The sequence below is a fragment of the Pseudomonas sp. FW305-25 genome (assembly GCF_017351415.1).
GTDB lineage: Bacteria > Pseudomonadota > Gammaproteobacteria > Pseudomonadales > Pseudomonadaceae > Aquipseudomonas > Aquipseudomonas chlororaphis.
Map to the genome: position 1 here is coordinate 57672 of NZ_JACNDE010000018.1, position 55180 is coordinate 112851.

At 59.6% G+C, this 55180-nt stretch carries 57 protein-coding genes and 1 pseudogene (2 of these 58 only partly in view); 27 read left to right on the forward strand and 31 right to left on the reverse strand.

What is annotated here, in order from left to right; translation table 11 throughout:
* The 3 genes in view from J4E58_RS17970 to J4E58_RS17980 are tightly spaced (each overlapping or abutting the next) and all read right to left on the reverse strand, a layout consistent with a single transcriptional unit that may run on beyond the window.
* Positions 1 to 285, reverse strand: the 5' portion of a protein-coding gene (locus J4E58_RS17970) for a S8/S53 family peptidase (RefSeq protein WP_087091791.1). 393 nt of this gene lie to the left of the window's left edge; 285 of the gene's 678 nt are visible here — the first part of the coding sequence; its start codon is at positions 283 to 285; its stop codon lies beyond the left edge, outside the window.
* Positions 275 to 1993 (reverse strand): ABC transporter ATP-binding protein, encoded by a 1719-nt coding sequence (locus J4E58_RS17975; RefSeq protein ID WP_087091792.1) that lies wholly within the window; start codon positions 1991 to 1993, stop codon positions 275 to 277. Before J4E58_RS17975 ends, J4E58_RS17970 begins: the two co-directional genes overlap by 11 nt.
* Complete coding sequence (locus J4E58_RS17980; RefSeq protein ID WP_087091793.1) at positions 1993 to 3909, reverse strand: sigma-54-dependent Fis family transcriptional regulator; 1917 nt, start codon at positions 3907 to 3909, stop codon at positions 1993 to 1995. The genes J4E58_RS17975 and J4E58_RS17980 overlap by 1 nt, the downstream gene beginning before the upstream one ends.
* Positions 3910 to 4700: 791 nt before the next feature.
* Between J4E58_RS17980 and J4E58_RS17985 the strand changes: the two genes are divergently transcribed.
* Together J4E58_RS17985 and J4E58_RS17990 are read left to right on the forward strand one after the other, a co-directional pair.
* On the forward strand, positions 4701 to 4916 hold the full coding sequence (locus J4E58_RS17985) for a hypothetical protein (RefSeq protein ID WP_143481901.1): 216 nt from the start codon (positions 4701 to 4703) through the stop codon (positions 4914 to 4916).
* A 146-nt stretch (positions 4917 to 5062) separates the two neighbouring features.
* A complete protein-coding gene (locus J4E58_RS17990; protein ID WP_102673032.1) occupies positions 5063 to 6268 on the forward strand; it encodes a hypothetical protein in 1206 nt (401 codons plus the stop codon).
* Positions 6269 to 6314: 46 nt separating this feature from the next.
* Here the strand turns inward: J4E58_RS17990 and J4E58_RS17995 are convergent, their stop codons facing one another.
* From J4E58_RS17995 to J4E58_RS18005, 3 genes are read right to left on the reverse strand one after another with little or no spacing between them, the layout of a single operon-like run.
* Entirely contained in the window at positions 6315 to 6629 is a 315-nt protein-coding gene (locus tag J4E58_RS17995; protein WP_256583196.1) for a hypothetical protein, read from the reverse strand.
* A gap of 21 nt (positions 6630 to 6650) precedes the next feature.
* On the reverse strand, positions 6651 to 7037 hold the full coding sequence (locus tag J4E58_RS18000) for a hypothetical protein (protein WP_087091796.1): 387 nt from the start codon (positions 7035 to 7037) through the stop codon (positions 6651 to 6653).
* On the reverse strand, positions 7034 to 8419 hold the full coding sequence (locus J4E58_RS18005; RefSeq protein ID WP_087091797.1) for a hypothetical protein: 1386 nt from the start codon (positions 8417 to 8419) through the stop codon (positions 7034 to 7036). The genes J4E58_RS18000 and J4E58_RS18005 overlap by 4 nt, the downstream gene beginning before the upstream one ends.
* Before the next feature lie 513 nt (positions 8420 to 8932).
* Between J4E58_RS18005 and J4E58_RS18010 the strand changes: the two genes are divergently transcribed.
* Both J4E58_RS18010 and J4E58_RS18015 read left to right on the forward strand, forming a co-directional pair.
* Positions 8933 to 9190, forward strand: a complete 258-nt coding sequence (locus J4E58_RS18010) for a hypothetical protein (protein ID WP_087091798.1) — start codon at positions 8933 to 8935, stop codon at positions 9188 to 9190.
* A gap of 171 nt (positions 9191 to 9361) precedes the next feature.
* Positions 9362 to 9680, forward strand: a pseudogene (locus J4E58_RS18015) (IS3 family transposase); the annotation flags it as partial.
* A gap of 128 nt (positions 9681 to 9808) precedes the next feature.
* Here J4E58_RS18015 and J4E58_RS18020 read toward each other — a convergent pair.
* Complete coding sequence (locus tag J4E58_RS18020; RefSeq protein WP_087091799.1) at positions 9809 to 11275, reverse strand: glycosyl hydrolase family 18 protein; 1467 nt, start codon at positions 11273 to 11275, stop codon at positions 9809 to 9811.
* 47 nt (positions 11276 to 11322) lie between these two features.
* Positions 11323 to 11958 (reverse strand): lytic polysaccharide monooxygenase auxiliary activity family 9 protein, encoded by a 636-nt coding sequence (locus J4E58_RS18025; protein ID WP_087091800.1) that lies wholly within the window; start codon positions 11956 to 11958, stop codon positions 11323 to 11325.
* A 390-nt stretch (positions 11959 to 12348) separates the two neighbouring features.
* Here J4E58_RS18025 and J4E58_RS18030 point away from each other — a divergent pair, with 390 nt between their 5' ends.
* On the forward strand, positions 12349 to 14037 hold the full coding sequence (locus J4E58_RS18030) for an FAD-binding protein (protein ID WP_087091802.1): 1689 nt from the start codon (positions 12349 to 12351) through the stop codon (positions 14035 to 14037).
* Between the two features lie 137 nt (positions 14038 to 14174).
* Here the strand turns inward: J4E58_RS18030 and J4E58_RS18035 are convergent, their stop codons facing one another.
* From J4E58_RS18035 to J4E58_RS18070, 8 genes are all read right to left on the reverse strand, one after another.
* The gene (locus tag J4E58_RS18035) at positions 14175 to 14411 is read right to left on the reverse strand and encodes a response regulator (protein WP_158247360.1); all 237 of its coding nucleotides are present in this window, start codon (positions 14409 to 14411) and stop codon (positions 14175 to 14177) included.
* A 54-nt stretch (positions 14412 to 14465) separates the two neighbouring features.
* Positions 14466 to 14888, reverse strand: a complete 423-nt coding sequence (locus J4E58_RS18040) for a hypothetical protein (RefSeq protein ID WP_087091804.1) — start codon at positions 14886 to 14888, stop codon at positions 14466 to 14468.
* 1 nt (position 14889) lies between these two features.
* The gene (locus J4E58_RS18045; protein WP_087091805.1) at positions 14890 to 15477 is read right to left on the reverse strand and encodes a hypothetical protein; all 588 of its coding nucleotides are present in this window, start codon (positions 15475 to 15477) and stop codon (positions 14890 to 14892) included.
* Between the two features lie 16 nt (positions 15478 to 15493).
* Positions 15494 to 16981 (reverse strand): type III secretion system translocon subunit SctE, encoded by a 1488-nt coding sequence (sctE, locus tag J4E58_RS18050; RefSeq protein ID WP_087091806.1) that lies wholly within the window; start codon positions 16979 to 16981, stop codon positions 15494 to 15496.
* Positions 16978 to 17463 (reverse strand): SycD/LcrH family type III secretion system chaperone, encoded by a 486-nt coding sequence (locus J4E58_RS18055; protein WP_087091807.1) that lies wholly within the window; start codon positions 17461 to 17463, stop codon positions 16978 to 16980. The genes sctE and J4E58_RS18055 overlap by 4 nt, the downstream gene beginning before the upstream one ends.
* Before the next feature lie 128 nt (positions 17464 to 17591).
* On the reverse strand, positions 17592 to 18143 hold the full coding sequence (locus J4E58_RS18060) for a hypothetical protein (RefSeq protein ID WP_081001567.1): 552 nt from the start codon (positions 18141 to 18143) through the stop codon (positions 17592 to 17594).
* A 19-nt stretch (positions 18144 to 18162) separates the two neighbouring features.
* Positions 18163 to 18522: a hypothetical protein gene (locus J4E58_RS18065; RefSeq protein ID WP_087091808.1), complete on the reverse strand. Its 360-nt coding sequence runs from the start codon at positions 18520 to 18522 to the stop codon at positions 18163 to 18165.
* Between the two features lie 119 nt (positions 18523 to 18641).
* Positions 18642 to 19427: a secretion protein EspA gene (locus J4E58_RS18070; protein WP_158246004.1), complete on the reverse strand. Its 786-nt coding sequence runs from the start codon at positions 19425 to 19427 to the stop codon at positions 18642 to 18644.
* Between the two features lie 361 nt (positions 19428 to 19788).
* On the opposite strand from J4E58_RS18070, the gene J4E58_RS18075 reads away from it, so the two are divergent.
* Genes J4E58_RS18075 through sctW form a run of 8 tightly spaced genes read left to right on the forward strand, consistent with a single transcriptional unit; the run spans position 19789 to position 24454 of the window.
* Complete coding sequence (locus J4E58_RS18075; RefSeq protein WP_087091810.1) at positions 19789 to 20517, forward strand: AraC family transcriptional regulator; 729 nt, start codon at positions 19789 to 19791, stop codon at positions 20515 to 20517.
* Positions 20518 to 20523: 6 nt separating this feature from the next.
* Positions 20524 to 20739 carry a type III secretion system needle filament subunit SctF gene (gene sctF, locus J4E58_RS18080; protein WP_053280186.1) on the forward strand — a complete coding sequence of 72 codons (216 nt, stop codon included), beginning with the start codon at positions 20524 to 20526 and terminating at the stop codon, positions 20737 to 20739.
* On the forward strand, positions 20736 to 21044 hold the full coding sequence (locus tag J4E58_RS18085; RefSeq protein WP_087091811.1) for an EscG/YscG/SsaH family type III secretion system needle protein co-chaperone: 309 nt from the start codon (positions 20736 to 20738) through the stop codon (positions 21042 to 21044). Before sctF ends, J4E58_RS18085 begins: the two co-directional genes overlap by 4 nt.
* A 10-nt stretch (positions 21045 to 21054) precedes the next feature.
* Positions 21055 to 21387 (forward strand): type III secretion system inner rod subunit SctI, encoded by a 333-nt coding sequence (sctI, locus tag J4E58_RS18090; RefSeq protein WP_087091812.1) that lies wholly within the window; start codon positions 21055 to 21057, stop codon positions 21385 to 21387.
* Positions 21384 to 22115: a type III secretion system inner membrane ring lipoprotein SctJ gene (gene sctJ / locus J4E58_RS18095; protein ID WP_087091813.1), complete on the forward strand. Its 732-nt coding sequence runs from the start codon at positions 21384 to 21386 to the stop codon at positions 22113 to 22115. Before sctI ends, sctJ begins: the two co-directional genes overlap by 4 nt.
* A complete protein-coding gene (locus tag J4E58_RS18100; protein WP_158247359.1) occupies positions 22112 to 22702 on the forward strand; it encodes a type III secretion system domain-containing protein in 591 nt (196 codons plus the stop codon). Before sctJ ends, J4E58_RS18100 begins: the two co-directional genes overlap by 4 nt.
* On the forward strand, positions 22699 to 23469 hold the full coding sequence (locus J4E58_RS18105) for a hypothetical protein (RefSeq protein WP_143481902.1): 771 nt from the start codon (positions 22699 to 22701) through the stop codon (positions 23467 to 23469). Before J4E58_RS18100 ends, J4E58_RS18105 begins: the two co-directional genes overlap by 4 nt.
* Positions 23357 to 24454 (forward strand): type III secretion system gatekeeper subunit SctW, encoded by a 1098-nt coding sequence (sctW, locus tag J4E58_RS18110; RefSeq protein WP_087091816.1) that lies wholly within the window; start codon positions 23357 to 23359, stop codon positions 24452 to 24454. Before J4E58_RS18105 ends, sctW begins: the two co-directional genes overlap by 113 nt.
* A gap of 40 nt (positions 24455 to 24494) precedes the next feature.
* Here sctW and J4E58_RS18115 read toward each other — a convergent pair whose 3' ends face one another.
* From J4E58_RS18115 to J4E58_RS18140, 6 genes are all read right to left on the reverse strand, one after another.
* A complete protein-coding gene (locus J4E58_RS18115) occupies positions 24495 to 25718 on the reverse strand; it encodes an anthrax toxin-like adenylyl cyclase domain-containing protein (protein WP_087091857.1) in 1224 nt (407 codons plus the stop codon).
* A gap of 88 nt (positions 25719 to 25806) precedes the next feature.
* Positions 25807 to 27939, reverse strand: a complete 2133-nt coding sequence (locus J4E58_RS18120) for a TcdA/TcdB catalytic glycosyltransferase domain-containing protein (protein ID WP_087091817.1) — start codon at positions 27937 to 27939, stop codon at positions 25807 to 25809.
* Between the two features lie 218 nt (positions 27940 to 28157).
* Positions 28158 to 28406, reverse strand: coding sequence for an EscE/YscE/SsaE family type III secretion system needle protein co-chaperone (locus J4E58_RS18125; RefSeq protein WP_087091818.1), 249 nt, complete (start codon positions 28404 to 28406; stop codon positions 28158 to 28160).
* Between the two features lie 26 nt (positions 28407 to 28432).
* The gene (gene sctD, locus J4E58_RS18130; RefSeq protein ID WP_087091819.1) at positions 28433 to 29650 is read right to left on the reverse strand and encodes a type III secretion system inner membrane ring subunit SctD; all 1218 of its coding nucleotides are present in this window, start codon (positions 29648 to 29650) and stop codon (positions 28433 to 28435) included.
* Between the two features lie 10 nt (positions 29651 to 29660).
* On the reverse strand, positions 29661 to 31151 hold the full coding sequence (locus tag J4E58_RS18135) for an EscC/YscC/HrcC family type III secretion system outer membrane ring protein (protein ID WP_087091820.1): 1491 nt from the start codon (positions 31149 to 31151) through the stop codon (positions 29661 to 29663).
* Positions 31148 to 31543 (reverse strand): hypothetical protein, encoded by a 396-nt coding sequence (locus J4E58_RS18140; protein WP_143481903.1) that lies wholly within the window; start codon positions 31541 to 31543, stop codon positions 31148 to 31150. The genes J4E58_RS18135 and J4E58_RS18140 overlap by 4 nt, the downstream gene beginning before the upstream one ends.
* Positions 31544 to 31664: 121 nt before the next feature.
* Here J4E58_RS18140 and J4E58_RS18145 point away from each other — a divergent pair, with 121 nt between their 5' ends.
* Entirely contained in the window at positions 31665 to 32315 is a 651-nt protein-coding gene (locus tag J4E58_RS18145) for a two component system response regulator (RefSeq protein WP_087091822.1), read from the forward strand.
* A 15-nt stretch (positions 32316 to 32330) separates the two neighbouring features.
* Here the strand turns inward: J4E58_RS18145 and J4E58_RS18150 are convergent, their stop codons facing one another.
* Entirely contained in the window at positions 32331 to 35087 is a 2757-nt protein-coding gene (locus J4E58_RS18150; protein WP_087091823.1) for a two component system sensor kinase, read from the reverse strand.
* A 211-nt stretch (positions 35088 to 35298) separates the two neighbouring features.
* Between J4E58_RS18150 and J4E58_RS18155 the strand changes: the two genes are divergently transcribed.
* From J4E58_RS18155 to J4E58_RS18210, 12 genes are all read left to right on the forward strand, one after another.
* Positions 35299 to 35667 (forward strand): type III secretion chaperone SycN, encoded by a 369-nt coding sequence (locus J4E58_RS18155; RefSeq protein ID WP_087091824.1) that lies wholly within the window; start codon positions 35299 to 35301, stop codon positions 35665 to 35667.
* Complete coding sequence (locus J4E58_RS18160) at positions 35664 to 37712, forward strand: EscV/YscV/HrcV family type III secretion system export apparatus protein (protein ID WP_087091825.1); 2049 nt, start codon at positions 35664 to 35666, stop codon at positions 37710 to 37712. Before J4E58_RS18155 ends, J4E58_RS18160 begins: the two co-directional genes overlap by 4 nt.
* A gap of 1 nt (position 37713) precedes the next feature.
* Positions 37714 to 39054, forward strand: a complete 1341-nt coding sequence (locus J4E58_RS18165; protein ID WP_087091826.1) for an EscN/YscN/HrcN family type III secretion system ATPase — start codon at positions 37714 to 37716, stop codon at positions 39052 to 39054.
* Positions 39033 to 39416, forward strand: a complete 384-nt coding sequence (locus J4E58_RS18170) for a hypothetical protein (RefSeq protein WP_102673031.1) — start codon at positions 39033 to 39035, stop codon at positions 39414 to 39416. The genes J4E58_RS18165 and J4E58_RS18170 overlap by 22 nt, the downstream gene beginning before the upstream one ends.
* Positions 39417 to 39418: 2 nt before the next feature.
* Positions 39419 to 39883, forward strand: coding sequence for a hypothetical protein (locus J4E58_RS18175; protein ID WP_143481904.1), 465 nt, complete (start codon positions 39419 to 39421; stop codon positions 39881 to 39883).
* On the forward strand, positions 39880 to 40839 hold the full coding sequence (sctQ, locus tag J4E58_RS18180) for a type III secretion system cytoplasmic ring protein SctQ (RefSeq protein WP_087091829.1): 960 nt from the start codon (positions 39880 to 39882) through the stop codon (positions 40837 to 40839). Before J4E58_RS18175 ends, sctQ begins: the two co-directional genes overlap by 4 nt.
* 84 nt (positions 40840 to 40923) lie before the next feature.
* Complete coding sequence (gene sctR / locus J4E58_RS18185; RefSeq protein ID WP_053280203.1) at positions 40924 to 41574, forward strand: type III secretion system export apparatus subunit SctR; 651 nt, start codon at positions 40924 to 40926, stop codon at positions 41572 to 41574.
* 11 nt (positions 41575 to 41585) lie between these two features.
* Positions 41586 to 41855, forward strand: a complete 270-nt coding sequence (gene sctS, locus J4E58_RS18190) for a type III secretion system export apparatus subunit SctS (RefSeq protein WP_053280204.1) — start codon at positions 41586 to 41588, stop codon at positions 41853 to 41855.
* A 2-nt stretch (positions 41856 to 41857) separates the two neighbouring features.
* Positions 41858 to 42646 carry a type III secretion system export apparatus subunit SctT gene (gene sctT, locus J4E58_RS18195; RefSeq protein WP_087091830.1) on the forward strand — a complete coding sequence of 263 codons (789 nt, stop codon included), beginning with the start codon at positions 41858 to 41860 and terminating at the stop codon, positions 42644 to 42646.
* A complete protein-coding gene (locus J4E58_RS18200) occupies positions 42643 to 43695 on the forward strand; it encodes an EscU/YscU/HrcU family type III secretion system export apparatus switch protein (protein WP_087091831.1) in 1053 nt (350 codons plus the stop codon). Before sctT ends, J4E58_RS18200 begins: the two co-directional genes overlap by 4 nt.
* Positions 43692 to 44429, forward strand: coding sequence for a lytic transglycosylase domain-containing protein (locus tag J4E58_RS18205; protein ID WP_207255320.1), 738 nt, complete (start codon positions 43692 to 43694; stop codon positions 44427 to 44429). The genes J4E58_RS18200 and J4E58_RS18205 overlap by 4 nt, the downstream gene beginning before the upstream one ends.
* Before the next feature lie 118 nt (positions 44430 to 44547).
* Positions 44548 to 46437, forward strand: coding sequence for a hypothetical protein (locus tag J4E58_RS18210; protein WP_256583195.1), 1890 nt, complete (start codon positions 44548 to 44550; stop codon positions 46435 to 46437).
* Positions 46438 to 46516: 79 nt separating this feature from the next.
* Here J4E58_RS18210 and J4E58_RS18215 read toward each other — a convergent pair whose 3' ends face one another.
* The 5 genes from J4E58_RS18215 to J4E58_RS18235 form a co-directional block, all read right to left on the reverse strand.
* On the reverse strand, positions 46517 to 47404 hold the full coding sequence (locus tag J4E58_RS18215) for a LysR family transcriptional regulator (RefSeq protein WP_087091832.1): 888 nt from the start codon (positions 47402 to 47404) through the stop codon (positions 46517 to 46519).
* A 6-nt stretch (positions 47405 to 47410) separates the two neighbouring features.
* Entirely contained in the window at positions 47411 to 48097 is a 687-nt protein-coding gene (locus J4E58_RS18220) for a cysteine hydrolase family protein (protein WP_087091833.1), read from the reverse strand.
* 296 nt (positions 48098 to 48393) lie between these two features.
* The gene (locus tag J4E58_RS18225) at positions 48394 to 49419 is read right to left on the reverse strand and encodes a histone deacetylase family protein (protein ID WP_087091834.1); all 1026 of its coding nucleotides are present in this window, start codon (positions 49417 to 49419) and stop codon (positions 48394 to 48396) included.
* Between the two features lie 10 nt (positions 49420 to 49429).
* The gene (locus tag J4E58_RS18230; RefSeq protein WP_087091835.1) at positions 49430 to 50659 is read right to left on the reverse strand and encodes a Zn-dependent hydrolase; all 1230 of its coding nucleotides are present in this window, start codon (positions 50657 to 50659) and stop codon (positions 49430 to 49432) included.
* 28 nt (positions 50660 to 50687) lie between these two features.
* Positions 50688 to 51992, reverse strand: a complete 1305-nt coding sequence (locus J4E58_RS18235) for an MFS transporter (protein ID WP_087091836.1) — start codon at positions 51990 to 51992, stop codon at positions 50688 to 50690.
* A 182-nt stretch (positions 51993 to 52174) separates the two neighbouring features.
* Between J4E58_RS18235 and J4E58_RS18240 the strand changes: the two genes are divergently transcribed.
* Positions 52175 to 53110 (forward strand): LysR family transcriptional regulator, encoded by a 936-nt coding sequence (locus J4E58_RS18240; RefSeq protein WP_087091837.1) that lies wholly within the window; start codon positions 52175 to 52177, stop codon positions 53108 to 53110.
* Here the strand turns inward: J4E58_RS18240 and J4E58_RS18245 are convergent.
* The 3 genes in view from J4E58_RS18245 to J4E58_RS18255 are tightly spaced (each overlapping or abutting the next) and all read right to left on the reverse strand, a layout consistent with a single transcriptional unit that may run on beyond the window.
* A complete protein-coding gene (locus tag J4E58_RS18245) occupies positions 53104 to 54033 on the reverse strand; it encodes a glyoxylate/hydroxypyruvate reductase A (protein WP_087091838.1) in 930 nt (309 codons plus the stop codon). The two genes, J4E58_RS18240 and J4E58_RS18245, sit on opposite strands and share 7 nt — an antisense overlap.
* A complete protein-coding gene (locus J4E58_RS18250) occupies positions 54030 to 54785 on the reverse strand; it encodes a class II aldolase/adducin family protein (protein WP_007928209.1) in 756 nt (251 codons plus the stop codon). The genes J4E58_RS18245 and J4E58_RS18250 overlap by 4 nt, the downstream gene beginning before the upstream one ends.
* Positions 54782 to 55180, reverse strand: the final stretch of a protein-coding gene (locus tag J4E58_RS18255) for an MFS transporter (RefSeq protein WP_087091839.1). The gene runs 903 nt beyond the window's last position; 399 of the gene's 1302 nt are visible here — the last part of the coding sequence; its start codon lies beyond the right edge, outside the window; its stop codon occupies positions 54782 to 54784. Before J4E58_RS18255 ends, J4E58_RS18250 begins: the two co-directional genes overlap by 4 nt.

Below are 55180 nucleotides of genomic sequence, written 5' to 3' on the forward strand. Positions count from 1 at the left end.
CAGCCGCACCTGCTGACTCACCAGCCAGTCCAGGGCGCTGGCGATCTGCAGCGCACTGGTCACCCCGCGCTGGTCGAACACCTGGGCCACACAGAAACGCGCCTGGGGCGCCCGCGCGCTGATCGCCTCGATGATCGCGCTGCCGTGGCCGAGGGGGTCTTCGCGCAAGTCGCCCTCACCGACCCCGTCTTCCACCAGGTAGAAGCGCCGCCCGGCCACCACCTGCGGGCGTTGCACGGCCGTATGCCCGCTGTCGACCACGCCGATCCGCAGCTCAGGCTTCATGGGGCACCTTCACGGAGTGCAACACGCCGTCCACCAGCTCGAAGCGCAGGTCGGCGTCGGCCAGGGTCGACGGCCGATGGCTGATCAGGATCCGCGTGCGCCCGGCGAATAGCCGGTCGATGGCCTCGATCACTTCACGCTCGGTGCTTTCGTCCACCGCCGAGGTGGCTTCGTCCAGCACCAGGATCAACGGGTCCTGGAGCAGCGCGCGGGCAATCGCGATCCGTTGTTTCTGCCCGCCGGACAGCTGCTGGCCGCGCTCGCCCAACGGGCTGTCCAGGCCTTCGGGCAGCGATTCGATCAGGCTGTCCAGTTGCGCCAGCCGCGCCACCTCGGCCACCGCCGCGCGCGGTGCGTCGGGCACGCTGTAGGCCAGGTTGTCGGCCAGGCTGCCGCGGAACAGCACGATGTCCTGGCTGACCACAGCGATGCGCCGGCGCAGCTCGAACAGGTCGAGCTGGCGCAGGTCGATACCGTCCAGCAGCACCTGCCCGGACTGCGGGTCGTGGTGGCGTTGCAGCAAGTCGATCAGGGTCGACTTGCCGACCCCGGAACCGCCACCCAGGGCCACCTTCAGGCCATAGGGAATGCGCGCCTCTATGCCGCGCAGGGTGCTCGGCCGCCCCGGGTGGCTGAAGTGCAGATCACGAAAAGACAGCTCGCCACCGCTGGGCATCGGCAACGGTTGCGCCGGCGTGGTCACGCTCGGTTGCTCGCCGCGCAGCTCCATGACCCGGCCCAGGCTGACGCTCATGCGCTGGATCGCCACGTACAGCCCCAGCAGGCTCTGCACCGGCCCCACGGCCATGCCCAGATAAGTGGAAAAGGCGATCAGCGCGCCCAACTGCCAGGTGCCCTGCACCACCCAATAGCCGCCGATCAGGAACGCACAGGCGCGCGACAGCGAGGTCAGGGTGCCGGGCACCGCCTGGGTGAAAAACTCACTGACCTGCAGGCGCAGCAACTGGCTCATGTAGCCCTGCCCCAACCGTTCCAGGCGCCGCGCTTCGCGTTGTTGCTGGCCGGCGCTCTGGATGAACTTCATCACCGGCAGGGTCTCGACCATGAACGACGACATGTCCGCCGAACGCTCGCGCAGTTGCCGCACATCGCGCTCGACCTTGCGCCGCATCCAGCGCAGCCAGAGCACGTCCAGCGGAATCAGCAGCAGCGCCAGCAGCGACAGCTGCCAGGACAGGGTCACCAGCAGCGCCAGGGCCACCACCAGGCCGATCACGCTGGACACCGCGGAGAACAGCGAATCGACGGCAAAACGCTGGATCTCCGCGACGTCGCCATCGAGCCGCGACATCAGGTCGCCGATCCGCCGCTGGCCGTAGAAGCCTGGCGACAGGCGCTGCAAATGCCGGTACAGGTCGTCGCGCAGGGCGAACAGGATCCGCCCCGACAGGCGCGTGTGCAGGTAGCGGTTGATGCCCGACAGCGCGGTGCCCAGCAGCCCGGCGAGAATCATCAGCCCAGCGATCCACGCCAGCCTCGGGAAATTGCGCGCCAGCAGGCCGTCGTCGATCAGCAGCTTGGTCAGCCACGGCTGCACCAGCACCAGCAACGAGGCGCAGACCGACAGCGCCAGCAACCCGGCGATGGCCAGGCGCTGCGGGCGGACAAACCCGTACAGCCAGCGCAAGGCGGCTTGCAGGGCCGCGGGGTCGGGGCTGTCCACCAGCCGGCTGAGCAGGCGCGACATCAGCTGCGCAACTGCTTGAGCTTGCGGTACAGGGTCGCGCGGCTGATGCCCAGGGCATCGGCGGCGGCGGAGACATTGCCCTGGTGGCTGTCCAGCGCCTGGCGGATCAGCTCCAGCTGGTTCTCGCGGATGCTGCCGCTGGCCGGGCGTTCGCTGGCGTTGAGATCGTCGAGCATGCTGTCGGGCAGGTGCTCCAGGCCCAGGACCGCGTCGCCCGCCTCGCGCATGGCCAGGGCGGTGCGCAGGACCATCTCCAGCTGGCGAATGTTGCCCGGCCAGTGATAGCCGGCCAGCAACTGGCGCAGGTCCTCGGCCAGGGCCGCGCCGGGGCTGCCGAGCTTGGCCAGCAGCACGTCCAGCAGCGCGTCGAAGTCCTCGCGTTCGCGCAGCGCCGGGAGCATCACGCTGATGCCGTTGACCCGGTAGAACAGGTCCTCGCGAAACTGCTTGTCGGCCACCTGCTGCTTGAGGTCGCGGTGGGTGGCGCAGATCAGCGCCACATCGATGTCCTGCTCTTCGCCGGCGCCCAGCGGCGCCACCTTGCGATCCTGCAGCACCCGCAACAGGCGCGCCTGCAAGGCCAGCGGCATATCGCCGATTTCATCGAGGAACAGGGTGCCGCCATGGGCCTGTTGCAGGCGGCCGATCATGCCGCCACGGCGCGAGCCGGTGAAGGCGCCCTCGCGATAACCGAACAGCTCCGACTCGATCAGGCCCTCGGGAATCGCCGCGCAGTTGACCGCGATAAAGGGCTTGTCGGCGCGACTGCCCGCCATGTGCAGGGCGCGGGCGATGACCTCCTTGCCGGTGCCGGTTTCCCCCAGCAGCAGCACCGGCAAGGCATTGGCCAGGCCCTGGCGGGCCATGCGCAAGGCCCGGGCATAACGGCTGTTGCTGCCGGCGAGGGTGTCGAGTTGCGGGTCGGGCTGCGCCTGGCTGGGGGCGCTTTTCGACGTGCCGCGCGGCACGCTGCTGACATTGATCGAGCGTTGCGGGGCACGCAGGGTCTTGTAGAAAAACTCGCCCTTGGCGGTCTGCAGGCTGCCGATGCCGCCCTGTTGCAAACGGCCGAGCAGTTGCACGCCATCCACGCCAAGAAACTCTTCGCAACGCCGCCCGACCAGTGCCGAACGCTCGGCGCGCAACAACTGGCAGGCCTGAGCGCTGACCGCCAGGATCTGCCCGCCGAGACTGACCGCGAGCAAGCCTTGCCACGGCGATTCGAGATACTGCCGACGACTGTGGAACGCCAGGACAATCTGCTCGGGAAAGCTGTTGTTGAACACCCGGCTCTCGATCTGGCTGACCGCCATGCTCAGCAGCGCAGTGCTGTCGTGGATACGGCCCAGCGGGCCTTCGCGGGTCAGGTCGAGCACACCGAGGATCTCGCCCTGGGGGCAGTGGATGGGCACCGAGGTGCAGGAAAAAGGGCTCAGGCGGTCCAGGTAATGCTCGCCGCAGTCGATCAGGGTGGTGCGCGCTTCCACCAGCGCCGTACCCAGGGCATTGGTGCCACGGGTGGCTTCGCTCCAGCAGGCGCCGAGGGTGATGTCCTGCACACCGCTGCCCTTGAGCCGGTCGGCCCGGCCTTCGACCGCAAGAATGGTGGCGTCGGCATTGGCCAGGATGATCAGGCCGTCCTGGCCCTGGCGCTCGGCCAGGTAGTCGATGGCGGGTATCGCCGCGTCGAGCAGCAGGCGATTGCTCGCCAGCAGCACCTCGAGGCTGGCGCCGGATTCCAGGGTCAACTCCGGCTGGCCATTGAAGTGCACGCCATGGCTGAGGCTGCGCCGCCATGAAGCATCGATTTCCGCACGTAATACGCCATCGGGGACTGCGCCTTCCAGATGGAGTTTTCTGCGGGCCAGCCCGGCTTGGTGCTGCAGCTCGCCGGTTGTTGTTTTTATAAGAGTCATCAAGCGCTCCGAATCGGTCCGCCCGGCACCTCCCCGGTCCATTCCCTTGGGCTGCGAGGGGCACGCAAGCCATGGGCAATGTCTACACCCGGTTCAGAAGGCAGTAAAGGGAAGTTTGGCCCCTGGCCAGCCCTGCCATTGACAGAAGCAAAACCTGCGCCACGGGACAAACCGCGCCAGAACATCTTGACGTTAACGTAAAGCGGATGGCAAGAGCCGTATGGCGTCCGGTTGCCCCTGGTACTCACAGGTCGCCTGGCGGTAAACGGCCCAGTAAATGATCAGTCTGAACAGGGGGAACATAAAGCAGGTAGTGCGGACAGGCTGCAAACTAAGTCCCTTTATATTCTGAAATGACTTATTGCCAATACTTACAAGAAGCCATGGTCATTCTTTAGCGGAGTTATAAAGACAACTTCGCACTATTACCACTCGCACTTATCTTTATAGCCACCCAGTAACACCACCCTTTCCCTGGCCAAGTCAGTTATCCGTCAAACCTGTAACCGCTCAAAACTTCAGGGGCATCTTACTGTTTTAAATAAATAAAAAAATATTATCGGGCACTAGAAAACAATGACTACGCTGATCTTGCTGGATGCGAACGGACAGAACGCGAGTCGACAAGGAGGTCGAAGTCATGCGTCGGAACACTATTGCCCCGCACTTCTACGACCTATCAAGACCGTCAGCTTGCACACTTCAAGCCGCCCAGAAAAATCACCTACGCCCCCCTAAATCAACCTCCCGAAAAGTTGCCATTTCAGGACAGAGCCTGATTGGCGCCCCCTATGAAAGTCCATGGAGATGGAAAGCCGGAATTCAGCGCGGACCTGGACCCCACCAGCATCGAGCATTCCCTGGAGGCCACGCTTCCTGGCAACCATCGCGTTCTCGCCACCGACAGCCTCTATGGCATCGCCTACCAGGACGACTGCGGCGAACCCCGGCAGGTCGGCCTTGCAGTACCACAGCCAGTCCATCAGCCGCCAGGACTGCTGATATGAGCCTTGCCGCTGTCCAGATCGCCCCCTGTATCGGCAGTTGCGGTGAGGCGTCGCGGTCCGATGGCAACCACCACAACCCCAGCCTGCCCTACACGGCCGGCGGGTCCCATTCCGAAGACATTTCTCAAACAGTCACAGGTGCCTGAATGAATACCAATTGGTTGAACGACTTGAACATTTTCTATGACGACAGCAGCAACGAATCCCTGCGCGGCGTGCTGAAGACCGATGTCAGCGGTCACCTGATCGGCACCTACCAAGGGCCGAAGGTTTCCGGCTACACCACGCTCTATGGCCGCCTGGAGACGAAAAATGGCGCGCTGCGCCCGACCTATCTGCTGCCCGCCTTCACCCAGCGGACCCAGAAGGATGTCGACACCACGCCGATCCAGGGCAGCGACGACTTCGTCGCCGTCTGGGCCAGCAACGACCCGGGAGCCTTTCGCATCTTCGTGCGCAAATACAGCGTCAGCGAGCGCCAGGGTATCGGCGCGCCCTACCCGGAAATCCAGATCAGTGGCTCCAACGGGGATTATGTTTGCCCCAGGGTCATCTACAACCCCGCCAACTGCCAGCTCTTCGCCTGCTGGATCGGCGTGACCGAACGCCAATTGCAGGGTATCTGGCTAGACAAGGACACCCTCGAGCCGACCAGTTATCCGGTGATGATCACCACCGCCGTCTATCCGACTCTTTTCAGCCCCAGTGCCGATCTGGACGCTTCCACCTACGAAAATATCGTGCTGATGAACCATGGCGATGGGGTGATCGTCAGCGTCCAGGAAACCCTGAGCAAGATCAACTTCCTGCGGGTGGGCAGACCCAGCTCCGGCACGTCGCCGGTCAAGCTGATGACCAGCTACTCGCAAACCGGCATGGGCAAGTTCCATGCGACCTTCGACACAATGCACAACAACATCATGCTGGTGTATATCGGCACCAGCGCCTACGTCTATGGCGACCGACTCAGGATCTTCGGCAAGGCCGATCAGTATGAGGCTGAGCAGTACCAAAGCGATCAGGACCAGCAAGTCCTCCCCCCCGTTCGACTGAACAACAATGCCTACGCCTCGAGCCAGCCCTATATCAGTGCCATGCCGGCCAGAGGCGGTGTCATTGACTTCCTGGTGACCTGGAGTACCGGCTATACCGGTATCTTTTTCAACCGGTTCGATGACTACTTCAGCCAGTTAGGGACGGAAACCCCGATCAACCCGAACGACAGCGGCAATACCTTTCCCAAAGCCGTCGCCAGCAGCAACCAGATCGCCGTGCTGCTGCAAGCGACCCGCTACAAGGGCAACGCCCTGAGCGCCCAGGGTGTCCTGGCGTATGTGAGCAACTACGACTGAGCAGCGCTGCCTCCTGCCGGCATCCCGGCAGGAGGTGTGCCGCTCATCACCGATAAATAATCGTAAAGGTCGCCGCGCCATTGGCCAGGCCCGGCGTCACGATGGTTTCCGTCTCCCCTCTTTTGAGATGGAACCCGGGAAACGTCACGGTCCCGGAGATCCCCCCAATCAGCAAAAGCTTCCCCCAGGGACCGCCGTGTTTTAACGGAGCGCGGGCCATGATGGCGGAACAGTTTTTCAGATGGTCCAAGAGCTCATCCAGCTTGGTATAAGCCATGTGCAACGCGACACCGATCCAGACAAGTGTGCCGAGAATCACGACACCACCCAGATACCCGAAAGCAATCTCAGGGATACTCATTTGTGGCTCTCGTAAATAACCTCAAACAACACCCAGCTTGACCACCGCCGCAAGGCCCGTCATGACCACTATCAGCGCTAGCGCACTCCACTGCAGCACGACCAACTTGCGCTTAAGCGCCGCAGGAAAACCCAGCAAGTCCTCGGCACTGACCCAGCCACGCTTAAGGTAAAAATGGGGGAAGGTTACAAAACCGGAAATGCTCCCGACCAGAATCAGTTTCCCCCATGGGCCACCGTGCCTGAGCATGGTCAGCATGCTGAGCACAGCACTGTTTTTCAGATGATCCAACATCAAGTCCATCTTGGTGTAGGCCATGTGCAAGCAGATACCAAGCACAATAAATATCCCTGCAAAATCGACGAGTCCGACCACCAGAAATATTTTGTCTGCCGTATTCAGGCTCATTTGACCGCCTCATAAATTTTCTCGGCCATTGCTTCCCCGGCAGAGTTACCAACGACACCAGCCGTAAAAGAAGCACTTCCTACAACCACGACACCACAAGCCAACGAGGCTAAGCCAGCAGTTGGAACACCCAGTGCGACGCACAGTGTTCCGACAATAGGCGTCGTTAAAAAGGCTCCGACGATGGCGCCTCCTCCGACCCCACCGACAAAGTTACCGGTCTCAGTGAATCTGACTTTCTCGCATGCCTCGGTGTTACCCGCTGCACACACATCTTGAACCTTCATGTAGGAAGCTCCACCGCCAAGAGCCGTGCCGATCCAGCCGCCATACTTGACGACTTTAGCCGCCTTGGCCACTCCCTCGATGTGTGTGGCATAACCTGGGATCTGCTCCGCAGCCCCGGCCTTGGTCCAACGGTGAACCAGACTGCGGCTGGAGATCCCCAAGGCACTTTTCAAGTTCGGATGATCGGGGAAGCCAATGCCTTTTCGGGTCATGGAGGTTAGTCGGGTATTGAGCTGTGCCAGCAGTTTTTTACGTTCAGCAAAGAACTCCGGCGACCGCAGGTGGCCGTCTTTCTGGAACGTGCGCTGATGCAACGCTTCGATATCACGCAGCGTGGTTTTGACGTCTTCCAGGTTCTTGGCAAACATCGCTTCACCGATGCCGATAGCCGTCGAACCCTGTGCCAGAAAGTTTTCGATTTCGTCTCGGTGCCTGGCCATGAAGTTCGCTTCTTCCGCGCTGAGCGGTTTGAGTGCGTCATTGGTCTTGGCTACGGCCTCCATCAGCAACCCTTCTTCACGGGTACATTGCAGGTTGCCGGGATCGCTGAGCACGATCATCGAGCCCGCTTTAATGTCGCTCAGGCCGGGGTTCAGCGACTCAAATTTGCTCATCACGGCTGGGTTGCGAGAAGTGAACAGCACCGACTCAAGCTGTTCACGGCTCATGCTTTTAGGCACGACGTAAAAGCCCGGCTCTTGCGGTTGAGGTTTTACGACAGGTTCGGCATCAGGCAACGCGGGCTTGTTGTCTTCTTGCAGGCGATGATCCAGGGAACTCGCCGCCCAGCCCTTTCCGGTGATGTGTGAATACTTGCCGAAGGTGTCGCCGCTCAAAGGGCTGAACGGGTCATTCGAGACCAGCAGCCAATCGCCCCGTTCTACGCTCGCCAGGATTTCGCGCAGATCATCGCTCGATAGATGGCCATGCGAACTGCCGTGGGCATAAAGCAAATCATCCAGCCCGTCGATTCTGTTGCTGTACCGCCCGAGGGCCTGTTGAACTTCGAACCGGGCAAAAAATGGCGACTCGATGCTGTTGAAACCAACTCCTTCATGCTCACGGTCTTGCCGACGAATAAGGCGCAGCCACATACCCCCCCTCCCTGATAAACGACGCGTCCAAGCAAGCCGGTGAGCGTGTTGGCGCTATTGATAAGGCGGGGGGATGGTGCTGGCCGTCATCTGTCGGCTCAAGCGGATAGAGCACTTGAACAGGGTAAAACCGTGTATTTCAGGAGAGTCCTACAAGCGTGCCTGAACTTGTCTGACGCTAGAGCTGGATCAAGGTCTGAGCAGGCGCATTGCTCGCTGGCGGCCCTGTTACGTTCAGTCATTGAGTCGGGGCTTGCGCTCATGAAGGCGCGTCATTACTCTGCGCCGGTCGCTGCCAAATCAGCGACCGGGTGTAGGAGCCCGAGTATCACACCGTGCACGAGCGCCCAGCTTTTTCTGGGTGCTTTTTGCTGCCCTGTGTTTATGGCGGCTGTGCGCGGGCACGCTTCGGCGTGGCCGGGTCGTGTGACCGGTCTCCTACCCCGCGTACAGCTGCCACCCAGCTTGTAGGAGGGTTTGGTGGTAGCCCACTCAACACACGGAGCTACATCAATGAACGGATATATCCCGCTTCACAGCACTGCCACCGAGCATCCTGTCCTGCTGATCGATTCCAGCGCCTCGCTGGTGGACTTGCTGGCCTGCGCCGGCCGGCGCGTTCGCGCCATTCACAAACTGATGAACAGCCTGTCTTGCATGACCGCGCGTACCGCGGATGAAAGTGATTTGTTCCAGATCGCCGATATCGCCTCGCTGCTGCTGAGCGATGGCGTGGCCTTGCTGGATGTTGCCCAAGGCAAGGCAATGTAAGGGGGCACAGGCGGATTCGGCTCTAAGCGCTTGAGGCCCCTCCCGACATCCTCTGCGACAGCCTGTTGCAGGCATTAAAAAGCCCCTGGATCTTTTGATTCAGGGGCTTTGGTATGAGGGGCGTTCAGAGGTGGTGCGTATCGTTAATGTTCATCGCGGGCAAGCCTCGCTCCTACACAGGAGATGATGATTCACCCCGACCAAGGTAACCAGTACAGCAGTTCCGATTGGCGTAGTTTTCTGAAGGCGAACAACCTGGTTGCCAGTATGAGCCGCCGAGGAAAACAACCATGACAACGCGGTAGCCGAGAGTTTTTTCCAGCTTCTGAAACGGAAAAGGATCAAGCGAAAAACCTATACCACACGGCAAGAGGCACGTAGTGATGTGTTCGATTACATCGAGTTGCTCTATCCCTCGAAACGCCGTCATGGCTTTAACAATCGGTTGTCACCGATAGAGTTTGAAAAGCGTTATGCAATGAACGTGTAAGGTGTCTAGAAGATCCGGGGCGATTCATACCACATGCCCCACACAAACTCATCATGTCCAGAACTCGCGGTAGATCACTTATCCGCAGGCAGAAAGCCCGGCATTTCTGCCGGGACTCGCATACCGCTCTACGCTCGCCGCTTGATTGCGACCTTTGACCATAGGGTAAAGGCCACTGGTGGTGTCCAGCCTGAGTTTGATACGTGCTCTTGCAGGCACAAGTACCTATTGCCTTCGTAAGTCACGCCATCTTCCTTGTAATACCGATGGTTCAATTTCCATTCGGGATACTCTGGATCCGTTATGTCTCCAGCGGTTCTGACGCTCAGGCTTTGGCTCGGAAGCGACTCTTTTCCCGAAGAGTCCGTTGCCGTGACAAAGTAACTGTACTGAGTGTTCGGCGTCAGGCCTGAGTCTTCCAGACTCAAGGCCGCCGTATGATTTATTAGAGAACCGTTTCGGTACAGCGTATAGGTTTCGATCGGACGAGGACCGGCTGAAGCCCCCCAACTCAAGGTCATGCCGGTTTCCGTCACGTCGCTCGCGGACAGGTTCGCCGGAGCCGTTGGCCGCTCACCAATACCAGGCTCACCGTGAATCAATGGGGCATAGCGATTGTAGAACTCCCAATTGTAGGGAACATTGTCCCTGCTGAGGCCGTCGTCCCAATTGATCGACCAGGTCATCAGTCCTTTGATGGAATGACCGGCGGCATCAAGACGCTTGAACGCATTGACCACCGCAGCAGGATTGATCACATAGCCGTTGTTCGCGGCATCAACGTTGGCCGGCAAGCCGATGACAAACTTGTCCGCGGGAATCGCGATGTAACTCCGCGTACCGGTCACCAGGCTATCCGTCAGATAGAAGAGGAAATCCTCTTTCGCATCATCGTCGTTCTGCCTGATCCAAGTACCTCCCGGACCGGTGTATTCCGGAACCGAAACCCCGTCACCACCCTGGTTGTAGTATTGAGGTGCGATGAAGTCGTAGTAGCCCTCAAGCGCCTGAATGTAACCAACGTACTTGCCACCCACCCTGAGATAGGGAAACTCGGGCGCCATGCTGATGATGAAGTGCTTCCCCTCGCCCTTGTAGTGATCCTTCACCAGTTTCAAGGCCGCCGGCAGTACCGTCTTGTTGTCAGCGAAATCAATGGCGCTTTGCTCGAGGTCGATATCCAGTCCATCAAAACCGTAGACTTCAACCAAGCGAATGATTTCATTCGCTAGTGGCTGCTCATCCCCTATATGCAACTCGATATGAGCATCGGCACCACCCAACGAGATCAACACAGCCCTTCCCTGGCTGTTCAGCACACCCACCTGGCGGCGAAACTCGTCGTCAGAGAGGTTATAGGGCTTAAAGGTAGGAATGCCATGGCCTTTCATAAAAGCCACAGCAACAACGTTGTAGTCCTTGGGTACATCCACTAGATCCAGATTGGCAAACTGCCCACCTTGATAGCCATCACTATGGCCAGCTGGCCAGTTATGCCAGAACCCCATCAGAATTTTTTTATTGGCAATGCTAGGCATCAATGATGCTGAATCATTTACTTTGGACTTCAGCAACGAAAAATCAATCTTAGTCATTGTTCTACTCCTTCAGAACTGGATTAGGAGCCGTACATGGCCCGACTTTAGTTGAAGTTCACATCAAACGCCTGATAGAACGCATTGCCAGTATCCGCAACAATCCACAACAGGACAATGACATGATGACCTTGTTTGCCTGTTGGCAACTTCACTTCATGCTCAGTCTTCGCTTTCAATTCAGCGGCATGCTCGTAGAACGGAACCTGAGTATAAAAGTCATCATGGAAGGACTTTGGCTCAAGTTGAGCACGGCTGATACGCTTTTTAGGGTCCCAACCATCCTTAGTAATAAACCAGCTATAACCCCGAGTCGGGTGAGGCGTGCTATATACCCACTTGACATGAAACATCTGACCCGGGCCGACATTCAACAGAGGCCAGGTAAATGGGCGATTCAGCTTTTGGCTCATTTCCTCGTTAGTGAAGTTAACGCAATCGCGGACATCCGTCTTGCCACCGCTGAGAATATAACCATCAGCCGGTGGCACCAGACTCACATTGTCAGTCTCATAAGGCTTTGGGAATGGGCCTGCAGTCAATGATGGGAAGTTCTTACCACCTTCCATTTCTTCAGCATGCCAACCAAGGATAAGGCCTTCGTCTATAGCAATAGCAGAACGACTAGGGGGGGAAACCACACGACCGTGTTTCAACTGAGGCTTGGATTCTGGCTTGTTCATTACATTCACTCCTTTTCTTTATTTGTCTCTCCCTGAGGAGAATTTCAGGCTAGCGCAAGGCTTTAGATTGTCCACCATAAAAAATAAATACGATTCCAAAAGTCAAAGAACACAAGTCGACAAACGCTCCCAACACCCGCCATTTCGCCACCTCTATCAAAATTAAACCGATGAACTGGATTACAATCGAGTGATCACCTATAACTTTTCGAAATACATACCCACAAAAATATAACTTTAGCTTCTTGAACATCATGGACAGCATAAAAATGTCGACTAAGGTGAGATAGCGCCCCGCCGGTATACACTTAAACCACGATTGGGCAAAAGAAACTTCAGGATACTTGCGCAGAATATGGCGCATATTTTTTTGCAAGGAAGCACACAACCATGATTACGACAAAGAGCACTTCGCAATTTATTACAATAACTGAAGACAACAAGACATTTTCGACCTTACAGAAAGGTTTCAATCTCCGATGGCCACCAAGTTCCGGAACGGGAGCCAAACGAATCTATGTATGCAAAACACCAGAAGAAGTACTGGACGCTGCGAATGAAGCACTGTCGCAAGCCTTTCGGATCACCGCAAGGAGCGGAGCGCATTGCTATGAAGGCTTCGTATCGAACCGGCTGAACAACGAAAACCTGGCCATCGTTGATCTGGGTGAACTTAAAGGCTTTTCTCATGATACTGCCGGCAACATCCAGCCCCTCTATAAACACGACAGTAACAGCCCCACACATTATAAATACGCCGTATTCACAGGCAGCCAGAACTGGGATGGTTATGTGGCGATGTATAAACAGAGCGGCAAGACACTGCCTGGCGGTTCGTGCTACTCCGTAGGGATCGGTGGCCACATTAGCGGCGGTGGATACGGCTTACTGTCTCGCCTTCAGGGGTTGACTGTCGACTGGGTAACAGGTGTGGACATCTTGATTCCGGACCCAGCCAATAGCAGCAAAACCTTGGTCCCTGTTCATGTCAGCCCGAATTCTAACCTTAAAACCCATCGAGAACTTTTCAAGGCCTGCTGCGGGGCTGGCGGCGGAAACTTTGGCATCATCATTCGCTACTACTTCAATGACCTGCCCGAAGCCCCACAAAAAGCGTATTGGACAACACTCTCTTGGGAGTGGTCGGATTTCGATAAAACCAGCTTTAGAAAGTTTCTACGTGGATATCACGACTGGTTCGCCAAAAACGATTCGGACGCCACCTCCAATGTCTTGTCAAAGGCCAACGGTGGCCTTTTCACCCTGCTGAAACTAAATCACATCGACTCCAATCCAAAAATCGTTCTGGCCATCCAATACACCGGCCGCGATGGTATGGTGGGCGATCACGAACGAGATGCACCCTTCAACAGTTTTCTCTCGGCAATAAATAGTTCAGCACCCGGTCACGGCAAACTGTACGACGGCTTCGTATTACCAAACATCGCGCCAAGGCCCCATAGCATGGCGGGCAGTGCTATCACCAAAGCTTCGCCAGGATTGCTTATGGACTGGCTCTATATCACCCAGATGATCAACACATCGGGAAACAACCAAAGAGGAAAATATAAATCCGCCTACCAAGTGGAGAATTTTACCGACGAAGAATGCGATGCGCTTTATAACAACCTCAGCATCCCTTCCAAAGATGGGACATTCAACCAATCGCTTGTCCAGATCGACTCCTATGGTGGAAAAATAAATAGCTCCGGCCAAGGAGACACCGCAGTACCGCAGCGCAAATCCTTATTGAAGTCTCAGTATCAAACCTATTGGACCGACCCTGCTCAAGATAACGTTCAACTCACGTGGATCAACAAAATCTACGAAGACGTCTACGCGAGTCAACCCAACAAGCGGCCTGGCGTCGAGGGACGATATGAAGGGTGCTACATCAATTATCCGGATGTGGACATGCTATTGGTAAATGGCGCACCCAGTGATAGCTGGCTTGAACTTTACTATGGAAATTCGGGTTTGGTAGAGGAGTTGATTTCCTTGAAGAACCACGTCGACCCTAACAATCTTTTCAGGCACCAGATGTCAATTCCGCTAGCACGAGATAATAAAAGACAATAAGGAACAGCTATTGTCACTGCACGCACTGCCTCGCGGTGCGTGCTTGACGAACACCATGATCCTCTCTCGCTAATTACCGAACGTCTCCCTACCGACACAACTTGGCAGAGCAAGCGTCGATTCGCGAGGTGTTTGTCTCACTGAATAATGGGAGATCCATGGCAAAAGCTCTTCACAAACACGCCACGATCACAATAGCCGTTCATGATCGGCATATTGCAGTCGGTGATCACCACATAGAAACGCTGCTTGCGCCAGGCGCGCAAGCCATGGGCGCCGTCCTGGGACTCGACCATCTCGTAGCCCAGGTAGCCCAGCTGCTTGGACAGCAGCAGGCGGTTGGGTTGATTTCCAGGGGGTGAACATCGGGACAAGCAAATGTGAAGGGCACACTCAAGTGCCCTTCCTCTTGTTTAATGCTAATACGGCTATGCCATCTTCGAAGCGAGTGGATAAACCAACCAGGACTCTCCATCGATCTCTTGCCAGGATGCACCTTTGGCCATCAATACATTCGCCAGCCGCTCACGAACCTGATTGATTTCCGAGTTGGCAATACTATTGATGAATCGTCCTCGCACCGAATAAAGCTCTTTGACATAGCGCTCGATCCGGTGGATCAAAAAGATGAACTGGGAAACCGCTCCGCTCGTTCCCTTGGCCCCTTCGATGGCGGTGAAGCTGCACACCGTCAAGGTATTGTCTTCAAACCGGTAGACCAGTTCGAAATCTCCCAAGTGAACCTGCCACCCCACGACAAAATCGCTTTTTTCAAAATAGGCGACTTCTGGCTGCAACCCTTGCAGCTTGAGAAATAGCGTGACCGGATCAATGGATTGGAGAGCAGGCATCTCACTTCGTCCTCATCTGCACGGCATTGGCCATCCGCTCATAGAGGCCGACCAGTTCACGGGTTGCATCGCGTAATTGTCGGGACGCCTCGGCGGCACGATCGGCGGTGGCCGCCACGTTTTTCGCGAAGTTTTCCGCGGCGTTGGCTTGGAACTCTCCGAGTAATTGAGCTTGTTGCGCGTCACGACTGACACCTGCCGCCGCAACGCCGCCAAGTCCCTCGGTAGCTTTGCCCAGTCCAGTGGTTGCCGACGACGCCAGCTGGCTTCCGGTCAAGGAACCACCAAAACTCACGACGCCAGACACAATTTGCCCGATCGCACCTGTCATCGCCGCCTTGAAAGTCGATTCAATCGCGTCCTGTTTGGTTTCCAGCGCCTTGAGTTGTTTGTCGAAGGCATTCTTCTGCATGTCATCGTGAAATCCGCGCAAGGTGTCGCGCATCTCGATGTTCATTTTCTTCATCAACATAATGATTTCGTTGATGCGGGTGAATGCGTTGTCCCCTATGTCGACGGTCCGGGTATCCGCTGCATCCTGCACGGGCAAAGAAGCGGCCAACGCTTGAGTATTCACTGTAGTGGTCATCTTTCTTCTCCTGGTATCAAACCATTGCCGAGGCAATCTGCACTTGCACCGCACCGGCTTGTGCGATGGCCTTGCTGCCGTCCTGGACAACTTGGGATTGTCCTTCGATCAGTTCGCCAATCCGCTTCATGGCGGCGTCTTTTTCGTCTTTATAGAAAGTGAAAAGCGACTGCAGCCATTGCTGATCGAGCATCAGTTGGCTGATCTCTTTCTGCAGCCTGGCGCGGTCCACCGCCAGTGCTCCAGAGGTGATCTGGCTGGCGCCGGCCACCGCGCTGCGTGTGACGTTGACTGCGGTATAGGTCGAAGCCTTGAGCGCAACTTGCAGCACTTCGCGATTGATCTCTTTGGTCACGGCCTTGGTCACTTCCTTGGCAGTCATTTCCACGCCTTTGTCGATCGCGCCGTGTCCGACTTTTTTCACCGCGTTGGTCACCAACTGTTCGATGGCCTCCTGGGAAAACTTCTCCAACATCCGGTTTACACCGAGCTGCTGCACGATCTTCTGCGCTGCTTCCTTGCCTGCCGTCTTCGTCGCTTCCATCGCAGCCTTGCCCAGGCTCTGGGCAATTTGAGCGGAAACCTGCGATGCCACTTCCTTGCCGACCATCTTCGCGGTCTGGTCGATTGCGCCTTTGCTCCCAGCCTTGATACCGGCCACCAGGGCCTGTTCGGCACCCTCCTTGAGAACCGTGCCGGCGACTTTCGGAATCACCTTGGTCATCAACATATTGCGCGCGGCGCTGGTGATATCGATCACGGCCCCGGCAATTTCAAAACCCAGTTGGATCTTGCCGGCGACATCGGCGATCGCCTTGTACTTCTCGGCATTGTCGGGATCGATCAGGGCCATGGTGTTGGCTGCCGCCTTGACCACACCGGCGAGCCCCGCCATCAAGTCCATCGCTCCGCCGGCAGCCGTCATGACGTTACCGGTCAGTGCCCCACCGATGATCTTTGCCACCCCGGTGACAATTTCAACGGCAGCGATGACCCAATCGAAGATCACGCCGAAGATGCCTGCCTTCTTGGCTTTCTCCTGCTGTTCGATGGCTTTGTCCATCTGCTCGCGGAAGTCGGCAACCTCTTGCTGACGCACCCTCTCCTGCTTGTCCGTCATGATCGCCAGGGCCTTGGACTTGGCCATGGCGGTACTGCCGAGGATTTCGCTGGACAGGAGTGTCGAGGCCAACATGATCGAGTCCATCGGAATCTTTTCGAGATCCTTGAGGCTGATCGGCGTAGCGCTTTCGTTCTTCAGCGGAACATTCGCAAAGATCCGATCCAGGGCCTTCATTGCCTCAAGCTGCGACACCTGGACTTTCGGTGGCGGCGGCGTATTGACCCGCGAATGCTGCTGGCTGATATCACCGAATACACTCGATGGATCGCGCGAACCACGGGCCCCTGTTCGCGCCTCCGGGGATATGTTCGGGGTGTCCGGGACCAGTATCTGTTCGGTTTGCGGCGCCGCCAGCGGGCGCAGATTCAAGGTGATGCTCATGCCGATACCTCCACCGCACAATGAGCCAGCAACTGCGCGGCACTGTGCTGAATGACCTCATGTTCAGGTTGTTGGTTGCACCATTTGATCGCGGCATTGAAGGCTTTGCGGGCACACTCGATCTGCCCCAGAAGGCTATGGCTGATACCTGCGAAATAGGCGGAACGTGGATCATCCACATTGATCATCCCGGCCCGGCCGAAACTGCTGACCGCCTCTTCATGCAGGCCCAGGCGCTGATTGCACAGCCCCAGCGCCAACCAGCACTCAAAGTTCCAGTGGTCGATGCGCACCAGCAAGGAGTAAACATTGCGCGCGGCGTGCATATCGCCGGTGTGGAACAGCTGCGTCGCGTAGGCATATAGCTTGTCGATATCGCCTTGCGTGATATCAGCCAACATGCGAATCGAGCCACCACGCGCAAAGAAGTGCCGAAGCACTTCGTGGTCGTCCTGACCGGCACTGCAAATAGGTTGTGTCATGAGGACTCCTTGCAATAACAACCAATTTATCTGCCCCCCTCTCCCTGTCGCTGTTACAGGGGGCGGCAAGGCAATTACCCTCCATGGCTGGCCACGACGGAAAACCGGGTGGCCAGCGCGTTATCCAATCAGCGGATAGCCGAGGCGGTACCCTTGGTCATTTCAGCGAGCATGCTTTGCATGCTTTGCGTCAGTTGGTTGGAGGTGCTGTAGTTCTGCATCACTTGCTGCAGCTTCAACTGGCTTTGCTGGTTGAAGTCGGTGGCCCGTCCCGCCACGGTTTCCAACGAAGACTTGACCATCATCAGGTCGCCCTTATCGAGCTTGCCGCCCTTCCCCTCCATGAACTCGTCGATAGTCTTGCCATCGACCAGGATGTTGTTGGCCTTCATGTAGTCAATGACACTTGGCGGCAGCTCACCCTTGCTTTCCGGCTTGTCCAGCTTGGCCATGACCCCTTCCACCAGGTTGGCCTTCTCTTGTGCATCACGAGCGATTTCGGACTTCTTGTTCATCTGTGCGAACAGATCATTACCCGATTGAGTCAACTGCAACATGATGTTTTGCATGGTCTGAAGGCCATTGCTGAACATCGATTGCGAATTCACGATCGACTGCGGGGTTGGCTGCACGGAGCCCAGGGAGTTGACCGGAGTAAATTTATTTACAATAGGATCCATCGTGTTTTCTCCAAAGGATTCAAGCAAAGTTTCGACTGAGTTTTTTCAGCAGGTTGTTTTTTACCGCGGGTACTTCTTTTTCTGACGAGTCTTGTTGAAGAGTGGACAACGCATGCAGTTGCTCTCCAACCTTTTTCAGGCTTGCTTCGGATTTCGCCATTTTCTCGACAAGTCGACGCTGGGAATCATTTCCCTCGCGATTCATATAGTCATTCAACTTGTTCAGCTTCTTCCTGGCGTCTGGATCGACATCCGCACGCCGTTGAAGCTCGGAAACTTCCAACTGCAGCTTTTCCAACTCCTGGGTTTGCCGGCTAAATACCGACTTATTTCTCCCCAGTTCCACCAGCATGGTTTTGAGTTTTTCCACATGGTCCATTCGCCACTCCCTCAGGACAAAACCAGATTAGCCCGCCACCGACACCAATACTTATAAAAGTCGATGACGTTTTACTTTTTTGCCGATTATTTGTTGCCAGGATTATTGCGTACTTGAGGTCAACGAATAGCCGATGCGGTGCCCTTGGTCATTTCAGCCAACATGCTTTGCATGCTTTGTGTCAATTGGTTGGAGGTGCTGAAGTTCTGCATGACTTGTTGCAACTTCAGCTGGCTTTGCTGGTTGAAGTCCGTTGCCCGTCCAGCCACCGATTCGAGGGAGGACTTGACCATCATCAAGTCGCCCTTATCGAAAGCCATGGAGTCTTCAAGCGCCTGGCGAATGCTGTTCATATGCTCCAGGCTGACCTTTTTACCGCTCTGGAAATTGACTTCCGGCAGCCCCCAGACATAGTCGGACGCCTTCTTGCCTTCAACGGTTATGCCGTTCTTGTCCATGTAGGTGATCACTTCCTGCCAGGAGCGGGTTTCCATGCCCTCGGGGCCGGATGCGGCAATCTTGGCCATCAGTGTCTCAAGGCTTGCCTGCGCCCCTGAGCGCTCTCCCATGAACTCATCAATGGTCTTGCCGTCCACCAGAATATTATTGGCGCGCATATAAGCCACCGTACTCTCCGGCAGCGCCAACTTATCCCCTGGCTTTACCAGCCTGGACATAACGGCCTCAACCTGATTAGCCATCTCTTGCGCATCGCGAGCAATTTCGGACTTCTTGTTCATCTGTGCAAACAGGTCGTTACCCGACTGAGTTAGTTGCAACATGATGTTCTGCATGCTCATCAAGCCGTTACTGAACATGGATTGAGGATTGGCAACGGACTGTGGTGTTGGACGCATGCCCTCCAGGGGGCTGTTTGGAGTGGTTGCTGTTACGACCATATTCATATGCGTATTCCCAATGGTATTAATCTCGACCATGGCCAATACATTGGCGACCCATCTACTGAATAATGGTTCGCCGATACATCACCAGGCTTCGTTTATCACCACGAATAGAAAGCCATGAATCCTGAACTTCCTTTCACAGTGACAGCCTGATAATACAACCCACCCATTTCCACTCTTCTGAATTCCCTTCAAACATTCCTTTTTTTACCGAAGCGTCAACGCCTTACATATTTAGTCAATCCCTGATGAATTTGACGTACTCCGGGTCTTATCTTTCAGGTAATCACCTGATGCATATTTTCCAGTACTCGCGTGACCATGGTGCTCACTCAGACAGTGATCCAGGACGGGAGGACCGATGCGGGCAGTACGACTTCTATTCGGAAAGTACGGCGGCAAGGTACATGTCGACGGCACAGTACAACTCATACCGCCAAACTCCGTCGTCGTGGCGAGCAGCGAAGCAGCGCCTTGCAGTACCAACAGCGACCTCCAGTACTTCGACTTCTACCCCGCCGACTTCAAGCACCTGTACGCCGATGTAGTGGACTTGCTCGGTGTCACCCACGGCACCCTGTTCTGGCGGGCGCCCATCCGCATGGTGAAGGCGCAGGATGACGTGATCGGCGTGCTTGAACTGCTGGCCAAGGGAACCCCCGATACATTGCTGCGCTTTGCCTATATCTATTGCCTGGGCGTGGACCGGCGCTATTTCTCTGCCCTGTTGCAACACATCATGACCGGAGACGAGCCGTTCTATGAGTTCATCGAAACCCACGCCCTGAATCAGTGGTCGGTTGCTCGCTATGCACTGGAATTCAACATGCCGCTACGCAAGTTCAATCTGTTGTTCCAGGAAAAATACGGCCTTTCCGCAAAACGCTGGCTCCTGGAGCATCGACTGACCCGCGCCCGTGAATTGCTCCTGTCCACCCCGATGCGGGTACTGGACATCGCCCTTGAATGCGGTTTCTCCAATCACGGGCATTTCACCGAAAGCTTCCGCAAGCGTTATCTGTGCAATCCCACCCAATATCGCCTGCGAGCCCAAGCCACCCTCACTCCAGCCATCAGCCATGCGGGATAACGGATCATGGACATCGAAACCGTCAATAACCAGCTCTCGCAAATGGTCGAAAAGGCCGGCAATGAGGTTCAGTCAAAGCTGACCGCCGCCGACATGAACGACCCGGCGCGGATGCTCCAGGCGCAGTTTGCGATTCAGCAATATTCAACCTTCGTCACGTATCAAAGTGCGGTGATGAAAGCGGTCAAGGACATGCTTTCAGGGATCATTCAAAAAATATGAAGGTCCTTGAGCGCGATGTGTGTCGCATCGTCTGCGAGACCGGCCTGGCGGCGGTCAATCACGGTTTCGTCGAACAGGTCGAAACCATTCGCAGCGCCCTGCCCCACCTGGTGAGCGAACCCGCGGACCTGCGGATTCTGCAAGCGACCTTACTGATCGGCCTGTCACGCAGACATGAAGCGCTGGCGTTGTTGGCCGGCGACGCCTCGGACGAAGCCAACACGCTTCGGCGCTTGATCGAAAGCGCCTCCCAGGACGCGCTAACCATCCCTGCGCAGCCCACCCCACCCCCTCAACTTGCCTGAGACCTCCCCCATGGAAATCGAAGCTGTGCGCATGGCCGCACTTCACGTGCCGAAAGATTCCGCGCCCTCGCCCCCCACGCCGACCGATATTGCCGCGTTCAACCAGGCGTTGTTCGGCCAGGTGGACAGCCCTGCGGAGATATCGGCCCTCAGCCAGTTGCAGAATCAATCCCGTACCCTGAGTAGTGCTGTGGCAACGGCCCGTGAAAGCGTGCTCGACAGTCCGTTGAAAATGCTCTCTGCACAGTCGAACATGTTGCACGCCATCGTCGAAGTCGACCTGATCGCCAAGACCGCCGGATCCCTTGCCCAAGGGGTGAACAAGCTGGTGAGCATGCAATGACCAGAGACTGGTTGCGCCTGGGCTGCATCGGCGTGCTGGTGCTGATGCTCAGCGGCTGCAAGGTCGAGTTGTACAGTGAGTTGTCCGAAGCCGACGCCAACCAGATGCTGGCGCTGTTGCTACTGCGCAATATCGATGCCAGCAAGGAAATCGCCAAGGGTGGACTTGTCACGATCAAGGTCGACAAGACGCAGTTCATCAATGCCGTCGAACTGTTGCGCCAGGAAGGGCTGCCACGTGAAAAGGTAGCGACCCTGGAGGACCTGTTTCCCTCCGGCCAGCTGGTGACTTCACCGGTGCAGGAACACGCGAAGATCCTCTATCTGAAAGAACAGCAGCTGGAAAAAATGCTGCAAGCCATGGATGGCGTGATCAGCGCCCATGTGTCGATTGGCGAAGGGATCAGCCAGAACCCGCGCGAGACCGCAAAGCCTTCGGCCTCGGTCTTCATCAAATACAGCCCCGAGCGCAATTTGCTCAATCGCGAAACCGCGATCAAGAGCCTGATCTTCAACAGCGTGCCCAACCTGCTGACCGAGAACATCAGCATCGTCCTGCAGGCCGCCGATTACCGCTATCAGCCGCTCCCCGAGCAGCCCGGGCCAAACCCTGCGCCGCTCACATGGCTGGAGCGCAATCGTCTGCCGCTCATGCTCCTGCTGGCAGCATTGGCGGTACTGATCCTCGCGATCACGCTTGGCAAATGGCTGCGGTCCAGAAGCCAATGACCCAGGTAACCATCGACCAGAGCGTACAACACTTGCATCAATGGGGCTGGCAACCAGGCGCCTGGATGCATGAAGGCTGGTGGCCCCACCTCGGACTCGCTCCCTGGCGCACGGTCTACCGCAGTCGCCCGGCCTGTCGTCCGAGTATCGACCGCTTGATCCTGCGACACCGCGGCATCACCTGGACGTCGTTGCCCGCCGGCCTCGACGCCAGGCAGCGCGCCATGCTCGCGCTGGAGCCACGCTTGCCCCAACTGGTCATCGCCCTCGGGGTCGTGGCGCTGAACTGTCCCGATCACCTGTTGATCAAGGACCATCGCCAGGCACTTGAGCCCTATCTGGATGAACGACACTGCGACCATCTGCTGGCTTTGCACCGAGGCTGGAGCCACACCGAGCCGGCCCTGCCCGCTGACACTCTGAGCCAGGCGGCCTTGCACGCCGGCACTCGTTGGTGGCTACGCGATGTCGAACAAGCCCCGCTCAATGATCTACTCACCCTGCGCTTGCCGCCGGTTGCCGATGCCCTGCTCGCGGTCCGGGAAAACGCGACCCAGTGGCTGACCAAGCTCGGTCGTTTTTTATGAACCCACTCAACATTCCCTGTATTGCCCTGCATGGCAGTACGCCCCACGCGGTGGTCATTCCTGCCGCAGAACTGGCGCAATATTTCAATGCCACCTCGGTGCTTGCCCATGCCCGCGCAGAAGCCGAAGCGCTGCAACGGCAGGCCCGTGAATGCCTGGCCCAGGCCGAGGAGGAAGCCCAGCAGATGCGCATTCAGGCCCGGGCTCAAGGTATGGCCGAGGCGGCCAGCGAACGTGAGGCTTTGCGCCAACGCCTCATCGAGGAAACCCTGGACTGGCATGTCGCTGAAACCGCTCTGGAAGCCACCCTGGCCCAACACCTCGACACACGGCTACGCGCCCTCGTTGCCCAGGTCCTGGAGGAGTTCATCGGTGAGCAGGATGGCGTCGAGCTGATGGTTCGACGTGTGCGGCAGCGGCTCCTGACGTTTCTTGCCCAGGGCGCTCTGACTGTCCGGGTCTGCGCCGATTGCGAGCAGCACGTCCGACATACCTTTGCCGACTACCCTCAGGTCCGGGTACTCGGCAGCTCTTCGCTGGCGACGACTCAGGCCTTGCTGGAAACGCATCTGTTCACCCTGCGCATCGATCTCGACGCCCACCTTCAATCGCTCCTGTCGCGTTTGCGGCAGGTCCCGCATGAGTCCCCTGCCAATGATTACCAAGACCGACTCCGCCAGCATCAAGCCGACTCCGCTGATTCAGAACCCGGCGCCTCGCCCCCTGCCCGGCGCCACACAAGTCTTCCCAGCGCAATCTGCCCTTGAACTGGCGCGCACCGAATTCGATATGCAGGCCACGGGTCTTGATTTCATGCCCACCGAGGTGTCAGGCGATGCATTGTCCGAAACCCTGGAAAACATGGGGTTTGCCCTTGGCTCCTATAAGCAGGCCACAGGTCGCGGGACAAGTGATGGCAAGTCTGAACGCCCGCGTAGCCGCGCCATGCTCCAGCAACTGGTCAAGCACGTCACGGCAACCGCCTCGGCGCAAATGGAAGACCTGCATAAACACACATTGGCCATTGATGAAGCGTCGGATCTTCTAGGGTGCATGGGTGACAAAGGGCTCGATGCGGGAGAAATGGCCCTGCTGCTGGGATCGCTGCTCGGGCGGAAAAACCTGGGTGGCGCACAGCGTAAACGTCTGGAAGATGCTCTGTGCGCAGTGATGGACGATGACGAATGGACATTGAAGCTCTTCAATCGCCTGGAGTTCGGCAGCACCGGCAAAAACAGCTTTCTCGCCCTCAAGCAGCTCTACCAGCGTGCCACTTCACGTCGTACGCGCCTGGTGCAATGGTTCGAAGAGTTCCGCCAACTGCACGATCGCCAACGCAAACTGAAAACGCTGATCCGGACCCTGGCTTTCGAACTCTCGGCTGAAGGTCCGGCCATGGATGCCCAATTGGGCTCGGTGATCACCGACCTGAAACGCATCATGCTGTTTTTCGGCATGGAAGATCATTGTCACCGCGTTGCCCGCACACTGGCTATCGACGGCCTGGATGGCGATGGAGTCATCGGCACATTACTGGAAATCGTCCAGCAGTCGTGGATGCATGTGGACTGGCTCGAACAACAGACCTCACGCCAGGTGCCCGACGCACGCGGGCAATACGCCTATGTGCGACACATGGGGGAGTTGGTGAAATTAATGACGGATGAGTGCTTCGAGGATGATGAGCAACGAAAAATGATTACCGAGGTGTTTTCCGAGTATCAGGAAAAACTGTCGGACGAAGGCCTGTGAAAACCGGCCGGACCGACCATGGATCGGCCCGGGCCCTTTATCAGGCGCGATCGAGCAGCGCTTGAGCCTGTGTAAAGTCTGCACGCCTGACGCTGGTCACCTCGGGTTCCCATAACGGGTTCATTGGTATGTGGTAGCCGCTATTCTTCGCTTGCAGGATCAGTTCGGCCATTTGCCGACTGTTCTCGATCACACAGATTTCATCAAATGCTCCGAGTCTGGCCGGCAAGAAAAACGTCGCCGGATAGTTGGTGGCGCTATCGCTGGCCGGGCTGCCCGAGTCCGCGTTGTGGTGAACCACCCGCTCGCCCATGCCCACCAGGGCCGTATTGATCACTGGAATCATCTCGGCGATACGGCTCGTGGCGTTGCCGATATCCGGGTCTTCCTTGCTGTAAAAGCTGCCGGCGCTTGCATAATCCTGGCGCAGCTCCTGCGCCAGGTTTCTGGGGCGCGAATCCGCTGTCCTGGCGCTGTATCCGTCGATGCGAGCCTTGAACACGTCGTGCGCGACATCCGGGACCGGAAGATTGTCTTGCGGCCCCAGATCGCTGATATGAGGTCCGATCAGATGCAAGTCATAGTCGGCCGTCAGCGCCTTACCCCCCGGCGCTTTCGCCAGGACTTCCAGCGGCTGTCCTTGCTGGCTGATCTGGTACAGGCCCTCGACCGCACCGGTTACGGCTTCAAACTTGTACAGTCTACCGCCGGGTGCTTTCGCGCTGAACCTGATGCAGCCCTCGGCATCCGCAGGTTGCATGTCCGTGATGAGATCAGCGGCCAGCAGCGTGCCCATGCGTTCCCTGGAAATCACTAGAGGAATGGCAACGGCGTGACCCTCCTCGATGCATTGGCGAGTCTGCCCGTTGAATTTATCAATACGCACCGGATCCGACACCAGGCAGCCTTCAAGCTTGCTGAAAGCCTGATCGACACAGATCATTCCGGCCTGGGGCCCCCAGTTGGCGCTCTTGCCTTTGATATGGAAGTCTTTGGTGGGATGGCCCTCCTCAATCAGCCCGGTCGCCACAGTTTCAACTGGACGAATACCAATAATGCAGTTGTGCTCTTTCGCTACGCTCTGCAAGGGCGCTAAGTGACTGGCCACAATCCCTGTCCGATGCTGAACTTTTTCCATGACCTGCAATAGGTCGGACGCACTGTTCTTGGCCGAGCCCGGAGCCATTTGGCCTTCTATAGCCTTGTTCAGCGATGCAAGGCTGGCACCACTGGGTTGGATATGACTGAGCGGCAAACCGTTCATGCCTATACTCCCGAAATTGAAGAAATACCCATGCAAGGGTTCTCCAGGGGCACTTTTTCAGGTCAGGAAAAAGTCCCCGTCGCCCCCATTAAAACAACCGGAAATGCCCCGCCGTCATGCCGGACGAGTCCAGATGAATATCGGGAGTCACGCTCTCTCCAAGTTGGCTCATCGCCTGTTGGAAGGTCTCATACTGGCGTTTATCCTCGGCGATCCTTACTTGCGCCGGGATCGATGCATCATGCCCACGACCGGCCCGGCGTTTGACGGTTTCATCAAACTCGCAATCCAGGCGCACCAAAACATGGGTGGCATCCTTGACCAGATGGGGGGTGGAAATGCCTTCAATCAAATAGGTTTCGCTCACCGGTACCTGGACTTGTTTGTGGGGGCCACTGGTGTCGCGCTCTCCCCGTGGAAACCCGCCAATCATCACCCCTTCGCGATAGGTGCTGGGCAACGGATAGCTGAACTCGCGCCCTGTTGAGAGGGCCTCTAAAAGCTGTTCTGTCAGTGGGCGATTGAACGAGTCGGCATGCCCGTGAACGACAGGCCAATCTGCCACTGGCAACCCCTGGTTGGCGGGAATGGCACTCAGCTCCGAGAACGATTTCAGGAAGTGGTCGGTCTTGACCGACTCGAACTGCAATGCTTTCTCCTGTAGCGCGCCCGTCAACACCGACTTGCCGGATGCAGAAGGACCGGCGATGAAGATGATCATGGGTTTGCCGGGCTGCTGCTTCTCGTTGATCTTTTCCAGAATGAGCGCCGCGACTTTCTCGGTGCTTACCACCGTACCTGGACGCATAGGCGCGCCAATCCCGGCCGCGCCTTCAGACTTTTTTACAGTCGCGCCCTCAAGGGGTGCGGATGCGGTTGACGGTGCAACGCCCCCCATGGCTTTGGTCGCGCTTTTTTGTTGCTCTTCGGTTTCGAAATTCACGTAATCGTCCGGGAACTTGAAGTGCGATTCCATCGAGGACCAGAAGTCCTGGTTCTGCTGCTGGCCCTTGTCCCAGATCCGCTCTGAAAGCGACAACACATCGTTGCGCATCAGATCCGGTTGTTCCTGAGCCTGGCGCACCACGCTATCGACGTGCCCGCGTAATCCGTTGGGGCCGGTCGCTTCGATCGTGCTCTTGTTCGGGCGGCTGAAATAGCGATCACCACGGAACTCGTTGCCCTTCAGCGTCTGGTAATCCTCACCGATCTTGTCAATGAAGTCGGCGAGCATCTGGCTACCCGGGTGGCTGGCCAGCAACGCATTGGCAAAATAAGGCGTCGCGCTGCCACTGGCTTCGTTCTTGCCTTCGGCCAGCCCCACCAGCATCAGGTTCGGATGCGCCTGCAGTACGCCATTGAGTGGCTGCATGCATTCCAGATCGATGTCTGCGTATACGCCACCATGCTCGTGCAGGATCTCATAGCGGGCAATGTCGGATGCGGCCGGGTACGCGCCATTGCGGCCGATGATTTCATGTTGATAGGCATCCTTGTTCTTGAGCTGGATATCACTGCGATTGCTCAAGTCACGGATCTCGATGTTTTTGACATCACTGAATTTTTCCTGCAACGCGCTCAGTTTCGCAGTATCGCGTTGCGGATTGCTCGCGCAGCGGTCCCAGGACTTGACGGTCTGGTCCAGGATCAAACGTTCGGCTTGCAGGAATTTGTCGTCATTGCCGCGCGTGTGCTGCTGAAATGCCGCCAGCACTTGACCCGCATTCTGCGGAGTCACCTTGGCGGCACCCGACAACAACTTCTCTTTCCAGGACTCGTTACCCTTGGCCGACAGCTCTTTGTTCAGTTCGCTCAGTGCCTGTTTTTGTGCCCCCAGGTTCAGCAACGCATCGGTGTTACCCAGGGTGGTCTTGAGCTGGCTGAACAAGCCGCGCAAAGGCTTCTCGGCCTGGTAGTCCGGAAACACCTTCTCGGCCTCTTGTCGGGCGGTCTTGTTGGTGGCGTAAGCATCGAACTGTTGCGAGTCCACCCATAACATGACCGTACTGCCCGGATTCTTTTCCGCCCATTGCCTCAGGTATTTTTCCTGGTCGCCACCCGGTTGGGAGCCAACCCAAACCATATGGATATTGGACGGGACCGTCTTGAATTCACTCTTTGGATAAACTTCGGAAAAGGCCTTTGGGGCCTGAACGCCATCAACTCCGGAAGTAGACGACAGCGGCTGTTGTGACAAGACAGAGGCATTCTGGATGTGCATAGGAACTCCTTGGCAACAAGATTAAGCACGCAAAAGGCATGAATAGACGTTGAACGCCCCAAATTTGGAATTTATTCAATAACGACCAACGATGAGTGGCTACCGAGGTTCAGATCAGAGAATAAGAGTCTTCAGTTTTCATGCACTTTCGCAGCAAGTATCAGTGTCACCAGATTGCTCCCCGACAACTTACGACTTTATCGGTTTTATACCGGTTTTCACCGCGCGCCCCTGATGTCTTGCATAGGTGAGTGATACCGCCCCCACAATATCTCGATAACCTGCACGGCACTGGCGCAGGCATTGGCGCATTGTTCCAGCGCCTGGAACTGCGCTGCAGGTTGTGGCTGACGCAATTGTCCGCGCACCCGGTGTTCGGCCTGTCGAAGGCTGTCCAGCAAGTGCCGGCGCAATGTGCCCTGGGTATCGGCGAACAAGGCATCTTCCAGATAGGTGATACGGGCCATTCAACTTCCTTTTTCAATCTGCTGATTCAGAGTGGCAGTGGCAGCGATATCAGCTCTTGGTCCTTGAGCAAGGCCATCGACAAGCGATCGAGCGCATAAATGCGGTAGCCACTTGGTAAAACACTGCCTTGCTGCAAGCGCATGCCATTGGCCAGTTGCACATAGGGGGAATCCACATTGCCGCCGATGCCGACAATCGATGAGGGTAAGTAGCGTTCGGCCGAGGCCATTCCCGGAATGTTCTGGAAAACCGCCGACAGGCGTGGGGCACCGTCGCGATTGAAGGCATCGAGCACTTCGGTCACCGTGGCCATGCGCTGGGCATCCAGTTGGCCGCTGACCCGCAAGGCCTTGTCCGACACCCTGACACTCAAGCCGCCCAACACTTGGCGCGCCGTCAGCCGGGATAGTAAGTCATCGAACAGCAGCGCCTGGTCATTGACCACCCGCCACCCCTCCAGCGCCTGAATCGCCCGCAGTTGGGCGCTGGTGCGCTGCCATGTCGTGTCCGCGACGATATTGCCGAAAATCACCACGCGATCCAGTCGCGTCCCACTCTTGACCTCGACATCCCGATAACCGTTCAAGCTCAGCACCGAGCGCACACTGTCGAGCAAGCTGTCGGCGCAAACGCTCTCGTCATACACCAGCAGCCCCCTTGCGCGCAGCTTCGCGCGCAAGCCTGCGACGCTGGGCGAGGAATGACACAGGCCCTTGAGGACGAGGCTACCCTGGTTGCCCCGCTGGACACTCAAGCCGGCGAGCTGCGGATCCTTCAATTGCGTGGCCAGCCATTCATCCTGGTCAAGGACCGGTACCCTGAGTGTCGGTTGCCAGGCCAGCAGCCCCACGGCCAACACCAACCCACAGACCGCGGCCAGGGCTCCCCAATGCCACACGGACGCGCGCGCCGGGCTACGCTGCGTCAGTCGCGCGGGCACCCCTGGCGTGGACAGCTCATCGCCGGATCGACCCAGTACAAAAGCCTGTCCGGCAAGATCGATCACCCGGCCCAGCGGCAGTGCCTGTTCCAGCTCCCAGGGTTGCCCTTCGACCCAGGCAGGCGTCGCGCACGCCAGCCGGACGGCCTCCTCCTCGATCGACAAGGTCGCCTGGGCATCGTGCTCAAGGCACAGGGCAATGTCCGAGTCCGAGCCGCCGATCCGCAGTTCGCCCACGGGCAATGCCAGCTCACGGCCAGTTAACGGCCCGTTCAGCCACTTGAGTTTGTAGGTACAGTCCATCAGTGGCCTATCAGGGTTGATGCCAGGGATCAGCTTTGATCAGAAACAGACGGACCGTTTGGCGGTTGATCTTCTGCGTCGATCTGAAGAACCGGCCAATGAAGGGGATGTCGCCCAGCAATGGGATCTTGCGCACGCTTTCGCTTTCCTCATCCTGGACGAAGCCGCCCAGCAACAAGGCTTGTCCGGCCTTGAGCAAGGCATGGGTGGAAATTTCCGAATTCAACGTCTGGGGCAAAGGCTCTCTCTGGCTGATCGGGTCGGTTTGCCGCCCATCCTGGATAATCAGGCTCAACATGACTTCCTGCCTGCTCCCTTCCCCGATCACGCGCGGAGTCACGCGCAGCAGCGATCCGGCCGATATGGACTCCAGCTTGGCGACATTTTCCGCCACCAGTTTGGTGTAGAACGTGATGTTGCGATCAAGTACGGCCTGCATGTTGTTCAGCGTGACCACCGAGGGACGCGACAAAATGCGCGCCTTGGCGTTTTGCTCCAGGGCATTGAGGCGGATCATGAAGTTGCCGGTGTTGGCGATCACCGTGGAGAAATTGCCGGCATCAAAACCTTCACCCGTGTTCAAGCTGACCCCTACGCCACCGATGCGCGCGCCCCCCGACCAATCGATCCCCAAGGCGCCGAGGTCCTGGGAGTTGACGTCGATGATCGCTACCGAGATCTCGACCAGCGATGGTTTGTGATCCAGCCGGGCAATCAGGTCGGTATACAGCGACAGGTTGAGCTTGCGATCGCGCACCAGTACCGCATTCTGTCGCGGATCGGCGGAAAACATCGGCAAGCTTCGATCGTCCGCCGACGGCTCTCCCTGGTTTTCCTTGAGCGGCAAGGTGCGTCCCTGCGCCATGTCCTTGAGCACCGAAACAACGCCGGGCACCACCACTTGCTGGTTGCGATAGGTGTACTGGGTGTCGGCGGCGGCGGCGTACTTCAAGGCAAACAGCTCGATGGCCTCCTGGTTACGCTCGCGATTGAATTTCTGCTGATCGAGCCCTTCGGCCAGGCGCGACACCCGCTCCATGCAGGCGGGGACACCCTGCACTTCCAGCGCATTGGAGCTTGGGACACTGCGCACCCGGCAGTAACGCTTATCCAGGATGCCGGTGGACTGCAACTGGGTCATCAAGGTCTGTACCGGCAGATACGCCGGTGTCAGCAATTGGCTGCCCACCTCCTGCGCCTTGTAGACATGAATCGTCTGCCCGTCGTAGTACCAGGCAAGCTGATAGAGCTGCGCCAGGTGTTCGAGCGTCTGTTCGGGCGTACCGCCGTCCAGGCGGCCGATAAAGGACTCGCCAATCTGCGGGCTGACGATCACCGGAACACGATAGTTGGCCCCCAGATCGCGCAAGACATCGGCCAGCTTGGCGCCACGGGTGTTCAAGAAGAAGGCTGGCGCGTCCAGGGGCGCAATCGCGCCATTTGCACCCAGGGTTACGCCCAAGACCGCCACTCCCGCCAGGCAGCCTCTCAGCCACTTCATGCCAGGCGTCCCACGGTACGAGTCTCGGTGGGTGCGGGGGGGGACGCGTCATGGGTGGCGAACCAACAGGCGACAGACAACTGTTGTTGCACGCGCGCCTCCAGTTCCCGGGGAGGGCACTGGCTGTCATGGCGGCGAATCAGGAAAATATCCTCACCGTCCAGTAACAGACTGTCGTCCAGACTCTCTGGTATCGATGCCAGCCACAAACTGGTGCGAACCAGCCATTCGTCATCGATGGATGTGCGTTCGATGGCCAAGGCAACGCACAACCCCAACGGGTATTCCCAGCACCATCCGCGGACACCGGACAGGGTCATGTGCCAACGCTGCCCCACTCTCGAATGCACGCGAATGGTTTCAAGTCCAGCCAGGGAAGATGGAAAATTCATAGCGTTGTCGATGAAGGGAATTACACGATTTTGTCAGTTTTGGGGAAAATCTAAATCCGGTAATGACCTGAACCCTATAGCCTTCGCGCCCCAGCCCCTAAAAAAAATCAGGTTTTTGATCATGCTGTCATATCTGCAAACTACGCCTGCCCCACAACGGATCCTGATCGTCGAAGATCATTATTTGCTCATCTACGGCATCAAGATTCTGCTTTCGGCGATGCCTGGCTACGAGGTCGTCGGTGAAATCGTCGACGGCCTGAACGTGTACGCGGCCTGCCAGGAGCTCAAGCCCGACGTGGTACTGCTCGACCTCGGCCTGCCCGGCATGGATGGCATCGATGTCATCCGCCAGTTGAAACGACGCCGACCCGAGCTGACCATCGTGGTGGTCACCGCTGATGCCTCCGAGCACCGCGCCCGCGATGCATTGGCCGCGGGCGCGCTCGGCTACATCTTGAAGAAGAGCTCACAACAGGTACTGTTGGCCGGCTTGCAAACCGCCATCGCCGGCCAGGTCTTCCTCGATCCCGCGCTCAACCTGGCGCACGTGACCAGCGCCCCGAATGTCGGCGGGCAGGGCAACCTGACCACCCGGGAACGCCAGATACTCAAGCTCATCGCCGAAGGCGACCGTAACCGGGATATCTCCGAAAAACTCTCAATTACCATCAAGACGGTCGAAACCCACCGCCTGAACCTCATGCGCAAGCTCGATGCGCATAACATTGCGGACCTGGTCAACTGGGCGTGCCGCCTGGGTATCCACTGAAGGTGCGTGACGGGCCTAATGGGTCTTCTGCAAAATCAACCCGCGCAGGTAGCCGACTTCTTCACAGCTCAGCCACTCGCCGTGGCTGACCCGGGTCTCCTGGTCCTGCGCCCATGTGTACACCCGATCAAGACCGCCCTGACCGGCACACCCCTTGAGCGTGTGCAGTAGCATCAGCAGGCCTGCGCGATCCTGTTTGCGGCACGCGGCTTCGATATCCCGGTGCACGATCTCGAGCGTTTCATAGAACCTGGCGCGCAGCGAGGTGTCCGCAAGGTTGAAAAGCGGTTGCTGCAACTTGCGGTTAGGTGCCAGGTCGATGCCCCGCGCCAACTGCAGCGAAACGACCTGCTCGACCCCGCTCGCCAGTTGCTCCAGGCTGACGGGCTTGGCGAGATAGCCATTCATCCCCGCGGCCCGGGCTCGATAGCGCTCGTCGGGCAGTGCATTCGCCGTGAGCGCCATGATGGGGGTGTCCGGGTCCAGCATCCCGCTGGCCATGTCGCGCCAGAGCCGGGTGACTTGCAGGCCGTCCATGTCCGGCATGCGAATATCCATCAGCACCCAATCGAAGACATGGGTTCTTCCGCAGCGCAACGCTTCTTCCCCCGAGGAGGCCGAATAGGCCAGGTGCCCAAGCTCCTGGAGCATCTTGCCGACGATATCGCGATTGACCTGCATGTCATCGACCACCAGGACCTTGAGCGCCCAGGCACAGGGGGCAATCGAGGCCGGTTCATCGCCCGGCAACTTCTCCTCGAACAGAATGGCGCTGACCTTCTGCCATAACCGGCCAGGCAGATAGACCAGCTCGGGCATATCGAGCAAGGGCGAGTCTCCCGGCTGGGCTTCGATGCCCCAAATGGCCAACTGCGTCTGCAATGCCGCCGGGGCCGGCAGCCGGGCTGAAAAGGCCAAGGAGGGTTCACTGGGATCGCATATCGGCAGCAACAGGGTGAAGGTCGATCCTACGCCAACCTGACTGTCGAGCAGGATTTCCCCGCCCATCAGGTTCGCCAGCCGCGATGCAATGGCCAATCCCAGGCCGCTGCCGTTGTCATGGGCGCGCACCTGGATGAAAGGCATGAAGATATCGAGCTGATTCTCTTCCGATATGCCTTTACCGGTGTCGCGCACTGCGATGACCAGCATCTCTGCCCGCCGCTCAAGCCGGACGCAGACCTCGCCCTGCGCGGTGAATTTCACGGCATTGGCCAGGAGGTTGATCAGGATCTGTTGCACCCGCACGCCGTCGAGGGACATCGAGCGAGGCACATTGGCCGCCACCAGGGTACGCAGCGACAAGTGTTTTTCCTGTGCCCGCAAATTGATCGTCAGCAACACCTGATCGAGCATTGGCAGGATCGCCGTCTGCTCGTAGGACAATTCCAGCTGTCCGGCTTCGATTCGAGAGAAGTCCAGCAGGTTGTTGATGATGCTCAACAAAAAGCCGGAGGACTGACGCGCGGTGCCGATCAGTTCCTGCTGTTGCTCGGACAGGCTACTGCGCTCGAGCAGGCTGAGCGCGCCGACAATGCCGTTGAGCGGCGTGCGTATCTCATGGCTGATGCTCGTCAGGTGTTCGCTCTTGCGGTGGCTGGCCCGCTCGGCGATACGCTTGGCCGCATCCAGTTCGCGGGTTCGCCTCCTGACCTTGTCTTCCAGTGTCTGGTGATAGGCATTGAGGGTCTTGAGCAACGTGTTATAGGCACTGGCAATGCGACCCAGCTCATCCTTGCGCCCTTCCGGCAAGCGATAGCTCAGGTCGGTGAGCTGTTTCTGGCGATGGATGAGCTCGACGATATGACTCAGGGGCCGACCCAGCTGGCGCTGGAGGATCAGCGCGATAAACACCAGTAACAACAACTGGGCCAGCAGCGTCCAGGGCGCTGTCGACCCCAGCAACGGCAGTACCCGGTCCATCGCGACATCAACGCGCGCGATGGCGAACAACTGCCATGGAGGCCCCTTGAGCCGCGTACAGTCGACAATAAAACCCGCCATTTCCATAGCCTTGCGCTGGCAGTCCGGTTGCACGCCCTGGGCGGCAAGCATTGCGCTCTCCTCCCTGTTGTCGCTCCATAACAGGCTGCCGCCGGCATCACGCAGGATGTACGAAAAGTCATATTTGCGCGCGTTCAGGTCGTCGATCCGCAACAACTGCCCGGCGGTGATCCCCGAATGCGCGTCAACCGCGGTCACGGCACTGCGCAGGTGCCCCTGACCATCCTCGAACACGCCGCCCCAGCAGTTGTCGCTGGTGGTCGATCGGTACTGACGCGACAGCAGCGCGTGCATCTTGGCCTGCATGTCGGCAGCCGTCTGGCCCTCGGGGCGGTAGAAAAACACGCCCTGCCCCGGCACCAACAGAAAGGTTTCCGTCCGGTTGACCGAGTCCGAGTTGCCAAAGATCTCAATGACCTGGCCGGCAACGGCAATGCGTTCCTGGTCCACATCGACCCCGTCGAAGGGGACGAACACCGTGTGTTTCAGTTCGTTGCTCTGGGTACCCGACAGGCTCGCATTCCTGAGCAGCTCGCTCCACAGGCGCAACAAGGTGTTGACCCTGACCTGGGACAACTCATAACGACGATTCTCTTCCTCGGCCACCCTGTTCAGTTCCCAGGCCAGGTCTTCCCTGACTTCGACCTCGGCCTTGCTGTAGCGGTAATAAAAACTGATGGTCTCGGACAGCAGCCAGAATGCGCTCATGGCGCAGGTCAGGGTGACGATGACACTACGGGTCAGTGAGGCTTGCCAAAGTTTATGCATGTGGATAACGGTCTCGACAGGCTGCACAACGCACAGCACACAAAACGATACGCCACGAGACAGGCTTGATAAATCAGGTGAAGGCCCGATAGCTCGAAGGCCCGCCTACTCGGGATCATTGCCACCGGATGACGTAGCCACCACAGACCCGCTCCATAAGACCGTGGAGCGGAGCGCCCGCTAGCCCATTGTGTACAAAATAAGGATGCAGATGGACCTACAAACGCAACGCAGCCTTGAAGAGTTCCTGCGTTTGTCGGACCTTTGCCCTGGCCGTGTCGAGGCGCGGATGGAGTTTTCCCTGCCGCCCTTTCGGTTATACATCGAATACACCCAGGACCGGGTGCTGCTTTCACTGGCGCACCCGGTCGAAGCCTGTCGGCGTTTCAGTACGCTCAAAGCCCTGCTGGGGCACTGCCACCCGGCATCCACCCAGGGGGTCGCGCTGCGCGCTTATATCGTGGGCGACCAGCAAATGCTCAGTGGCGCACTGGTACCCGACAGTAACGTCACACAATGGATCGAGTGCCTGAAATGCATGCGGCGGCTGCTCGAACGCCACGCCGGGGATCGTCAATGAACCGCCTCGGTCACTGGCTTTCGCTGGCCGCGGGGCGCCAGGACATCGTGCTGGCGGTGCTTCTGCTGCTTGCGGTGTTCATGATGATCGTTCCGTTGCCCACTGGACTGGTGGACCTGCTGATTGCCATTAACCTCACGATTTCCATCGTGCTGTTGATGATGGCCCTGTATATCCGCGAGCCGCTGGAGTTCTCGACCTTCCCGGCCGTCTTGCTGATCACTACCCTGTTCCGCCTGGCGCTGACCATCAGCACCACCCGCTTGATTCTGCTGCAGGCGGACGCCGGTGAAATCGTCTACACCTTTGGCAACTTCGCCGTCGGGGGCAACCTCGGTGTCGGCCTGATTGTGTTCATGATCATCACCATCGTGCAGTTCATCGTGATCACCAAAGGCTCCGAACGGGTCGCCGAAGTGGGCGCGCGCTTTTCCCTCGATGCGATGCCAGGCAAGCAGATGAGTATCGATGGCGACATGCGCGCCGGGATCATCGACGCCAATGAAGCCCGCCGCCAACGCGGCCTGGTCCAGAAGGAAAGCCAGCTGTACGGCGCAATGGATGGGGCGATGAAGTTCGTCAAGGGCGACGCGATTGCGGGCATCATCATTATCCTGGTCAACATCCTCGGCGGCACCGCGGTCGGCGTGTTCATCCATGGCATGAGCGCGGGCACCGCCATGTCCACCTACGCCATCCTGTCCATCGGCGATGGCCTGATCAGCCAGATTCCGGCGCTGCTGATCTCCATCACCGCCGGCATTATCGTGACCCGTGTCCCGGGGGAGCAGCGCAAGAACCTGGCCAGCGACCTGAGCGAGCAAATCACCCGCCAACCCCAGGCCTTGAGCCTGGCCGCCGGGGTGTTGCTGGTGTTCGCCCTGATCCCCGGTTTCCCGGTCATTTACTTTGTCGGCCTGGCCGGGGCGGTCTACGGCGGCGCCTGGTGGATCAGGAAACGTCAACCCCGTGCTGCCTCGAACGGCACCTCGGCCGATGCGCCGCCAGGCTTGATCGGCGACGACAGCCAGCCAGCGATGACGCCGGGGGCGATTCCACTGATGGTGCTCATGGCCAGCGACCTCGGGCGTTCAAGGGGGCTCGACGAGGCTTTCCAGCAGCTTCGGCAGAGGAAATTCGAACAGCTGGGCATTCCGCTACCCGACATCCACCAGCAGATCGATGCCTCGCTCGAAGCCGGGACCTTGCGCATTCTTTTGTACCAGGAGCCAGTCCTGACCCTGAAGGTGCCGGAGGGGTTGCTGCTGGCCGATGCGCACTCGATGCCCCTGGCGCAAGCACGACACCACGACAAATTGCCCTTTGGCGGCCATACCCTGCAATGGCTCGACCCCGAGCAGCATGAGACGCTGGCCGCCCTCGGTGTGGTGCTGCATCGGGACCAGGCCCGCATCACTCACTGCCTGTCCCTGGTCATGGACCGTTATGCCGCCGATTTCATCGGCGTCCAGGAAACCCGTTTCCTCATGGACTCCATGGAAAACAGCCATGCCGAACTGGTCAAGGAAGTGCAGCGGCAAATGCCCATCGGGCGCATTGCCGATGTATTGCAACGCCTGGTAGGTGAAGGCGTTTCCATCCGCGACCTGCGCAGTATTCTCGAAGCCTTGACGGAATGGTCACCGCGGGAGAAAGACCCGATCATGCTCACTGAATACGTACGGGTGGCCCTGCGTCGCCACATTGCCACGCGCTACCGTGGCAACCAGGCATGGATCAGTGGCTGGATGATCGGCGACGGCATCGAGGGGCTGGTGCGTGAATCGATCCGGCAGACAGCCGCCGGCTCTTACTCGACGCTGGAAGCCACCCAGAACCAAGCCATTATCGAAGGCATCCGCGAACGCGTCGGCGACGGCGACCCACGTCGCGCCGTGCTGATTACCGCCATCGATGTCCGGCGGTTTGTACGCAAGATTGTCGAGCGTGAATACTCGGGCCTGCACGTCCTGTCGTTCCAGGAACTGGGTGATGAAGTCGAGTTGCGTGTCATTGGCAACATCGACCTGATCGAGCAGGCTTGATATGCGCGCGCCGGAACTCACCACCCTGCGCGACTTGCTCGAGCAAAGGCCCGGCTTCGAGCGGGCGGGAGCCACGACGGCCGAGGTCGGCGAGCACTTCAACGGTCGAATCACCGAAGTCGGCCCGACCCTGTTGCGGGCGTCCCTGCCTGGCGTCGGGCTCGGCGAACGGTGTCGACTGGAACCGTCCGGGATTGAGGCCGAGATCGTCGCCGTGGAGGGTGATTACGCGGTGTTATCGCCCTTCAGTGAACCCCTCGGCGTGACCACCGGCAGCCATGTGCACGCACTGGGCAAACCCCATGAAATCGCCCTGGGGGACTTCCTGCTTGGCTGCGTCGTCGATGGCCTGGGGCGCCCGCTGGACGGCAGCGCTGCCCCGGCCGATTGCCTCTGGCGCGGCGTCGAGCGCGAGGCCCCCGAAGCCCTCACCCGCCCGATCATCGACACGCCCCTGCCGCTGGGCGTGCGTGCGATCGATGCACTGCTGACCTGCGGGATCGGCCAGCGGGTCGGCATTTTTGCGGCGGCGGGAGGCGGTAAAAGCACACTGCTGGGGATGGTGTGCGATGGCAGCCTGGCTGACGTGATCGTACTTGCCCTGATTGGCGAACGGGGACGCGAAGTCCGTGAGTTTCTTGAACATACGCTGTCCCCGGCCGCCCGCGAACGCACCATTGTGGTGGTGTCGACCTCCGATCGCCCGGCACTCGAACGGTTGAAGGCCGCCTACACGGCGACCACCATTGCCGAGTATTTTCGCGACCAGGGCAAGAATGTCCTGCTAATGATGGACTCATTGACCCGGTTTGCCCGCGCCGCCCGGGAAATTGGCCTGGCCGCCGGAGAACTGTGCGCTGCCGGCGGTTATCCGCCCAGTTTCTTTGCCCGCCTGCCCCGCTTGCTCGAACGCGCGGGCCCCGCCGCCATCGGCAGCATCACGGGGATCTACACGGTGCTGGTCGAGGGCGACAACATGAATGAACCGGTGGCCGACGAGGTGCGCTCGATTCTCGACGGCCATATCGTGCTGTCACGCAAGCTCGCCGAAGCCAACCATTATCCAGCCATCGATATCGGGGCCAGCGTCAGTCGGGTGATGAGCCAGATCGTCGATCCCGAGCATCGGCAGATGGCCGGCAAAGTGCGGCGCCTGATGGCGGCCTACAAGGACATCGAGTTGCTGGTCAGGGTCGGTGAATACCAGGCCGGCCAAGACAGCGAAGCCGATGAGGCCCTCGCCCGTCGTGACGCGATCCGGGGATTGCTGTGCCAATCCACCACGCAAAAGAACAGCTTCCAGGAAACCATCCAGCACCTATGCCAGACACTGACAGCCTGACCCTGCGGCGCCTGCTGTCACTCAAGCAGCGGCGCGAACAAAGCCTGCGTGCCGCACTGAGCGCGCTGGCCCGACAGGAAAGCCAACTGCAGGACAGCATCGCCCGGTCACTGCAGCAGCGCCTCCAACTGCAGCGCCAGTGGCGCGAATGCTGCGAGGTTTCACAAGTCCTCGATCACCGGGCGCTGCGGGACCTGAAGATCGAACTCGCCCAATACCACCAGCAAGACCATGCCATGACCGAACGGCTGGAAGCGTTGCACGCCGAACAGCAGCGGATCCGCGGTGAACAGGCGCAGGGGCAGATACAACTGCGCAGGCTGCTGGTGGAACAGGAAAAACTGAACTGGCTTCTGGAATGACCATGCCTTGCCTGAAAGCACTCTCCAGCCCATCGAGGCGCGACACATCGCACATTGCATGCGACCCGCGCCCGGACCACCAACAGCAACGAGACTTCGACGCACTGTTGAACCCGGCGACTCCCAGGAGCATTCCTTCGACACCGTCGGCCCTCGAGGCTGCGTGGCCACGACACCCGCGTTCGGCCCTGGCGCAAGCCTTCGCTCCCGCCACCGCCCAGTTGCGCGGCCTGGGCCGACGCCATCCCGGTACCCTCGACCTGCGGCTGACCAACGGCCCGCTGGCGGGACTGGAGATACAGGCCAGCGCCCAGGCCAGCCTGTTGAGCCTGAACATCAAGGTCGCCGACCGCGACACCTTTGAACGCATCGTCGGCACCCGCGGGTCACTCGAAAACCAATTGGCGGCGATCTTCAATCGTCCGGTGGCACTGACGCTGCAACAGCTGAACGGAGAACCCTGGTGAAATTGCCGAAACTGAGTCAGGCCGAGGGCCGATTGCTGCGCAAACTCGGTCGTGGACGGCGGCTGGAACTGCTCGAGGGGGGCATGACCCTCACCTACGACATGGCCGGGGGCGACGGACTGATCGTGCACGCCCAGGTCTTGAACCAACCGGTTCGTCTCTGGGTCGCTGCCCCTGCCTGGTGCCGCTGGATCCGCCCGCTGCTCGATGTACCGGACTGGTCGGCAGCCCCGACTGAACTGCACGAGGTCCTGGCGAGCTGGACCCTCGCCTCGGCGGGAGCCGGGCTGGCGGACAGCACGGTTGCCTGGCCCACGGCCAGCCACCTGGAGGCGGCAACGGTCGAGACAACCCCCAGCTGGTGCCTGTGCTTCGAGCATGAGGGCCGGTCGCTGGCCGCCTCGGTCCTGGAAGCCCCCGTGCAATGGCTCGATAGCCTCAGTGAACTGTTCCAGCCGATGGACACCCAGGACGACAGCGACCATCGCACGCTCCCCGCGGCCCTGATCGCCGGCTGGAGCCATGTCGATCGAGACACTCTTGAACGCTTGCGGCCCGGTGACGGATTGCTGTTACACCACGCCTACCGGGCGACCGAGGGCCAGCTGGGGCTGTTCCTGTCTCGCCCGCTGGCCACTCTCTCGGCTCACGATGCCGCGCCCCTTGCCCTGGAGACTGTCTTGGACGATTTCAACGACTGGATGGACATCGCCCCGGGGCCCGGCGCCCCCGGTTCCCCCCTCGGCAGCGACCTGCTGGTGACTGTTGTCGTTCAAGTCGGCTCGCTTGAAGTACCGCTGCACCAACTGGCCCATCTACAGGTGGGAGAGGTACTGCAAGGTCCGGCCTGTATCGACGACTTCGTCACCCTGAAGGTCGCCGGCAAAACCATTGCCCATGGCCTGCTGCTGGAGATCGATGGAAGGCTGGCTGTGCGGATCGACCGGCTTTTCTGACCCGGCGGAAATCTCAGGTATGCGCCGGATGGGCGCTGTGCGGTCCTCGCCCGATAATGGAAAAACAGCCCCCGGAGCGAATCGATGAACCTGCTGGACCAGCCGCTGCACCTGATTCTTCTGCTGTCCGCGGTCTCCATATTGCCGTTGCTGCTGATCCTTGGAACGTCCTTCCTGAAACTGGCGGTGGTGTTCTCGCTCCTGCGCAACGCCCTGGGCATCCAGCAGATTCCACCGAACATTGCCCTGTACGGCCTGGCGTTGATCCTGACGATGTTCATCATGGCGCCCATCGGCCTGGAGATTCAGGACAACCTGGCGGCCAATCCCATTCAAAGCGAGTCCGACGATTTCATCAGGCAGGTCGACAGTGGAATACTCGCGCCGTATCGAGTGTTTCTTGAACGCAATACCGCGCCGGACCAGGCGCACTTCTTCTCAAGTATCGGCCGCGACATCTGGCCACAGAAGTACCACGATCGCCTCCCCGACAGCTCCTTGCTGGTGCTGATGCCCGCCTTCACCGTCAGCCAGTTGATCGAAGCGTTCAAGATCGGCCTGCTGCTGTACCTGCCCTTTATCGCGATCGACCTGATCGTCTCCAACGTCCTGCTCGCCATGGGCATGATGATGGTCTCGCCGATGACCATCTCGATGCCCCTCAAGCTGCTGGTGTTTGTCTTGATGAATGGTTGGGAAAAGCTGCTGGGCCAACTGATGTTGTCGTTCAACTGAGGGCATGGCGGATGAGTGAAGCGCTGATTACTCAACTGGCCATGCAGATGATGTGGTTGGTCCTGCTGCTGTCGTTGCCGGTGGTGGTGGTCGCCTCCGTGGTCGGGGTGCTGGTCAGCCTGGTGCAGGCCCTGACCCAGGTGCAGGACCAGACCATTCAATTCCTGATCAAACTGGTGGCTGTCGCCATTACCCTGGCGATGACCTTCAACTGGATGGGCGACATCCTGCTGGCCTATGCCAACCGGTCGTTCGAGCTGATCAACCAGATGAGGGCCTGAGCGTGGATACCCTGGCTCAATGGCTACCCGTGATCGGCCTGTGCATGCTGCGCCCCCTGGGGGTGATGCTGATGGTGCCGCTGTTCAACCAGGCCACCCTCGGCGGCACGCTGGTGCGCAATGCCCTGGTGCTGATGATTGCCCTGCCGCTGATTCCCTTTCATGACACCTGGCCAACCCTGGAAAGCGCTCGCCAGAACGCCACGGCCGGACGCTACCTGATGCTGATCTGCGGTGAGTTGAGCATCGGCCTGATGATGGGTTTTTGCGCCGCCATCCCGTTCTGGGCCATGGATATGGCCGGATTTCTGATCGACACCTTGCGGGGCGCTTCCATGGCCAGCGTGCTCAACCCCCTGCTGGGCCAGCAATCGTCACTGTTCGGCATCCTGTTTACCCAGGTATTTGGCGTGTTGTTCCTGGTGACCGGCGGTTTCAACCAGTTGATCGCGGGGATCTATCACTCCTACAGCGTCTTGCCCCCTGGCGAAGTCTTTCATTTCGGCCCGGGTTTTCTGGCGTTCCTGTCCCGTCAGTGGCAACTGGCCTATGAGTTGTGCCTGCGTTTCTCGATGCCGGCGATTGTCGCCATTCTTCTGGTGGATATGGCCCTTGGCCTGGTCAACCGCTCGGCCCAGCAACTGAACGTGTTTTTTCTGTCGATGCCGATCAAAAGCGCCTTCGCCCTGCTGATGCTGATCATGAGCCTGGGCTTCGCGTTCAAGGCGCCCCTTGAACAGAGCAGCCAATGGGTGCGGCAGGTACTCACCTTGATGGACCACCTGCGATGAGCGAAAAAACCGAGCAACCCACGGCGAAAAAAATCCGCGAAGCTCGCGCCAAGGGCCAGGTCGCCAAAAGCACGGAGGTCACCAGCGGCGTGCAACTGGCGGTGATGCTCGGTTATTTCATGTTCGAAGGCGACTACCTGCTCGACAGCTTCACGGCACTGCTCGACACCACGATCAACGCCATCAACCTGGACCTGGCCTCCGCGTTCAAGCAGCTGGGCGAGCTGTTCGCGGCGATCGTTGTGCGGGTGGCAGGAGGCATCGCGGCCATGCTCATCCTCACCACCCTGGTGGCCATCGTTGCCCAGACCGGACCGTTACTCGCGCCCGAGGCGCTCAAACCCTCACTGGAAAAACTCAACCCGCTGGCCAACGCCAAGCAGATGTTTTCCATGCACAGCCTGTTCGAGTTCGGCAAATCCCTGGCCAAGGTCGGGGTCCTGTCACTGATATTTTTCTACCTGATCCGACAGTACGCGCCGTCCATCCAGTTCCTTCCCCTATGCAGCGTGGCGTGCGGCCTGGAGGTCAGCACACAGTTGCTGTACTGGATGTGGTCGGTGCTGATCGGGTTCTACGTGATGGTCGGCATCGCCGATTTCGCCTTCCAGCGCTACAACACCAACCAGCAATTGATGATGTCGCTGGAGGACATCAAGCAGGAGTACAAGAACGCCGAAGGCGATCCGCACATGAAGCAAAAACGCAAGGAAGCGCACCGGGAAGTGCAAAGCGGCAGCCTGGCGGCGAATGTCGCCAAATCCACAGCGGTAGTGCGCAACCCCACCCACATTGCGGTCTGCCTGTACTTCAAGCCCGGCGAAACCCCCTTGCCACGGGTGATCGAAATCGGTCACGACCATGTGGCATTGAACATCGTCGCCCTTGCCGAAAAGGCGGGTATCCCGGTGGTCGAGAACATCGCCACCGCCCGCGCCCTGGCTGCCCAGTGCGACGTGGGCCGCTACATTCCCGCCGAGCTGTTCGAACCGGTGGCGCATATTCTGCGAATCGCCATGCAGCTGGACTACGAGCAGCAAGCGCCATGATCCGCTGGCGAAGGTTAGTGGTCGGCATGGGGCTGCTCCTGGCCTGTGGCCCGGTTGCCCTGGTCTGTGCCCAGAACATCGAGTTGGACGCGCCCCTGACCTGGACCCGAGGCGACCTTCAAAGCGATATTTCTCCTGCGCCGGCCACCCTTGTCCCGCCCTCTTCGCCTCCTCCTTCTGCGATCAGCGTAGCGCCATCCCCGCCCCTCCTCCCCTACGGCCCACTGATTGACAGCGTGGCCAGGGAGTACCACCTCGACCCACGTTTGCTGCACGCCATGATTCACGTGGAGTCCCGGTATCAACAGGACGCTGTTTCAAATAAAGGCGCGATCGGCCTGATGCAAGTCATGCCCCTCACAGGCGCGCGATTTGGCTACACCGACCTGAGCAACGCACCCGACAACCTGCGCGCCGGCGCGGCCTACCTGAGATGGCTGCTCGATCATTTCGATCACAACCTGGAACTGTCCATCGCCGCCTACAACGCAGGAGAAGGTGCGGTAAAAAAGTACGGCCGGGAAATTCCGCCTTACCCCGAAACCCAGACTTATGTCACTCGCGTCATGGCCCGCTACCGGGAACCCCCCATGGGGGGGGCTGCTCCAGACCAGGCGCGCCAATCCGAAGTCCGCGCAACGGAAAATCCATCGACAGCACTGCGCAGGGCCGCGGTGTTCCTACACACCCTGGGCTCGCTGCTGTTGGCTTCGCCGGAACACCAGGATGGGTAAAGCAGTAAACAACATGGCTGGTATTGAGTTGGGAGCAGCGCCTCGTACCACAGTGAAACTGAATGACCAGCCTCCACAAGCAGTCGAAAGCAACAACTAACCCAAGAGGAAATCCCCCATGCTGACGCCGAGTCATTCGCTACCTAACCTGCACGCCGCCAGTCGTCCCCATGGACTCTCCGAGAACGAAAACACCGCTGAAAAAAAATGCAACTCAACCAACACCGGCATATTTGCGTACAACACATCAGCGGCAATGCTGTGCAAGGTCGATGATGCCTCCCATCGACTTGCCCAAGATGCGCCTTGCTCGCTGAACGGCAGCACCTTGGAGTTATTGAGTTTGACGCTGGTCAAGGACAAGGACTGGCCCGTCGATGTGCCCCTGGTCTGGAAACATGACGCTGATACCCGGCCCTATACGGCATTTGTCCCTGGGGAGGGGAAATGCTGGGTGGATGTCGGGATGTTATCCGCGGACCAACAAAAACAGAGTATTGAGATATGCCACGACGGCAAGGACAACTACTTGGCAAGCAAATCCGGAGAGGTCTGGGCAGCCTGCGGCGAAGATGCTTTTTTTAAAACGATGCTGGCCGTCAGGGGGGATGTCTCTGTAGATGCGATCAGTGACAAACAAGCCGCCGAGTTTCGCAAACAGTTGGCTAGCTATGCCCTTGAACAGCGCACCGTGCTGGGAGCGCTGTGGCAAGAGGGACTCCAGGAGCCTGTGAAACTGGAGAGTGCAGGCGCTGTCACTGCTGCAAAAAACATCAAGAACCCTGTGAATGCCGTGCCTATCAATCTGGAACGCAATCCGCGCTGGATCAATCCCGAGACCAGGCCGGCTTGTAAATACTCCCCGGTCAAAGTAGGCGATCTGCCGCATAAAGATGCCATTAAAAACACTCGGGAAGACACCATTAAAAGTATGCAGGCGGTTCTTGATAAGCGCATTGATACCTGCCGGGAGCTTGCCATGGACCGCGCAATACCCAGTGCTGGCAGTTGGTTTTCATTTGTCAGGGGCCCGCAGTTACATGAGCCGCACCTGAACAAAGGCACTGTTCCGGCACTGGTCATCAGTGGTGGAAGTGCCAGCAAGCTGAGTGCAGACCTCAGTAAGGACTACAGCCTGGCATGGCACCCGAAAAACATGACGAATGAGCGTGGCATGCATGCCGAGCCTGTCTATCTTCTTGTCCACAAGCTCGATTACCCGACCTATGCCTCGACGATGAAAGAGCTGCTTGAACAGTACCCGAATCTGCATCTGGTCGGTTGGGATGGTGGAAAGTTGACAGGGTTTGGCGCTGCGCGAGCATCGGCCCTGGCCTTTGCCGATTCCCTTTCGTATCGCCCTGAAAGAGTCATGATGATCGATCAGGATGTTGTAAAGACGGAACAGACCAGACATACCAACCCAAGGGTGCGAACTGCAGTGGAAGGTCTGCACCAGACAAGCCATCAGCCGATTGCCGGCTACGGCATTGGTTACCCGGCGCGACAGTCGCCTCCCACACCTTTCGGAGAAACACTCCCGCCCACGCCAGCAGATCTTAACGGACCAGCGGAACAGTTCGTTTCAATCAAGGCACCGTTTCGCAAGCAATGGGAGGATGGCATTTACCCTCCTTACATGGTTGCAGGTGGTGAAGACATGTTGATGAGCAAGGAGCTAGGCCTGAGCAAAGATGGGCGCAATACGGTTTTGCCAGAAGAAAGAATCATCAAGAAGGAGCTGCAGGGGCCAGCGGACACCCCGAATGTCTACTGGAACGAAGGCCGTACCCAGACCCTCAAGGCGCTCTTCGAAGCGGAAAAGAATACCTGGGTGGAATTCGAAGAGCAGAAAATGAGCCTGGATGATCTGCTGCATAAGTTCAAAGACAATGGGTGGATCGCTTCACACCCGAGCGTTGAGTCTTACAACGTTTCGGCCTGTGTTATTGAACGTATTATTTTGCGGCTGAACAATGAATTAACTAAGGATGCACAGCAAAAGTAATCAATCGCTCCCAATGCCAATCAAGCGCAATCCACACAGGAGCGGGCCTGTTTACGCGTTGCAGGACGAAGAGCCAAGGTCATGACTTGGCCCGGTAATACTCGGCCATGAAATCGACAAATACCCTGACCTTGGCGGGCAGGTTCCGGGCATGGGGATACAGCGCATAGTAATGACGCACACCGAGGGTGTAGTCGGGAAGAATCCGCACCAGCCTGCCGGCCAACAGGTCGTCCTGCACGGTGGCCAGGGTAAAGGCGGCAATCCCCCCGCCGGCCAGGGCGCAGGCGTGCAGCGCGGTGATGGTGTCGGTGTGAAAACGGCTGTCGGCGGTCACGGTGACCGGCTCAGCCTTTTCACTCACCAGGGACCACTGCGTGGCCGAGGCAAAGGTCAGCAGCCGATGCGCGCTGAGTTCGGTGACGCTGCGTGGCAGGCCGCACCTGAAGACGTAGGCCGATGACGCGACCATCACCATGGGCGAGACCGTAAGCAAGCGCGCGACCAGGCTGCTGTCGGCCAAGGGCCCGCAGATGCGGATGGCCACATCGAAGCCATCGGCCACCAGATCGACAAAAGGGTCCGAGCAGGACAGGTCGACCTGGATGTCCGGATACCGCTGCTGGAACGCCGGCAGCCAATGGGCCAGCTCCAGGGTGCCGACCACCAGCGGTGCACTGATGCGCAGCAACCCGGAGGGGCGTTCCTGCTCCAGTGTCACGGCCTGGGACGCGGCATCGACGCGATCCAGGATGTCCACGCAGGCGGTGTAATAACGCTCGCCCGCCGCGGTGAGGCTCATGCGCCGGGTATTGCGGTTGATCAGGCGCACGCCGAGCGTGGACTCCAGTTGCTGCAAGTGTCGCGACACCGAGGAGTGCGTGGTGTCCAGCCGCTCGGCGGCGGCGGAAAACCCCTGGGCTTCGACGATGCAGCGGAACACACGCATGGCGAGCATCTGATTCATAGCGAGTTAGCGCACCGGCAATTTGAGGATCTGGGCCGTGGTCATCACGTCACCGAAGGTGTCCTCGACCTCGGCCAGCGCGGCCTTGTGCAAGGCGTCCTTGTCGATCGTGTCGCCGTTGACCCGGGTAATGTCGCGAGTGGCCGAGGCGTCGGAGGCGACTATGACCTTGTAGCCCAGGGGCGCGGCATCACGGGCGGCACCGGCGACACAGGCGTGGGTCATGAGGCCGGAGATGATCAGGTTCTCGATCCCGGCGCTCTTCAGGCGCTTATCCAGATCGGTACTGGCGAAGACGCTGACCGTGCTTTTCTGCAGCACCCTGTCCTTGGCCCGCGGCTGCATGTCGGGGTGGAACTTCACGGTTTCGCCATCGATGGCGAACACAGCCGAACCGGCCGGGGCAACGTGCTGGACGTGATAGACCGGCAGGTTGTGGATGTCGGCGAACTTGATCAGCTCACGGGTATTGGCCAGGGCCTTGGCGCCGCCCGGGATCGGCATCTTGCCGGTGAAGTATTCGTTCTGGAAGTCGATCACCAGCAATGCGGACTTGCCGGCCGGCAACTCGTTGACCGGCATGGCGCCCGACATGGCACGAATGGTCGGATGGCCTTCAGCCAAGGCAGCAGTGCTGGCCACAATGCCGGAAAATGCACAGGCGGCGAGGAAACGACGGGTAAAACGTTGCATGGGTATTTCCTTCTTCGGTCGAGTGAATAAGCAAATGCTAGGGAAATACCTCAAGCTCGAACACAGCGCAGGTAGCACAGGGTCTGTGCGGTTTTCGCACAAATTGGGGTGTTCGGCAATCTGCAATATGCGTGGTTCACCGCTCAGCGGATGTCTGCCAAAGTACCGCCCATGAAGGGCGAGCCGCGCGTTATCGTTGACCTCCATCGCGGGCAAGCCTCGCTCCTACGGACGGCGGCGCCTGTGCTTGCGTAGGAGCGAGGCTTGCTCGCGAAGCGATCTCACAATCCCCTCGATCAAAGCTTCCAGGCCCCAGCTTCGGCAAAGAATGCCCGTGCGTTGTCTTCCAGGCTTTCCAGGTGGTAGCCGCCTTCCTGCACGATCAGGCACGGCAGGCCGAGGCTGCGGATGCGTTCGCCGAGGCGGGCGAAACCTGCGCGGGTTACCGCCACTTTGCTTTGCGGGTCAAGCTCGTAGATGTCGAAACCCAGGGACAGCACCAGCACTTGCGCGTCGAAGCTTTTCACCGCCGCCAGGGCGGTTTCCAGTTGAGCGAGGAAATCGGCTTCGCTGGCGCCGTGGGCCATCGGCAGGTTGAGGTTGTAGCCCTGCCCTGCGCCGCCGCCGCGCTCGTCGGCGAAACCGGCGACACCCGGGTAGAAGTTGGTCGGGTCGCCGTGCACCGAGACGTACAGCACGTCGTCGCGTTCGTAGAAGATTTCCTGGATGCCCTGGCCGTGGTGCATGTCGGTGTCCAGCACCGCGACCCGCTCGAATTTTTCGCGCAGTACCTGGGCGGCGATCGCCGCGTTGTTCAGGTAGCAGAAACCGCCGGCGGCTTCGGCCCGGGCGTGATGGCCCGGCGGGCGGCACAGGGCGTAGGCCGCCGGTTCGCCGTCGAGCAAGGCGCGGGCGCCGGCAATCGCGCTTTGTGCCGACCAGTAGGCCGAACGCCAGGTCAGCTCGCCCACCGGGCAACTGCCATCGGCCAGGTAACGCGCGGCCTGGGCGAGGATGCCGCGCAGAGCGTTGGGCTCGCGGACGAAGATGTTCGACATCACCTCGTCGCCCCAGTCCTCGGGAATTTCCTTCCAGCGCTGGTGGGCTTCCTTGAGGAATTGCAGGTACGCCGCGCCATGCACCGCCAGCAACGGTTGCAGGCCGGCATCCTCCGGTTGCAGCACCTCAAAGCCCAGGGAGTGCGCGGCCTGGACCAGGCGCTGGGCGCGCTCGGGCACTTCCTGCGGGGTGCGCATCTGGCCGCGGGAGTAATAGCTGCGCGGATGGTGCAGCAACTGTTCGGGGTGGAAAAAACTGCGCATGACCTTCTCCTTATTCGACCTGGCCGGCGCGGGCCAGCACGGCGTTGAGCAATACGTCGGTGCCCTGGCGCACGTCCTCGGGCAATACGTCTTCGGCTTCGTTGTGGCTCAGGCCGCCAACGCACGGAATGAAGACCATGGCCGTGGGGCAGAACCGCGCCAGGTGAATCGCGTCATGGCCGGCGCCGCTGACGATCGATTGCTGAGCGTAGCCCAGGCCGTCCACCGCCTGTTGCACGGCCGCCACGCAGTCGGCATCGAAGGGCGTGGCCGGGCTGATCCAGTGCGGGCTGATGGTCACCTTCAGCTGGCGTTGTCCGGCGATGGCAGCAAGCCGCGCGCGCACTTCCTGCTCCATGGCGGCGATGGCGCTGTCGCGGTGGTGACGCAAATCGACGGTGAACTGCAACAGGCCGGGAATGGTGTTGCGCGAAGACTTGGCGATGCTCAGCTCACCGATGGTGGTCAGGCCCTCGGGGGCAAAATCCGTGGCCAGGGTTTCGATCGCCAGGATCATCTGCGCGGCGCCGTAGAGCGCGTCCTTGCGCAGCGGCATCGGTGAGGTGCCGGCGTGGGCCGCCAGGCCTTCGACCTGCACGTCGAGCCAGCGGATCGCCTGGCCACCGCTGACCACGCCGATGCTCTTGGCGTTGTCTTCGAGGATCGGCCCCTGCTCGATATGCGCCTCGAAGTAGGCATCCACCGCCCCGCCCAGGGGCCGCGTACCGGCGTAGCCGGTGGCGTGCAGGGCCTCGGCGACGCTGATGCCGTCGGCGTCGCGCACCGCCAGGGCGCTCTCCAGGTCCATGATCCCGGTGAACACCGCCGAGCCGAACATGGCCGGGGTGAAACGCGCGCCCTCCTCGTTGGTCCACACCGCCACTTCCAGCGGCTTGCGGGTCTGGATCCGCAGATCGTTGAGGCGGCGCACCACCTCCAGGCCGGCGAGCACGCCATACACGCCATCGAAGCGCCCGCCTTCGGGCTGGGTGTCGAGGTGGCTGCCCATCATCACCGGGGCGGCGTCGGGGTCGCTGCCCGGACGGCGGGCAAACAGGTTGCCGATGGGGTCGACGCTCAGGCTCATGCCGGCCTCGCGGCACCAGCTTGCAAACAGCTCGCGCCCGGCCTTGTCGTCCTCGCTCAGGGCCAGGCGGCAGCTGCCGCCACGAGCGGTCGCGCCAATTTCAGCCATGGCCATCAGGCTCGCCCACAGGCGTTCACCGTTGATCTTCAACATGCTTCGGTTCTCCGGATTCGATAAACACTCAAGCCATTTCCAGGCGGTGGACGGCTGCATGGCGGCGGGCCAAAGCCAGCACGCAGAGCAGCGAAATGGTCGCGATCAGGCTGTAGAACAACGCCATCGGCCACCACTGGCCGGCGAATTGATGGGCCAGCCAGGTGCCGATCAGCGGCGTCAGGCCACCGGCTACGGCACCACAGACCTGATAGGCCAGGGAGATCGCGGTGTAGCGCACGCGGGTCTCGAACATGCCGCTGACGTAGCCGGCGATCACCGCATAGAAAGACGCCATGCACACCACCGCCAGGGCGATGCCGAGGATGATCAGTGGCGCCTGGCCGCTGCTCACCAGCACGAACATCGGGTACGGCGAGGCCATGGCCAGCAACGACACCAGGCACAGGAAGCGCGTGGCGCCGATCCTCTCGGCGGTCCAGGCCGCCAGGGGCTGGATGCAGAACTGGATGATCGCCACCACGAACAGGCATTCCAGGATCAGCGAGCGCGGCAACCCCAGTTGCTGGGTGCTGTAGGCGATCATGAAGGTGTTGGTGAAGTACACCCCGGCAATCCCTAGAGTGTTGGCGCCGATGCACAGCAGCAGCGGGCGCCAGGCGCTGTGCAGCACTTCCATCACTGGCGCCTGTTCCTTGCGCAGATTCTTCTGTGCCTGCTCGCGGCTGGCGAGAAATTCCGGCGACTCATTGACCCCCAGGCGAATCGCCAGGCCCACCACCAGCAACAGCGCACTGGCGAGGAACGGCAGGCGCCAGCCCCAGCTCATCAGGTCTTCTTCGGGCAGGCGGGTGACCGCGCTGAAGGCCAGCAGCGACAGGATCAACCCCGCCGGGCTGCCCAACTGCGCAAAGGACGCGAAGAAGTTGCGCCGGCCCTTGGGCGCATGCTCGCCGGCCATCAACACCGCCCCGCCCCACTCACCACCGACGGCGATGCCCTGGACGATGCGCAGCAGGATCAGCAGCACCGGCGCCGCCGCGCCGATCTGTGCATAAGTCGGCAGCAGGCCGATGCACACCGTGACCACGCCCATCATCAGCAGGGTGATCACCAGGGATTTCTTGCGCCCGATGCGATCGCCGATATGGCCGAACACGATGCCGCCCAATGGCCGGGCGAAGAAGCCCACGGCGAAGGTGCCGAAGGCCGCCATGGTGCTGAACAGTTTGTCGTCGGAGGGGAAGAACAAGGCGCCGAACACCAGCGCCGCGGCGGTGGCGTAGATGTAGAAGTCGTACCACTCGATCATGGTGCCAATAAAGGCGGCGGCGGCCGCACGGCGCGGCTGGGGCGAAGCTGAAGGCTTCATGGATCGTGCTCCTTTGATTATTTTTCTGGCAGGAGAGAACGGGAATGCAGAGGCGCTCTGGCGGCGCCTGTCTGGGAGGGATTTATCGTCGCGAGGCTATAATTAGTCAATTTTCTATTTATTATGCTGATTATTACCGCTGCTTATTATCAGCCCTATCCTTCGACCCAGAGCCCCGCGCCATGTCCAACCGCCTGCCCGACCGCCTGCTCAACGACCGCCTGGACTGGAACCTGCTGCGCACCTTTCGGGTGATCGGCCAGGAGCTGAGCATCAGCCGTGCGGCCGCCCGCCTGCACCTGACTCAGCCGGCGGTGAGCCAGGCCCTCAAGCGCCTGGAGGAACAACTGGGCCGCCAGTTGATCGCCCGGCGCGGACCACGTTTTGCCCTGACCGAAGTCGGCGAGCAGATCTTCCACCTGGCCGGCGAGATCTACGGGCAGATGTCCCAGGTCAGTGGCGTGCTGGAGCAGCCGGCCGACGAGGTGATCGGCAAGGTGCGCCTGCTGATGATCAGCCGGATCTTTTCCGCGCGTTTCGATGACTTCCTCGCCGACTTCCACCGCCAGCATCCGCGGGTCGACCTGGAGATCGAGGTGCTGCGCAGCTCGGACATCGTCAGCGCCCTGCAGGAAAAAACCGCGACCCTCGGCCTGAGCCTCAACCGCCGGCCCCAACCGCGCCTGGAACAGCGGTTGTTCCTACGCCAGCGCTATGCGTTTTTCTGCGGCAAGCACCATGGACTGTTCGGCCAGCAGAAGGTGGCCGAGGGCGATTTGCAGCGGGAGAATTTCGTCAGTTTTACCAGCGACCAGATCGGCGGCATGCTCTCGCCGCTGACCATCTTTCGCGACCAGCAGGGCTTCAGCGGGCGCATCGTCGCCTCGTCGCCGAGCCTGGAGGAAGTGCGGCGCCTGGTGATCGCCGGCTACGGCATCGGCTGCCTGCCCGAACATGTGGTGGCGGCCGACGTCGAAGCCGGGCTGCTGTGGCGCCTGCCGCCCGACGAAGGCATCGCCGACGTCGACATCCATCTGCTGTGGAACCGCGAACAGCGCATGAGCCGCGCCGAGACGGTCTTTATCGAGGCCTTGCAGGCCTGCCTGGGCGCTCAGTAACCCTGGGCTCTGTCCACCTCGTTCAACAGCGGCTCGCCGGCTTGCAGGCGCCGCAGGTTGTCCGCCACCTGCTCGGCAATGCAATCGTGGGAGGCCGCCGAGGCCATGTGCGGGGTGAGAGTGACCCCGGGGGTGCTCCACAACGGATGATCGGCCGGCAGCGGCTCCTGTTCGAACACATCGAGCAAGGCGCCGCGCAACTGGCCGCTGGCCAGGACCTGTTGCAGGTCGTCGAGGTTGAGGTGACCGCCGCGCCCGACATTGACCAGCGCCGCGCCATGGGCCAGCCGGGCAAAGCTGTCGCGCCCGAGAATGCCGCGGGTCTCGGCGGTCAGGGGCAGCAGGTTGATCAGCAGTTCCACTTGATCGAGAAAGGGCTCCAACTGCCCCGGCCCGACGAAGGTCTGCACCCCCGCCAGGCACTTGGCGCTGCGAGCCCAGCCACGCACGTCGTAGCCGGCGGCGGCCAGGTCGAGGGCGATGGCGCTGCCCAGGGAACCCAGGCCCATGACCCCGACCTTGAACTGCCGCGCCGGCCGTTGCAGCGGCCGCTCCCAGTGCCGTTCGCGCTGCTGCTCCAGCACCCGGTCGAAGCCGCGGTGATAGTGGATCACCGCCCAGCGCAGGTACTCGGTCATGCCCTGGCGGTGGCCCGGGTCCACCACCCGGCAGATCGGCAGGTCCGGGCACGAAGGGTCGTGTTCCAGGTGGTCGATGCCCGCGGCCACCGAGTGAATCACTTGCAGGTTGGGCAAGCGCCCCAGGCTACCGGCGGGGGGAAACCAACAAGCGGCCATTAGCGCCTGAGCCGCGCGCGGATCGTCGGCCAGCACTGCCTGCACCTGTGGCGCGCAGCGGGCGAAGGCGGCCTGCAATGGCTTGAGCAACAGGCTGTCGCGGGACAGCAGCACCACAATGCTCATGACAGATAGGACTCGCGCTGGGACTCGATCAAGGTCAGGGCGGCCTCCCAGGCCAGTTCGATGATGTGGTCGGCGTCGTCGCGCTCGAACTGTTCGGCGGTGTGAGCGCAGACCTGCGGCGACGGGTAGTTCAGCTCGCAACCGCCGGCCAGCGCCTGGACCTGGGCCTGGCAGGCACGCTCGAGAAAATGAATCTCCTGGAACGCATGGGCGACGCTGGCACCGCCTACCAGCAGGCCGTGGTTACGCAGGATCATCGCCTTGTGCGGGCCAAGGTCGGCGATCAGGCGCTCGCGCTCGTCCAGGGACAGGGCGATGCCTTCATAGGTGTGGTACGCCAGCTTGCCGTAGAACTTCAGCGCATGCTGGCTGATGGGTAACAGCCCCTGCTTCTGCGCGGCCACTGCTATGCCGGCGGCGGTGTGGGTGTGGATCACGCAGTTGAGGTCCGGGCGCGCCATGTGGATCGCCGAATGGATGACGAAGCCGGCGGCGTTGACCCGGTGCCCGGCGTAGTGCGGGTCGACGATGCGCCCCTCCTGGTCGATGCGCACCAGGTCGCTGGCACGCATGCGGTCGAAGATCACCCCGTAGCGGTTGATCAAAAAATGATGCTCGGGCCCTGGAATGCGCAGGGTGATGTGGGTGTCGATCAGGTCGGTCATGCGAAAGTGCGCGACCAGTCGATACAGGGCCGCCAGCTCGCAGCGGGCCTGCCATTCAATCGGGCTCATGTGTTCGGGTTTGCTCACGAATACACCTCTTTAGGAACGTGGTGGACAGTCGGGTTGGCGCGCAGCCGGGCCAGGCCGCAGACGCCGATCAATGACAGGGCCGACAACAGGCTGAAGAACACCGCCAGCGGCAGCCACTGTCCGGAAAACTGGCTGGCCAGCAGGGTGCCGATCAGCGGCGTGCTGCCACCGGCGACCGCGCAGGCCAGTTGGTAGGCGATGGAGATCCCCGAGTAGCGCAGGTGCACCGGGAAGGCCTGGGTCATGTAGCCGGCGATCACCGCGTACAGCGCCGAGAGAATCACCACTGCCAGGGCAATGCCAAGGGTCATCAGCACAATGTTCTGGGTGCCGACCAACAGGAACATCGGGTACGGCGTGGCCATGCACAGCAGCGCCACCCACTTGAGGAA

What these genes read in the sequence shown, in the direction of transcription:
- J4E58_RS17975 (WP_087091792.1), bottom strand. Translation starts at nt 1,993, where the DNA reads ATGTCGCGCCTGCTCAGCCGGCTGGTGGACAGCCCCGACCCCGCGGCC.
- J4E58_RS17980 (WP_087091793.1), bottom strand. Translation starts at nt 3,909, where the DNA reads ATGACTCTTATAAAAACAACAACCGGCGAGCTGCAGCACCAAGCCGGG.
- J4E58_RS17985 (WP_143481901.1), top strand. Translation starts at nt 4,701, where the DNA reads ATGAAAGTCCATGGAGATGGAAAGCCGGAATTCAGCGCGGACCTGGAC.
- J4E58_RS17990 (WP_102673032.1), top strand. Translation starts at nt 5,063, where the DNA reads ATGAATACCAATTGGTTGAACGACTTGAACATTTTCTATGACGACAGC.
- J4E58_RS17995 (WP_256583196.1), bottom strand. Translation starts at nt 6,629, where the DNA reads ATGAGTATCCCTGAGATTGCTTTCGGGTATCTGGGTGGTGTCGTGATT.
- J4E58_RS18000 (WP_087091796.1), bottom strand. Translation starts at nt 7,037, where the DNA reads ATGAGCCTGAATACGGCAGACAAAATATTTCTGGTGGTCGGACTCGTC.
- J4E58_RS18005 (WP_087091797.1), bottom strand. Translation starts at nt 8,419, where the DNA reads ATGTGGCTGCGCCTTATTCGTCGGCAAGACCGTGAGCATGAAGGAGTT.
- J4E58_RS18010 (WP_087091798.1), top strand. Translation starts at nt 8,933, where the DNA reads ATGAACGGATATATCCCGCTTCACAGCACTGCCACCGAGCATCCTGTC.
- J4E58_RS18020 (WP_087091799.1), bottom strand. Translation starts at nt 11,275, where the DNA reads ATGACTAAGATTGATTTTTCGTTGCTGAAGTCCAAAGTAAATGATTCA.
- J4E58_RS18025 (WP_087091800.1), bottom strand. Translation starts at nt 11,958, where the DNA reads ATGAACAAGCCAGAATCCAAGCCTCAGTTGAAACACGGTCGTGTGGTT.
- J4E58_RS18030 (WP_087091802.1), top strand. Translation starts at nt 12,349, where the DNA reads ATGATTACGACAAAGAGCACTTCGCAATTTATTACAATAACTGAAGAC.
- J4E58_RS18040 (WP_087091804.1), bottom strand. Translation starts at nt 14,888, where the DNA reads ATGCCTGCTCTCCAATCCATTGATCCGGTCACGCTATTTCTCAAGCTG.
- J4E58_RS18045 (WP_087091805.1), bottom strand. Translation starts at nt 15,477, where the DNA reads ATGACCACTACAGTGAATACTCAAGCGTTGGCCGCTTCTTTGCCCGTG.
- sctE (WP_087091806.1), bottom strand. Translation starts at nt 16,981, where the DNA reads ATGAGCATCACCTTGAATCTGCGCCCGCTGGCGGCGCCGCAAACCGAA.
- J4E58_RS18055 (WP_087091807.1), bottom strand. Translation starts at nt 17,463, where the DNA reads ATGACACAACCTATTTGCAGTGCCGGTCAGGACGACCACGAAGTGCTT.
- J4E58_RS18060 (WP_081001567.1), bottom strand. Translation starts at nt 18,143, where the DNA reads ATGGATCCTATTGTAAATAAATTTACTCCGGTCAACTCCCTGGGCTCC.
- J4E58_RS18065 (WP_087091808.1), bottom strand. Translation starts at nt 18,522, where the DNA reads ATGGACCATGTGGAAAAACTCAAAACCATGCTGGTGGAACTGGGGAGA.
- J4E58_RS18070 (WP_158246004.1), bottom strand. Translation starts at nt 19,427, where the DNA reads ATGAATATGGTCGTAACAGCAACCACTCCAAACAGCCCCCTGGAGGGC.
- J4E58_RS18075 (WP_087091810.1), top strand. Translation starts at nt 19,789, where the DNA reads ATGCGGGCAGTACGACTTCTATTCGGAAAGTACGGCGGCAAGGTACAT.
- sctF (WP_053280186.1), top strand. Translation starts at nt 20,524, where the DNA reads ATGGACATCGAAACCGTCAATAACCAGCTCTCGCAAATGGTCGAAAAG.
- J4E58_RS18085 (WP_087091811.1), top strand. Translation starts at nt 20,736, where the DNA reads ATGAAGGTCCTTGAGCGCGATGTGTGTCGCATCGTCTGCGAGACCGGC.
- sctI (WP_087091812.1), top strand. Translation starts at nt 21,055, where the DNA reads ATGGAAATCGAAGCTGTGCGCATGGCCGCACTTCACGTGCCGAAAGAT.
- sctJ (WP_087091813.1), top strand. Translation starts at nt 21,384, where the DNA reads ATGACCAGAGACTGGTTGCGCCTGGGCTGCATCGGCGTGCTGGTGCTG.
- J4E58_RS18100 (WP_158247359.1), top strand. Translation starts at nt 22,112, where the DNA reads ATGACCCAGGTAACCATCGACCAGAGCGTACAACACTTGCATCAATGG.
- J4E58_RS18105 (WP_143481902.1), top strand. Translation starts at nt 22,699, where the DNA reads ATGAACCCACTCAACATTCCCTGTATTGCCCTGCATGGCAGTACGCCC.
- sctW (WP_087091816.1), top strand. Translation starts at nt 23,357, where the DNA reads ATGATTACCAAGACCGACTCCGCCAGCATCAAGCCGACTCCGCTGATT.
- J4E58_RS18115 (WP_087091857.1), bottom strand. Translation starts at nt 25,718, where the DNA reads ATGAACGGTTTGCCGCTCAGTCATATCCAACCCAGTGGTGCCAGCCTT.
- J4E58_RS18120 (WP_087091817.1), bottom strand. Translation starts at nt 27,939, where the DNA reads ATGCACATCCAGAATGCCTCTGTCTTGTCACAACAGCCGCTGTCGTCT.
- J4E58_RS18125 (WP_087091818.1), bottom strand. Translation starts at nt 28,406, where the DNA reads ATGGCCCGTATCACCTATCTGGAAGATGCCTTGTTCGCCGATACCCAG.
- sctD (WP_087091819.1), bottom strand. Translation starts at nt 29,650, where the DNA reads ATGGACTGTACCTACAAACTCAAGTGGCTGAACGGGCCGTTAACTGGC.
- J4E58_RS18135 (WP_087091820.1), bottom strand. Translation starts at nt 31,151, where the DNA reads ATGAAGTGGCTGAGAGGCTGCCTGGCGGGAGTGGCGGTCTTGGGCGTA.
- J4E58_RS18140 (WP_143481903.1), bottom strand. Translation starts at nt 31,543, where the DNA reads ATGAATTTTCCATCTTCCCTGGCTGGACTTGAAACCATTCGCGTGCAT.
- J4E58_RS18145 (WP_087091822.1), top strand. Translation starts at nt 31,665, where the DNA reads ATGCTGTCATATCTGCAAACTACGCCTGCCCCACAACGGATCCTGATC.
- J4E58_RS18150 (WP_087091823.1), bottom strand. Translation starts at nt 35,087, where the DNA reads ATGCATAAACTTTGGCAAGCCTCACTGACCCGTAGTGTCATCGTCACC.
- J4E58_RS18155 (WP_087091824.1), top strand. Translation starts at nt 35,299, where the DNA reads ATGGACCTACAAACGCAACGCAGCCTTGAAGAGTTCCTGCGTTTGTCG.
- J4E58_RS18160 (WP_087091825.1), top strand. Translation starts at nt 35,664, where the DNA reads ATGAACCGCCTCGGTCACTGGCTTTCGCTGGCCGCGGGGCGCCAGGAC.
- J4E58_RS18165 (WP_087091826.1), top strand. Translation starts at nt 37,714, where the DNA reads ATGCGCGCGCCGGAACTCACCACCCTGCGCGACTTGCTCGAGCAAAGG.
- J4E58_RS18170 (WP_102673031.1), top strand. Translation starts at nt 39,033, where the DNA reads ATGCCAGACACTGACAGCCTGACCCTGCGGCGCCTGCTGTCACTCAAG.
- J4E58_RS18175 (WP_143481904.1), top strand. Translation starts at nt 39,419, where the DNA reads ATGCCTTGCCTGAAAGCACTCTCCAGCCCATCGAGGCGCGACACATCG.
- sctR (WP_053280203.1), top strand. Translation starts at nt 40,924, where the DNA reads ATGAACCTGCTGGACCAGCCGCTGCACCTGATTCTTCTGCTGTCCGCG.
- sctS (WP_053280204.1), top strand. Translation starts at nt 41,586, where the DNA reads ATGAGTGAAGCGCTGATTACTCAACTGGCCATGCAGATGATGTGGTTG.
- J4E58_RS18200 (WP_087091831.1), top strand. Translation starts at nt 42,643, where the DNA reads ATGAGCGAAAAAACCGAGCAACCCACGGCGAAAAAAATCCGCGAAGCT.
- J4E58_RS18205 (WP_207255320.1), top strand. Translation starts at nt 43,692, where the DNA reads ATGATCCGCTGGCGAAGGTTAGTGGTCGGCATGGGGCTGCTCCTGGCC.
- J4E58_RS18210 (WP_256583195.1), top strand. Translation starts at nt 44,548, where the DNA reads ATGCTGACGCCGAGTCATTCGCTACCTAACCTGCACGCCGCCAGTCGT.
- J4E58_RS18215 (WP_087091832.1), bottom strand. Translation starts at nt 47,404, where the DNA reads ATGAATCAGATGCTCGCCATGCGTGTGTTCCGCTGCATCGTCGAAGCC.
- J4E58_RS18220 (WP_087091833.1), bottom strand. Translation starts at nt 48,097, where the DNA reads ATGCAACGTTTTACCCGTCGTTTCCTCGCCGCCTGTGCATTTTCCGGC.
- J4E58_RS18225 (WP_087091834.1), bottom strand. Translation starts at nt 49,419, where the DNA reads ATGCGCAGTTTTTTCCACCCCGAACAGTTGCTGCACCATCCGCGCAGC.
- J4E58_RS18230 (WP_087091835.1), bottom strand. Translation starts at nt 50,659, where the DNA reads ATGTTGAAGATCAACGGTGAACGCCTGTGGGCGAGCCTGATGGCCATG.
- J4E58_RS18235 (WP_087091836.1), bottom strand. Translation starts at nt 51,992, where the DNA reads ATGAAGCCTTCAGCTTCGCCCCAGCCGCGCCGTGCGGCCGCCGCCGCC.
- J4E58_RS18240 (WP_087091837.1), top strand. Translation starts at nt 52,175, where the DNA reads ATGTCCAACCGCCTGCCCGACCGCCTGCTCAACGACCGCCTGGACTGG.
- J4E58_RS18245 (WP_087091838.1), bottom strand. Translation starts at nt 54,033, where the DNA reads ATGAGCATTGTGGTGCTGCTGTCCCGCGACAGCCTGTTGCTCAAGCCA.